Raw genomic sequence first — 57,524 nt, 5'->3', positions numbered from 1 at the left:
TCCGGAAGAATTCAGGGGTGACACGGATAGGCGCAGACTGGCCGAGAGAAAAGCGGCAGCGCGCCGGACAGGCATTCCCTTACGGGTCCGGCTCCCTCCACGCGTAACGCGGTCATGGCCGGGAGCCTTGTGTCGGGCGCGATCGCATCCCCTGATCTGATCGGTCCTGAGCGGCGCTTCGTGCGGGTTCGCCCCCGCGGCCCGCTGCCATCCTGGGATAACCCAGCCGACATCCGGTCTGCAGCGACGCGGGCTGCACGACATATCGGGTGATCTGAAACTTGCGTATCTCATCCTGCTTGGTCGAGCGCCCAGCAACGGCGGAAGGAGGTATCAGCCCCGCCCGTCAGAAAATTCCCAGGCCCGTCCTGCGAAAACCCGCAGAACGAAAAAGGGGAAGAAATAAGAGCAGCGAGTGAAATCGCACCAACTTCAAGGACTAAGTCATTGAAAAAATTGGTGATCGCCTACGGGAGGGGATGGAATTGACGATAATGCCTATTCAACAGTGATATCTCGGGTCAATGGACTATTCCAACGCCTCATGGACCAGCTAAATTGACCATAAGATTCCCGGCAGAGGCACGCTCCGGACCCGATCAGCGGTCCGTTTTTGGGCTGGCAATGGGACATTCTTGACCGACTGGTTACGGGAGTAATCGTAGACTGCGCTGCTCTTGCTGATGCCGGCTGCCTGGGTGACGCCTTCTAGCTGAGAACAAAAATCTGGCGGCTGATCGGCTGGAAAGGTCGGCAGCTTCCGATTATAAACCCCACAGATTTTGCCGAATGCCCATATCCATCTTTCAACTCATCAGGCCAAGCCGTCGCGTAGCTCGCGCTGAACCCGGCGCACGTCCCTTGCGGGCGGCTGACCGAAGAAGCGTGTATATTCCCGAGTGAACTGGGACTGGCTTTCATACCCCACCTCGTAAGCCACCGCAGCGGTGCTTTGGGCGCTGGCGATCAGCAGCATTCGCGCCTGAAGCAGGCGGATACGTTTCTGAAACTGCAGCGGGCTCATCGCCGTCGCAGCCTTGAAGTGGCGATGAAAGGCTGAGGCGCTCATTGCGGCGATCTCGGCAAGGGCCTCCACCCGCAGTGGTACCTTGAAGTTCGTGCGGATCCACTGGATGGCGAGCCGGACACGCGACAGGGCGGTGTCGGGCGTGGCGATGTCCCGCAGCATTGCGCCATGCGGCCCCTGCAAGACCCGATACAGGATCTCGCGTTCGTAGGCCGGGGCCAGCGCGGCAATGTCGGCCGGATTATCGATCAGTCGCAGCATGCGCAGCCACGCATCGAGCAACTCGGGCGTCACCGACGCAACCGAAAACCCGCTCGAACACGGCGGCGGGGCGACATGCCCGAGATCGGCAAGCATCATGCCCACGACCTGCGGGTCGATCGTGAGGCTGACGGCCAGATAGGGATTACCGGCCGCATCCGGGCACACCTCGCCGACAGCGGGCAGATCCAGCGACATCAAGAAATAGCTGGCCGGATCGTATCGCATTGTCCGTTCGCCGATCGTCATCGCCTTGCTGCCGGTCAGGATCAGGTTGATCATCGGATCATAGACCGCCGCCAGTTCGTGTTCTGGGATCGCGCCCTGGACCATCGCCACGCGCGGGATGCCGGTTTCGGTGCGCCTGTTCTGGGCGTTCGCAGCAAGACGGCGCAGTTCCGCAAGTTGGTTTTCCATGTGCTGCTTGTGCGCCTCTCACGCGGACGCCGCAAACGCAAAGCAGGAATAGGCAAAATCGAGGGAGGATCGGGCGCAGCCGCAAACTTGCCGGACAGCTATCTCCAAACCATCGAACGGCAGCGGAGAACGCCCCATGAAAATCACGATCATCACCGGCGGTAGCCGCGGCCTCGGTCGCGCAGCCGCCATCGCTTGCGCGGCGCAGGGCCAGGGCGTCATCCTTACCTATAATCGCAATCCGGAGCAGGCGGCCGAGGTGGTGCAAGCGATCGAGGCGGATGGCGGCAAGGCCGTCGCCCTCAAGCTCGACGTCGCCGATATCGCCTCCTTCCCCGGCTTTCGGGATGATGTCGTCGCCGCCCTATTGAAGCTCTGGGGCCGCAGCGACTTCGACAACCTCGTCAACAATGCCGGCTATGGCCTGTTCAACCCGATTGCCAGCGTGAGTGAATCCGAATTCGACGGCCTGTTCGCCGTCCATCTCAAAGGGCCGTTTTTCCTCACCCAGATGCTGCTGCCGCTGCTTGTCGATGGCGGCGCGATCGTGAACCTGACCAGCGCGACAACCCGCGTCGCGACGCCGGGCGTTGCGCCGTATGCGGCGTTCAAGGGCGGCCTCGACGTGCTCACGCGCTACATGGCCAAGGAGTTCGGCGATCGCGGCATCCGCGCCAACGCCGTCTCGCCGGGCGCCATCCGCACCGATCTGGGCGGCGGCCTCAACGATGAGTTTGAGGCGATGCTTGCGGCGCAGACCGCACTTGGGCGGGTCGGGGAGCCTGACGATGTGGGCGATGTCATTGCCAGCCTGCTGTCGGACACCAACCGCTGGATCAACGCGCAGACAATCGAAGTCGCCGGCGGTTACGTCATCTGAACAGGAGATCAGAAATGCTCGATCATGTCTTCCTATCGGTCGCCGACCTCGACCGCTCCATCGCCTTCTACACGCGGGCACTCGCGCCGCTCGGCATCACCGATCGCGTCGATTACGATGGCAAGGACGCTCCTCCCGGCCACCCCGATCTCAAGGGCTTTGGCTGCAAGGGACGCATCTTCTTCTGGCTAAGACCGGGCGTGGTCGAAGGACGGGCTGCCCATATCGGCTTCGTCGCGGATTCGCGGGAGCAGGTTGATGCCGCCTATGCCGCAGCGATCGCCGCCGGCGCCACCGAAGCTACAGGTGGAGGCATGGGCGCACCCGGTGCGCGGCTTCATTACGATCCGCGCTATTACGCCGCGAACGTGCTTGACCCCGATGGCTACAGCCTCGAATTCGTGTTCAAGAGCTGGCAGCACGCGCCGGACGCTGCATCATGAGCCGACTCATGATCTACGGCGCTACGGGCTACACCGCGCGCCTCGCCACCGGCTATGCGAAGGCCGCCGGGCTCGATCCGATCCTTGCCGGTCGCGATGCCGCAACGCTGGCTGGGCTGGACGGCGAAACGCGTGCCTTCACGCTCGACGATCCTGCGGCTATCGACGCCGCGCTTTCGGGCGTGACGGTCCTGCTCAACTGCGCCGGTCCGTTTCTTCGCACTGCCGAGCCACTGATGCGTGCGGCGATCCGCAACGGCGTTCATTATCTCGACATCGCAGCCGAACTGGACAGCTATCGGCTGGCCGAGAAGCTCGACGAAGAAGCCGCCGCGCGTGGCGTCATGCTATTGCCGGGGAGCGGCGGGAGCCTCGCGATGCTCGGCTGCCTGGCGGCGCGGGCGATCGAGGATGTACCGGAGCCGACCCGCATCCGCATCGCGCTCATGGTCTCCGGCACAATGTCGCGCGGATCGGCGATCAGCGCTGCCGAGAATGTGACCGTGGACTTCCTCTTGCGGGAAGACGGGGCACTCGTCCCGAGCAATAGCACGGCGCTGCACGAGTTCGACTTCGGCAGCGGCCCGGCCTCCTCCTTTCCGCTGACCTTGCCCGACCTGATCACGATCTGGCGAGAGACGCAGGTGCCCAACATCGCAACTTTCGTGCACGTTGCCGGCAATGCGTTTCCCGGCGGCGATCTGTCGGCGCTTCCTGACGGCCCCACCGAGGCCGATCGCGCGGCCAATCGCTACGCCGCGGTGGCGGAAGTGACCGCGGCCGACGGCACGGTGAGCCGGCATCGCCTTGAGACGGTCAACGGCTACACTTTCACCCCGATGGCGGCAGCCGAGGCCGCGCGGCGGGTGATCGCGGGCGAAACTCGACCTGGGTTCCAAACCCCCGCCGGCCTGTTCGGCAGCGGTTTCGCGGAGACGATCGCGGATACCAGCATCATACGCCTCCCGAACTGACGCACGCCACCCAATTTCAAGGATATGACAATGACCTCCGATTTTCCCGCCGCCGAGCCCCTCGCCGTGGTCGATGCGCTTTATCGCTATGCCGCGGGCATCGATCTGCGCGACCATGATCTGCTGGCTTCGTCCCTTGCGGAAGACGCGATCTCCGATTTCAGGCCGGCCGCGGCGAAGGCCGGCTTCGAATATCCCGTGCTGCAAGGGCGCGATACGCTGGTCTCGGCGCTGTCCGCTTCGCTCGCCGGGATCGACACGACCCATACGGTCAGCAATCCGCGCGTGTGGCTGGAGGGCGATACCGCAAGAATGGAGGCACTGGTCGAGGCGCAGCATGTGCCGCAGGACGATCACTCGCGGCATTACATGATGAAAAATCGCTACGACATCGACCTCTGCCGCCATGGCGACGCTTGGGTTATCCAGCGGGTGGTCGTCGACAATGTCTGGCGAATTGGCGATCCGAGCGTCCTCGCCGGGGTGTGATAAACCAAAATTGCGGCGCGGTGACGAAGCGCGAAGGGGCGTTCGGCATTGTGCGATTGATGTCATCGGAACTAGGGGGGCGCCTCCGACCTACCGTTGCGAGAGCGTCGGGCGGCCGCTTCGCCTAGTTCCAGCCGGTGATGTCTATAAGGATGAACGGCGTAAGTTGGTCGCGAACTGCCGGAATAGCGGACGGACCGCATCCGGGCTTCGGAATTTGGCGCCTGAACGGCACAACTGGGGCGTCTAATGCCGGCGAATATCGGCCATGAAATCTCCAACGACACTGCCGAGCACGTCACGCTGTTCCATCGGTATAAGGTAATCCGAGCGTTCAACTATCTGCATGGTCGAGCCAGCGATGCCATGGTGCAGCATCTCGCTTTCAGCGAGCGACCGCAATTCGTCCTGAGCCGCTGAGACGATTATGGCCGGGCAATGAATTTGGGTGAGCATCGCGCTATCGTCGACCCGAGCCATCTCTGATTGCCGCCGGAAGACTTCCGGCCCGATGCGCTCATTCATCTGTTCGAGCCGCCTCATCATCGCCTGAGCGATGATCCGGATGCAGGGGGCGTGTGATCGCTGCCTGACCAAGCCTGCGGAAGGTCATGCCAGTTCGGATTGCACTCGGCGCACGCGCGCGGGTCGATGTAGCGATGAGCGCCGTCCTTCACCTTGCCGGGTGCGCGATAGGCTATGGATCGCGCCACATAACCGCCCATCGAGAAACCGATTACGATAGCAGGGGCGGACAATGTTTGAATGGCGCGATCCGCCATGGCCTCGATCGTCATATCCTGCGTCGTATCTGCATCGACCACGCGCCCCGTGCGGCCCCAGCGCGGCACGGACATCCGACCAGAGATCGGGGTCGAGCATGAAACCGGGGATAAGAAGGATATCCAATGCACGCATCCGGAAACCTTGAGGGCGACACGGATAGGCGCTGACGTGCCGAGAGGAAAGCGGGTGCGTGCGGGGCCGGCATTTGCTTGCAGTTCTGTGAGGGCACGACTATTGCCCGGACCATGTCCAACACGGCTCCCTTCACGCGCAACGCGATCATGGCCGGGAGCCTTGTGTCTGGCGCGATCGCACCACCTGATCTGATCGGTGCCGATGCGGCGGTTCGCGCGGGTTCGCCCCCGCCGCCCGCTGCCATTCTGGGATAACCAAGCCGACATCCTGCCTGCGCGCTGTCTACAGCAACGCGGGTTACACGACATATCAGGTGATTTTCCATGTTTCATCGACATGCGTCGGCGCTCGTGCCGACCACAATTTTCGTGCTGCTGTGGAGCAGCGGCGCCATCGTCTCCGAAATCGGGCTGCAATATGGCTCGCCCTTGGCGTTGCTCATCACACGCTACGCCATAGCCTTCATCGCTCTGTCCGCTTTTGCCATCCGCAACCGTCAGTTATTGCCGACGCGCGGCAGCCGGATACGAGTTGCTATTACCGGCCTGTTGATCGCTGGCCTCTATTCGGCCTGTTATCTCCTGGCCCTAGACCATGGCGTCACGCCTGGAGCGCTGGCAACGCTGTTGGGAATCCAGCCCATCCTCACCATCGTGCTTACGGAGCGAGAGGTAAGTTTGCAGCGGTTGCTCGGCTTGGCTTTTGCCTTCGGTGGCCTGGGCCTGGTGGCCTGGGATGGCATTGCCGGCATGCGGTTTGGCGTTGCGGGACTGGGGTTTGCCGCCCTTTCGCTGGCGGGGATTACTTTCGGTTCGATCCTCCAGAAGCGGGAGACACAGGCGCCCTGGGTCGTGCTGCCGTTGCAATATGGCGTTGGCCTGGCCTTCGCCAGCATCCTGGTCGCTTTCCTGCCACTGCGCGCTGCACCCGTCACCGGCTTCATCCTGCCCGCGATATGGCTGGGACTGGTGATTTCCGTGGGTGCCACCTTCCTTCTCTACCGCCTGATAGCCGGCGGCAACCTGGTGAATGTGACGAGTCTATTCTACCTTGTGCCAGCGGTGACCTCGGTGATGGATTGGATCATCCTGGGCAATCCGATGGAGAGTATGAGCCTCATTGGCCTCGCGCTGACCATCCTGGGCCTGGTCTTCGTATTCCGACAGAAACGCACGTAGTCACATGATCCCTGCCGCTGTGGTCATTCCCGGCGGCAGGGAAATCGCCGTGCTTTTGGGCCAGCGGACGAAGGTTCTGTCGTTCCAGATGGCTTGGTCGAACGACAGCTTTTGACATAATCTGGCATTCGCGGATGGCCGTGAGATCGCGACAGCGATCGTCTTCGTCATGAATTTCTCCCAAATGACATTCGGTCTGCCGGCTCTGCGAAGCCGGATTCCCCTGAATGCGGGTCGGGAGAATATCGATCGCGGTTAGGCAGTTATTTGTCGGCCCCCATGCCCCATATCTTAGATCGGGGGAAAATGAGCGCATCCAAGGACCAGGCACCGCCGCCGCGGGCTACAAGGGGAAGCAGGATCGCAGCCCAGCTGAGATGTGTCGGCCATGCGTCGGGATAGACGAATGTCTGGATGACCAGGGTCATGCTGAGCAAGCCGAATGCCGAAAGCCGCGTGAACAGGCCCAGCAGCAGCAATATCGGGAAGAGATGCTCCGCCCAGGTCGCCATAATTGCGGCGAGGTCGGGCGGGGCGAGCGGCAGGGCATATTCGGTGCGGAACAGTTCATATGTGCTGTCGGTGATGGTGATGATGCCTTCCACCTTCGTCCGTCCCGACAGGAAAAATATCGCGGCAATGCCCAGACGGGCGACCAGCAGCAACAGCGCATCGGGCAGCAGCGCCTCGATCCGCCGGACGACGGTTTCGCGCATTTGCAAGGGCAGGTTCATCGTTCATCTCCGGGAAGGAGGGCCGGGACGGAATGGCGCCCCGGCCGCCATGGTCAGTCCTTGGGGTCAGTCCTTGGGGTCAGTCCTTGGGGTCAGTCCTGGGGGTCAGGCCTTGGGGTCAGGCCTTGGGGTCAGGCCTTGGGGGAAAGCGCGCCGTTGCCCTTGGGCGTCTTGATCGACGTGCAGGTGCCGGCCTTCACCAGTTTCCAGGCATTGCCCTGATAGTCGACCTTCGACGTGCCCGCGCAGCTCGTGCCGGGACCGGCCGCGCAGTCATTCTTGCCGGCGAGCGAGATGCCGTAGCATTTCTCCATCTTCGGCTTCGTCTCGGCATGGGCGGAAGTGGCGAGCGCGGTTGCCGACGCGATGGCGATGCTGGCGGCGAGCGCCGCATGAGTGGTACGCATGATGATGTCCTCTTCGATCCGTCGCCTCTGCGCGCGGCCCGGACAGGGGCCGGACCGCGCGATGACCGGGGAGGAGGCGGGAAGCCCGTGTCACATCTGCGGGTTCGGGGAAGGACAAGGTGCGGTTACAATCGGTCGGCGCAAAAATTTATCCGTCGATGGTGTAACCGATGGCCGGTCCGGCCCGAACATGTGGGCGAGGAGATTGAATGCAGACCACAGAGGAGCATCTGCGTGCGCTGATGATCGATGGGCTGGACGGCGACGCCGCCGCCCATGCGGCATTGCTGCGCCTGCTTGTTCCGCTGCTGCGGGGTTTTTATCGGCGTCGTGTTCGCGGTGCCGACGACGATGTCGAGGATATGGTGCAGGACACCCTTATTGCCGTTCACACCCGTCGCGCGACCTATGATCGCGAGCGCGCCTTCACCGCCTGGCTCTATGCGGTCGCCCGTTACAAGATGATCGACCATTTCCGCCGCGTCGGCCGGTTGCGGCCGATCGACGATCTGGAAGACTTGCTGGTCGCCGACGAATTTGAAGCAAGTATCATCGCGAAGCTCGACATAGACGATCTGCTGGAGCAGTTGCCGCCCAAACAGGCGCGGATGATCCGCGCAACCCGGCTGGAGGGGTTGAGCGTCGCCGAAGCGGCAAGCGCGGAAGCGATAGGCGAATCCGACGTGAAGATTTCGGTGCATCGCGGGCTGAAGGCGCTGATGGCGCGGGTGCAGGGGGCTATGCGATGAACACGGACGATCTGATCCGGCATCTTGCCAGCGATACCCGCCCGGTGGCCCGAAACAGCGTCGCGCGGCGGTTGGCCATCGGTATCGTCGTTGGTGGGATCGCATCGGCGCTGCTGATCCTGGCGTCGATCGGTGTCCGCCCGGATCTGGGTACAGCTATGCAGGGCGCATCCTTCTGGGTGAAATGGGGATATACCTTCTCCCTGTCGATCGCCGCGCTGATGACCACGGCCCAGCTCGCACGCCCCGACAGCGGTCGATTGCGCGGCTTGTGGGCGCTTGCGATACCCGTCCTGCTTCTTGCGACGGTCGGCCTGCTCGAACTGGCGCGCACGCCATCGTCGCAATGGCTGGCGATGTGGCTGGGTCATAGCTGGAAGAGTTGTCCCTGGCTGGTCCTGTCGCTGTCGGCCCCGATCTTTGCCGGCTTGCTATGGTCCTTCCGCAGGCTCGCCCCGACCCGGCTGCGCGCGGCCGGCGCTGCGGCAGGCCTGTCGGCAGGAGCCTTCGCGGCGACCGTCTACTGCATCCATTGTCCCGAAGTGTCGGCGATCTTCGTCCTGACCTGGTATTCGCTGGGAATATTGCTCGCGACCTTGCTCGGCATGCTGGTCGGGCCGCGACTGCTGCGCTGGTAAGCGGAAGCTGTACCGTCGCGTAGCATATCGCCGTCGGTTCCGTAAATTTCTGCCGCCCCTGTAACCGCGTGCCGTTCCGAACCGAAAGACAGGAGCCATCTTGGCTCAACATTCTTTCGGAGAGATCATCATGCTCACCTATAACAGCGGCATCGGCATGGCCGCTTCCGCCGCCGCCATCGCGATCGTGGCAGCAGCAGCCCCGGCCGTGGCGCAGGACAGTGCGGATACGAAAGTCGTGCACTGCTACGGCATCAACAGCTGCAAGGGCACGTCGGACTGCAAGACCGCCAGCAACGAGTGCAAGGGGCAGAATGTCTGCAAGGGGCATGGTTTCAAATCCATGACCGTCAAGGCGTGCAAGGCCGCCGGAGGCAGCCTGACCGAGCCGAAATGACATCCCCATGCCCGGCGCGACCATCCGCGCCGGGCAGCCTTTATCAGCAGGGAGTGTTCCCATGATCCCCTCCTTTCCCGGCTTCGGACTTGGCTTGCGCAAACAGCATTACGCCGATTTCCTGGACCATCGTATCGCGGTCGATTTTCTTGAGGTGATCTCGGAGAATTTCATGATCGATGGCGGCCGGCCGCGGCGAATCCTGCGCGATATTCGCGCCCGCTACCCCATCGCCCTGCATGGCGTGTCCATGTCCATCGGCTCGGCCGACGGCCTCGATCGGGCCTATCTCACCCGGCTTCGCGCGCTTGTCGATGACATCGAACCTTTGTTCGTGTCGGATCATCTGAGCTGGTCGCGGATCGAAGGGTTCAGTTCGCACGATCTTCTGCCATTACCCTACACGCAGGAGGCATTCGACATTGTCTGCACCAATATCGACCGCGCACAGAACGCGCTGGGCCGTGCGATGCTGATCGAAAACCCGTCGACCTATATCGATTTTGCGTCAGCGGACATGACCGAATGGCAGTTCATCGATGCCCTGTGTGCGCGAACAGGCTGTGGACTGCTGCTCGATGTCAACAATGTGTTCGTCAGCGCCAGCAACCACGGCTCCGACCCTATCGCCTGGCTCGACGCCGTGCCGCATGACCGCGTGCGCCAGATTCATCTCGCCGGGCACAGCCAGGGCGACCATCTGCTGGTCGATACGCACGACCAGGCTGTGCCTCCGTCCGTGTGGCAGCTCTATGCACATGTCCTGCCGAAGCTTGGGCCGGTCGCGACGATGATCGAGCGCGACGACGCCATCCCGCCTCTGGCCGACCTGCTGGCCGAACTCTCCACTGCGCGTCGGATCGCCGCCGGGAAGCTGGAAGAAGCGGCATGAGCCTGCTGGCGCTTCAGCGTGATATGCGCGACTGGTTGATGCGGGAAGACATGGCTGCTGCCGATCGCATCGGCACGGCGGCGGGGCCGGGTCTTGCCGTCTACCAGAATAATTATCGCACCCAGCTCGTCGCCTGTCTTGAAAGCAGCTTCCCGCGGACCCGCGCGTGGATTGGCGAAGACATGTTTCTTCATGCCGCCGTGCATCACATCGACAGCGTTCCGCCGAGCAGTTGGACGCTCGATGCCTATGGTCGCGATTTTCCGGCAACGCTCGCACGGCTTCACGTTGCAGATCCAGAGATCGCGGAAATCGCCGGCATCGAGCTTGCACTGGAAGACCTGTTCGTCGCAGCCGACAGCCCCGCCGTTGGGCTGGACGGTTTGAGTGATGTCGATTGGGATCGCGCGGTGTTGATGTTCGCGCCGTCGATCGACCTTCTGCATCTTAACACCAACGGCTTTGCCATATGGTCGGCGCTGGTTGATCAGAAGGAACCGCCCGCGCCGCAATATCTGGGCACGCCCGATGTCGCCCTCTTGTGGCGTCAGGGCGAACAATGCCGCATCAGGACTGTCGATGATGCCGAATTGCAGGCGCTGCTCAATCTGCGTTGCGGCATGACATTCGGCGCATTGTGCCGCGACGTTGCACAGTTGCTCGGAGAAGAGGCAGGCATGACGCTTGTCGGACGGTGGCTGGGCTCATGGCTTTCCGACCACATGGTCGTCGCCATAGACGATCGCGAGCAAGCCACGTCGCTGTGCTTGTAGTCGGCTATGAAGATCGTTTTGAGATATGCTGTCGTTGCGGCTTTTATTGAGGAACGGCAAAAATTGGTCGGCTGCGGCCGAAAGCATCTGGGACATAGGTGCCTCTTCCTTGCCGAGCGGTGGATTACTGGGAAACCAGTCATTTCCTCGGCGAAGTGGAACTGGCAGCGCCCTCAGCGGGAAAGAAGAAAGGTTTGAAGCAGCAGCGGGTGGCTGCAATGTCTGAAATGAAAATCTGATCCTCGCCCTTGCGGCTGCACCCGCCGCAGCTCGAGGTGAAAGACCCCACCTCATATGCTCTACATCCTTGAAGAAGACCGCCAGCGCAGCGCGATGGCGAAGGAAGCCGCTCATGCCCTCGCCAAGCTTGCAGGCCGGAAGCTTGAGGAATGGACATCGGCGATGGCCCCATCCTTACCCTGTTCAGCTATGCCGAACGCGCCAACCTCGATGTCGCCCATTGGTATGCGCGCATGCTCTCGCTCGACATCCGCGATCTCCCGATCGACGAGGCGTAAGGGCCGCCGCAAACGGCGTGAGGAAGATTGAAGTGAGCTGAAGTGACCGAGCAAAGTTAAATGAAAGAAAGGGCAAGGCGCGGCACGGCTCGGTCGCCGCGCGCCAGTCGACGCAGATGTCTGATGAAGTCGCGAGAGGCCTTCTTCGTCCGATTGCCATATTGATCGGCTTCAAGGTCGGGGAGCAGCCATTCATGGTGGGCCAGCCGCTGCTTTTCGACATAACGAAGAAAGCTGGCTTCGATGATGATCCAATGCAGGGCGACGTACGATAGCTGCTGCTGGTCCGCTCTCCGCTTCCGCCTGTTGTCCCGATGCGATCAAGGCATACCAGATGCCTTGATCGCATCGGATGTTCTGCGGGCACAGCATGCCCATTTCTTCGATACGCAGGCCGCTGAGCGGTGCCAGCACCAAAAGCCAGAAATAGCGGTCCGGCATGTCAGCATCGGGGTCGGTCATCATCTCGTCGGAATAGATGATGTTCAATTCTTCCGGCGTGAACGGCAGGCGTGCATCAACGTCGCTCTTGGCCCCCTTCACTTTGACGGTGGAGCCGGGATTGAACGCGATGAATCGAAGCGGATTGACGGCATGTTCCAGCGTGACCCGCAATCCGGTCACAAGCTTGCCGATCGTGGCGCCTGCCAACGGCGGCAAATTCTGATCACGGGCGACATCGATCTGATCCAGCAGCGGCAGGCATGCCACATTCTTCTTCGGTCGTGTCGGCAGCCGTGCGATCGCCTCGCGAAAATCGATGATCATGGGCGAAGGCTCGGCAAATGACGTTGCACAATCGCCTATTGGCACTGGAACGCGGGCGCACTGGGCAATCCCGGCCCGACTATGGGGTGCTGCCGGACGCCGACATCGCTTTGCTGGTCCGCGTATATGAGGGACAGTCTGTCACCCCCGCCCAACGTGCCGAAGCCCGACGCTTGGAAAGCATGATCGGAAACCGCGACGCCCGACCGTGGGCGCATTTGTCGGACGCCGAATTAGCGGAAAGGATCGCGCAATATGCGTAACATGGAAACCCGCGTGGAAACGCTGGAGGCGCGACAAGCGCTTGCCGTGAAATGGCATCGGGCCATAGACGAAGTGGGCGAGCCTGTTGAAGCGACCCGCGCTCGCATGGGCATCCCTGAAGGGGACAACATATTTATCTACAGGCTGGCAAGCCCCAATGCCCAGCCTGAGTGACCGCCTTGCCGCCGTGGAGGCGCACCAGCCCAGCCGGTCACGCTATGACCTGTCCGGCTTGCGCCGCGACATATTGGAAATGATCGCCAGCCTGCCGGATGACGGCGATATGTCCGGTTTGTCCGCTGCGGATCAGGCCTGCATTATGGAGGCGCTCAATGGCATCGCGTGACCTTGCCAGCCGTGAGGGTAGTATCGAACAGACCACGGGTCGCAAGCCAGACGATGAGGCCCGCATAAGGGTGGATGCGGCAGAGGTAGAAGCAAAGCTGGCTGACATGGCTTCGCGCTGCACGCCCCGCAAGCGGGCTGGGATGGATGAATGGTGGGCTTGTTGCCGAAAGATGGTCGCCATCGATCCTGTGATGGCGAAGATTTTTGCGGGGTTTCTGCCGAGCGATTGGGATTTGTGAAGGGAGATAGACTTCCTCCCTAAAGGTCACATCTGAAAGCCATTGTTCCATCTTGCTTCACGATGCCGAAATAATTGGGCCGGAAGCTGATGGAACAAATTCACTCCTATATATATCTTTGGGGTAGTCAAGTGTTGGATTACCTTCACTTTTATTCATAGAAATATAAGTTGATATCAGCGACCCTGCTAAAACTAGATAGGCGTCATTTTTCAGAGTGGCGCAGATTTGTGATCAATTTGCACAGAATAAGTGACACTATTATAGTTTACCTTTGCGCAAGGCAAATTCTTTTCGTCGAACGCTGCGCTCGAATCTACGATGTAGGAAAAGTCTACAAAAGATTCTACTGAAGCACGAACGCCCATGCGAGTTTTCGATTGATAGGAACCCGTTTTCTTGAAATCCAGATCGGCAAGTAGCCTGAATTTGAAAGAGCCTGTGAACGACTCCGATTCGGCGTTGTAATTGAATGGCGCATCGTCATTGTCGTCAACGCTCTGGCACACTATTAGTTGGCCGAATGGATTTAAGACCGGATCCATTTTGGTGCGACGTTCATCAAATTCGCTTTGCTTCTCGTATTCGCTCTTCACAAGCGTAACTTTGTCCTGCACGTCTTCAAGGCCAAAAGCTAAAGCCTTAATGTTTGAGTAGAGGCAGCGATCCCAAAGATTTTGGCCTTCCTCGTAGCTATTTGTCGCTATGGCTCGGCTTAGAGCGTAGACTCATTATGCATTGCACCAGAGGCGAACGCAGATGAGCTTGATGGCGGCCATGAAATTGGCGGGGTCTTTATCGTATCGGGTTGCGATGCCCCGGAACTGCTTGATGCGGTTGAAGAAGCGCTCGACCAGGTTTCGCTGTTTGTAGAGCCATGGGGAGAAGGCGAAGCGCTGCTTGCGGTTGGATCGGTTTGGAATGTTGGCCCAGACGTTCCTGGCAGCGGCGGCCTGGCGGACGGCGCTGCTGTCATATCCCTTGTCTCCCAGCAGGGTTGCGCCTTGCGGGATGGCCTCGATCAGCGCCTCGGCCTCACAGGCGTCGTGGACCTGCCCGCCTGTCAGTCTCAGGCTGACAGGGCGTCCGTCAGCATCGACAAGAGCGTGGAGTTTTACTGGTGAGACCGCCCCAGGGACGTCCCATGCCACGATCGCAGCCTCCCCCTTTTTGCCCGTCGCGTGCCATCAAACCCTTCAAATTTGGAAAGGGCATAAATCACGCAAACCCTCAATCACCAAGCCATTTTATGAGTTTACGCCCTAGTTCGCAATATAATAATCCTTCGGGAAATCCTGCCCGGCATAGGCCTTGCGCATGGTCCAGGGTTGCGCCGATGATGTCCAGTAGCTGTCCGATGCAGGCAGGCCCAGCGCCAGCAGGCTTTCCGAGGTGATATACATGCTGCCGGCGTTGGAATAGACGTCGCCCAGGGTCGGCTGGTGCCGGGCAAAGCCGATCGTCAGGAAGCCGTCGGCGTTGAAATTGCTGGGATCAGCGAAGATGCGGCGCTGAGTCGCCATGGTCGCCGCGCGCACTTGTCCCTCGGGCAGCTTGGCATGGAGAAGCTTGCGCCAGGCGAGATAGGCAAGCGGCTGGTGAACCGCTGTGCGGTAGGTCAGCGAACGGCCGATCGGCGGAAAGGCACCGTCAGGACCGACCATCCGTTCCAGCGCCTCGCCGAAACGCTGCATCCGCTGGATCTGGATAGCGAGCCGCTCTTTGGGATCGAGCGCGTTGAAACGTGCATCGCATCGCACCAGCACATCCCATATCTGGGTCAGCATCGGGTGGATGACATAACTGTTATACATGTCGAAATGGAAATGTTCGCCGTCGGCATACCAGCCGTCGCCGACATACCATTCGCTGAACTTGCGCAACGCCAGGTCTACCCGGATCGGATCCCATTGCGCCCCGACCGACAGCAGGAATACCTCGTTCATCGCTGCGAACAGCAGCCAGTTGGTATAGGGCGGCACGACCCGGCGCAGGCCCTGTATCTCCTTGATGATCCGATCCTTGGTCGTCCGGTCGAGCGGTTCCCACAGCGTCTGCGGCGCACGCAGCAGGGCGCTGGTGAAATAGGCGGAATCAACCAGCGGCTGCCCCTCCGCCTGCCAGAGCAGATAGTCGGGACTTTTGGGATCGACGCTATGGACATAGCTCGCCAGCGCCTGCTCGCGCAGTCGGGCGCGTAACCGCCCTTCCGCGCCGTCCGTGTCGGGCAGAGCAAGCCATGGCGCGATACCGTCGATCAAGCGGCCAAATGCCTCAAGAAAAGCCACCTTGGGGTTGCGACCATCCCATGTCGGGCTGAGTTCGGGCTTCCATTGCGCCTGTAACCGCCCCTTGGCCATGCGCGACAGCAGGGGGCTGGCCATGCGTTCGAGCAACGACAGGGCATAGCTACGGTCGTCCGCATCAGCCGTGGCTGGCGCGGCCTCTCCAACCTTGGCGAGCGACGGCATGGCGGCGAACGCGGCAGTGCCGGTCGCCATGCCGGTCAGGATCGCGCGACGGTCAATATGGCTGGTCATGATCAATCCTTGGGCGGGATGAAGTCGAGGGTCTGGCCGGCGGCATAGGCATCCCAGGCCGCACGGGTGGCGAAACCGCCCTGCCCCTCGTTCCAGGCGCTGCCGGAATAATAGACGAAGGGCTGGCCCGGCTTCACCGTCAGCAGGATGAGCTGATTGTCGGCATCTGCGCGGATATCGGCGATCTGCGCCGGGTCGACCCGCAACGCCAGCGCCATGCGGCCATGCGCGCCATCCTCCGGCCCCCACCAGCTGACAAGGCCGCGGGCACGGTCTACGGTCAGGTCGCCGGCCCCCTGCCCCGTCGTACGCTTGCCGATGCCGATGCCAACCGTCAGTGGCGTCGCCTTGTCCGATCCGATGGTCGAAACCAGCCGGGTGAAATGGGTGCCGAGAGGCAGGGTGAAACGGCGCGTTTCCCAGACCTTGCGGTCGACATCGACCGGCCAGGGCGCATAATCGACGGTGAAGTCCGCAACCGAACCGCCCGATTGCAGAATATGGGCGCGGACATAGTTGCGCGACGTCCACAGCTTGTTGTCATGCCAGATGCCCAGGCCTCCAGCGCCGCGCGTAGTGCCGACATTGTAGAAATCCAGCCCCTCGCCATGATAGCCATGCTGGTCGCCGCTGCGCAGTTGACGATCAGCAAAGGGCCAGGCGACATTCTTGCCCCAGCTGTCGATGCCCGATCCCGATGGCGGTTCGGCCGCCTCCAGCGCATGGCCGTAGATGCGATGGGCGGTCTTGTCATTTTCCCACAGCAGGTCGTCATAACGATAGGAAGCGACCAGTGCGCCAGCAGCGGCCGTCATGCTGGGCGGAGGCGGCAGGCGTTTCTCCACCGGAAGATGATCGCCCGTCCCGTCGCCCTGCGCCAAGGTCGCGCCGGCACAGAGGCCGATCGCCAGCAATCCGATCGATAGATGCGGCTTCCAGACGCGACGTGGCGATGCTGTTGGCTTGGGGCGGTTCACCACAGGCTCCTCTCCAATATTTGTATGATAAGCTGATAAATCATCGAATCAGACTTGCCAAGCCCTTGCTCACATTGGCGGAGGCTGGCAGGCTCGACAGCAGATATTCATTGGAACGAAGATATGGCCAGAGCCGCCTCACTTGCCGACATGCTCTATACCAAGCTGGAAGAGGATATCTTGTCCGGCCGCACCCCGCCCGGATCGCGCCTGCCTGCGCAAAAGGACATTGCAGAGCAGGAAAATGTCAGCCGCACCGTTGTCCGTGAAGCGGTCGCCCGACTGGAGGCGCAGGGCCTCGCCGTCGCCCGCCAGGGATCAGGCGTGTTTGTCTCGGACGCGGCACGCTACCGCGCCTTTCAGGTCACCAAGGATGAATTGTCCGAGCTATCGGATGTGATCAAATTGCTGGAGATGCGTCTGGCGATCGAGACAGAAATGGCGGGCCTTGCGGCCGCCCGCCGCACGAACGAGGATATTTCGGCGATGCGCGACGCGCTCCGCCGGATCCGCGAGGCGGAAAATCCGGCCGTCGCGGCCGCCGCCGACAGCCAGTTTCACATGGCGATCGCCCGCGCGACCCGAAATGATTATTATGCCCGCTTCGTCGAATTTCTGGGCGTCCGACTCGTGCCACCGAGCAGCCTGTACCTCAAATATCAACCGGAAAAATCGCACGACGCCTACACCCACAAGGTCAGCGACGAACATGACGCCGTGCTCGACGCGATTGTCCGCATGGACATCGAAAAGGCGCGCTACGCCGCCCGCCACCATATGCAGGAAAGCCTTTTGCGCCACTCCGAACTCAACGACCTGATCAGCCGGGACGAATGATCGCACGGCTAAAGTCTGACAATTGACATTCTCCTCAAAGTTGTATGATAACCTGATCAACACGATCAGAGTCGTGATAAGGGAGGATGGATATGAACAAGGCGTTTCCGTGCGTCGCCATGTCGGTGAGCATGCTAGCCATGATTACGGCGTCGGCCCCTGCACTGGCCCAGGCGGAGCCCCAGCCGGCACCCCAGGGAGATGCATCGCAGGGTGAAGCGACCACCGCCGACATCGTCGTCACCGGCTTTCGCGGCAGCCTGCAAAAGGGGATTGATCTGAAGCGCGAGGCCGTGGGCGTGCGCGACTCCATCGTTGCCGAAGACATCGGCAAATTTCCGGAGGCCAATGTCGCAGACTCGTTGCAGCGCATTCCAGGCGTGTTCCTGAGCCGCGACGGCGCATCGAACGAGGGCCAGCGCATCAGCATCCGTGGCCTGGGTTCGGAATTCACCGTCACCACCATCAATGGCGCGCCGGTGCGGACGACATCGTCGCAGAATGTCGGCAGTTCAACCCGCGACTTCAATTATGACGTCTTTCCGTCCGAGTTGTTCGGCCGCGTCGATGTCTACAAGACGCCGCTGGCCAATCTGGAGGAAGGCGGTATCGGCGGCAATGTCGACCTGCAAACACCCCGCCCCTTCGACAGCAAGGACCGGGTCATCCGCTATACTGCCCAGGCCAATTACAATACCCAGTCGAAGAAGTGGCAGCCGCGCGGATCGCTGCTGCTGAGCGACACATGGGGCGATTTCGGCGTGCTGCTGGGCGCGGCTTATGCCAAGAATGTCAACGAACGGTCCGGTTTCCAGTCGACAGGCGGCTATAACAGTTCGGTTATCGGTTCACGCGCCTATGCCGGCCCGACCACCACCGGCGGCCCGTTCCAGTTCCAGCTCGATCTCGACAATCCGCTGGCCAATTATGGATCGCTGACCCGCGACCAGGTGGCCAATGCCTATATGCCGCGCTTCTACCGCGTCTTCACCTCGAACAACGAGCGCGAACGGCTCGGCCTGGTCGGGTCGCTCCAATATAAGTCGGACCGGCTGGAACTGAGCGCCGACGGCATCTTCTCGCAACTCAAGGACCAGGCGGACGAGTTCACCTTCGGCGTGGCGGTGCGCAATTCCCGTACCGTGCCGGGGTCGACCAGCGCGCCGGGCACCGGCACCAATTCGGGCCTGATCCCGCTCGACGTGCATGTCGACGAGTATAACAACCTCTATGGTACATTCGGGAACAGCAGCTTCATCAACGAGAATTTCTTCCGCAACGCCCGCACCCGCTTCAAATATGGCATTATTCGCGGCGTCTATGACGTCACCGACACTCTGAAATTGTCGGCCCAGGCCAATCTGAGCGAAAGCAACGCGCGCTACACCGCCAACCGGATCGTCAGCAATATCAATGGCGTGACCAGCACCTTCGATCCGACCGTTAACGTCACCTATCCGACGATCAGTTCGCCGGTCGATTTCACCGATCCGTCAAACTACACCATGCCGACGCTGGGCTTCTCGCTCAACCGCGAGATCGACAGGCAGAAGACGGCGCGTGCGGTACTCGACTGGTCGCTGCTCGACGATGGCGAGCGCCGGTTCGCGCTCAAGATCGGCGGCAGCTATGTGAACACCGGCAAGCGCATCTCGACCCAGGACGGCAGCAGCATCGCGGCGGCCAAGCTGGTCGGCCTCGACGTCTTTTCATACATGGATTCCGATATCCAATATGGCGCGATCCGCGACGGCGGCAATTCGGGCTATCCATCCCAGTTTGCGAGCTTCCCGCGCTCCTTCGTGATGGACTATCTCGACGCCAACGGCGCGAACCAGGCGGCCAATGTCAATCTCAACGCGGCCTTCAACGCCAAGGAAATCGTCAAGACCGCCTTCTTCGAGAGCAATTTCGCCCTGCCGCTGTTCGGCAAGGAACTGCGTGGCTATGCTGGCCTGCGCTATTCGGACACCCGTACCATCATCAACAATTATCAGAGCGCGGGCGCGGGCGTCTTTCTGCCGCAGCGACGCGAGGGCGGCTATGAAAACTGGCTCCCCTCGGCCAGCCTGGCCTATGACCTGACACCCAACCTGCTGCTGCGCGCGTCGGCCGGCAAGACGATCACCCGCGCGGCGCTGACCGCGATTGCCGGCGGCACCATCGTGCCCAACGTCTTCAACCCCGACGTCACGGTCGGCAATCCCAATTTGCGGCCGCAGGTCGCGACCCAATATGATGCCGGCGTGGAGTGGTATTTTGCCCCCGGCGCGCTGCTCAGCGTCGGCGCCTTCAAGAAGGACATTACCGATCGCGCAACCGCGGTGCAGGACTTCGTCACCTTCGGCTCGCTCGGCCTGCCGTCGAGCGCGTTCAACACGACCTCATTGGGCTTTCCCGGCGGCACCATCCCGGATGATTTCCTGATCCGCCGGACCCAATATATCAACCAGGGCCAGTTGAAGCTGAAGGGGCTGGAATTTGCCTATCAGCAGAATTTCACCTTCCTGCCCAAGCCGTTCGACGGGCTGGGATTCACCGGTAGCCTGACGCTGATCGATCAGAAGGGCGACGATTTCATCACCACCGAAGGAACGCGCGTACCGATCTCCTTCGTGCCGGAATATAGCTACAGCGCGACGCTCTTCTATGAAAAGGGGCCGTTCGCGATCCGTGGTTCGTATAATTACCGGGCCAAGACCGGCATCACCTCGCAAAATACCGGCAACGACCAGATCCCCTATACTGCGCCGCAGGGTTTTCTCGACGGGACAATCAGCTACCGGTTCAGCGATGCGCTGGAGGTGCGCGTCGACGCGCTGAATATAACGAACGAGAATGTCTATATCTACTATGAGGATCCGGACGGCCCCAAGGGCAATGGCCAGTCGCGGCGCGACAACAGCTTCTTCAACGGCACGACCATTTCCCTGGGCATTCGCGGCAAATTCTGACCCTGCTCCCCCCTGGGCGCCGGGGACTGCACGCCCCGGCGCCCGCCTTTTCGCGAGACGATCATGACCATGCCGCATCCCGTCCCGGATATCGTCGATAATGCCGTTGCCAACGCCCGGCATCGGGCAAGCCGCTATCGCTGGATGATCTGCGGCCTGCTGTTCGCGGCGACCGCGATCAACTATGTCGATCGGCAGATGATCGGGGTGCTCAAGCCTGTATTGCAGGCAGAGCTGGGCTGGCGCGAGAGCGATTATGCCAATATCGTCTTCTGGTTCCAGTGCGCCTATGCGCTGGGCTTCCTGGCGATGGGCCGCTTCATGGACCGGGTCGGCGCGCGGATCGGCTATGCCGCCGCCTTCACCTTCTGGACATTCGCCCATGCCGCCCACGGACTGGTCAGCGGCATCACCCAGTTCATCGCTGTCCGCTTTGCCCTGGGCATTGGCGAGGCGGGCAATTTCCCTGCCGGCCTGAAAGTCGTTGCAGAATGGTTTCCGCAGAAGGAACGCGCGCTGGCGATCGGCCTGTTCAACGCCGGCGCCAATGTCGGGGCCATCGCAACCCCGCTGATCGTGCCTGCCATCACCATCGCCTATGGCTGGCGCGCCGCCTTCATCGCCACCGGCCTTGCCAGCCTGGTCTGGGTGGTGGCCTGGCTGCTCCTCTATCGCCGGCCGGAGGATCATGCGCGCGTATCGCCCGGCGAACTCGCCTATATCCGCAGCGATCCGGTGCGCGCCGGCGCACCCATCCCCTGGTCGCGCCTCTTCACCATCCGCCAGACCTGGGCCTATGCGCTGCCCAAATTCTGCATCGACCCGATCTGGTGGATGTTCCTTTTCTGGCTGCCCGACTTTCTGGGCAAGCGCTATGGCCTCGACCTCAAAAGCTTTGGCCCACCGCTGGTCGTCATCTATCTGATGTCCGACGCGGGGAGCGTTCTGGGCGGCTGGGCATCGTCGAGGCTGATCGCGCGGGGATGGAGCGTCAATGCCGCGCGCAAGGCGACGCTGCTGGGCTGCGCCCTTGCGGTGCTGCCGGTCGTCACCGTCCAGTCGATTGACAATCTCTGGACAGCGGTGCTGCTGATCGGTCTCGCGACCGCCGGACACCAGGCCTTTTCCGCCAATATCCTAACTTTGCCGTCCGACCTGTTCCCGCGCGCCGCCATTGGATCGGTGGTTGGCATCGGCGGCACGGCCGGCGCGATCGGCGGGATGCTGATCGCCCAGTTCGTCGGCTATGTGCTGGACCTGACCGGCAGCTATGCCCTGATCTTTGCCGTCGCCGGCAGCGCTTATCTGGTGGCGCTGGCATTGCTCCACATCATCAGTCCCCGTCTCTTGCCCACTGGAGAGCTTGCATCATGACCTTCCGCTCCTTCGCGCCGATCATGCTGGCCTGCGCCATCGCCGCGCCGGCCCATGCCGCCCAGCCCGCCCGAACCCCGATCGAAGCGGCGGTAAAGCTGGCCGACTGGCAATTGGCGCGGCTCGACGATCAGTCGCACATCCCCAGTGCCACCGACGAGACGCGCAAGACGCGCGGCTGGGAACAGGCCGTGTTCTGGGTCGGCATGACCGCACTCGCCGACGCCGGCGCACCGCCCCGGATCAAGGAGGCGATCATGGCCATGGGCCAGCGTAATGGCTGGAAGCCGGGCGACAATCTCTATTTCGCCGACGATCAGGCGATCGCCCAAGCCTATCTCTGGGCTGCGGCCCATGGCGCCGGCCAGGATGCGCTGGCGCCGACCCGCGCCGCCTTCGGCACGGTGGTCGACAAGCCGGCCGTCACCACCCTTGCCTTCGCGATTCCGACACAGGGCTATGGCGCGACCGAATGCCTCAAGCGTTGGTGCTGGTGCGATGCGCTGTTCATGGCGCCGCCCGCCTTTGCCGAACTGTCCCGCCAGACCGGCGATGACCGCTACCTGCGCTTTGCCATGAAGGAATTCTGGGCGACCACCGATTTCCTCTACGACCCGGCCGAGCATCTCTATTATCGGGACAGCCGCTTCTTCGAGCGGCGCGACGACAAGGGGCGCAAGCAGTTCTGGAGCCGGGGCAATGGCTGGGTGTTCGGCGGCATCGCCCGCGTCATCCCGCTGCTGGCGCAGGACAGCCCGGACCGTAGCCGGATGGAGGCGCTGTTCAGGGAAATGGCAGCGAAAATCAAGACGCTGCAAAAACCCGATGGCTATTGGGCGCCATCGCTGCTGGCGGCGGAAAATGCACCGCCCGAAACCAGCGGCACCGCCTTCTATACCTATGGCCTTGCCTGGGGAATCAAGGCCGGGCTGCTGCCCCGCGCCGACTATGAGCCGGTTGTGCGCAAGGGCTGGGCGGCGCTGCGAAAGGCAATCCAGCCCGACGGGCGGCTGGGCTGGGTGCAGCAGGTCGGCGACCGGCCTGACAAGGTGGCCGCCAGCGACACCCAATATTATGGCGTCGGCGCCTTCCTGATGGCTGCGACGGCGGTGGCCGCGCTCGACGCGCAACGCTGACGCGCGGGAGGAGGAACGGCATGTTCGAAAAAACCTATTACGCTACCCATCCCGCGATGATGGAGGGCGCCAGCAACGACGACCTGCGCGACCGGCATCTGGTATCGGGGCTGTTCCGCGCGGGCGAAATAACCCTCACCTATTCCCATGGCGAACGTTTCATCATCGGCGGGGCGGTGCCGGGTGCCACGCCGCTGGACCTGCCATGCCAGACCGAACCCGAAAGTGCGGCGGGCCATCCGCTGCTGGAACGGCGCGAGATGAGTGTCGTCAATATCGGCAAGGGCGACGGCACGGTCCGCGTCGATGGCGCCGACCATAGACTCGCCCGCTATGAGGCGCTCTATATCCCGATGGGATCGCAGACAGTCAGCTTCGGCGGTGAGGGCGCGCGTTTCTATCTGCTCAGCGTCCCGGCCCATGCTGCCTTTCCGCTGCGCAAATTGTCGCAGGCGGACAGCAACCCGATGCAACGCGGCAGCCTGGAGACATCCAACGAACGAACCATCTATCAGTTGATCCTGCCGCATCTGTGCCAGAGTGCGTCGCTGTGCCTGGGCTTTACGCGGCTGGCACCGGGCAGCGTCTGGAACACCATGCCGCCCCATGTCCATGAGCGGCGATCGGAAATCTATCTCTATTTCGATCTGGAAGAAGAGGATAGGATCTTCCACTATATGGGCGAACCGGACGCATTGCGGCACATCGTGATGGAGAATGAGGAGGTTGTGATCTCGCCGCCCTGGTCGGTGCATATGGGCGCGGGCACCCGCAACTATAGCTTCATCTGGGCCATGGCCGGTGAAAATCTCGATTATGAGGACATGGACGTCCTCGATATCTGCCAGTTGAAATAAGGGGATGGAAATGCGCGCACGGATCTGGACCCTGGCGGCGGTCAGCGGACTTGCCCTGGCGGGCGGCGCGCTGGCGCAGGGTGGCCCGCCGCGGGTGCAGCCCGTGCAGGTCGATCCGACCCGACCAGACTGGGAGAACCCGGCCGTCTTCGCGATCGGCAAGCTGCCCGCCCGTGCTACTGCCTTCCCCTTCGAGAGCCGGGAACATGCGCGGGCCGGCCATCGCACCCAATCGGGCCGCTTCCTGTCGCTGAACGGCGAATGGAAATTCGCCTTCTCGCCCGATGCCGATAATGTGCCGACCGGGTTTGAGCGTCCTGATTTCGATGTGTCGGGCTGGAAGTCGATCAAGGTTCCGGCCGACTGGCAGGCGGAGGGTTATGATCAGGCCCGCTACAACAATATCACCTACCCTTTCCCCGCCAACCGGCCGCTGATCCCCCATGCGACCAATCCGGTCGGTTCCTATCGCCGCGATATCGATCTGCCGGCGGGCTGGAACGGGCGGGATGTCGTACTGCACATCGGTGCGGCGGGATCGGCCTATACTGTGTGGGTCAATGGTCAGAAAGTCGGCTACTCGGAAGACAGCAAGCTGCCGTCGGAATTCGACGTCACCCGCTTCGTCCGTCCCGGCCGCAACAGCATCGCCATTCAGGTCTTCCGCTGGTCGGACGGCTCCTATCTGGAGGACCAGGATTTCTGGCGCGTGTCGGGCATCGAGCGCGAGGTGTTCCTGATGGCCGTGCCCAAGACGCGCATCCGCGACTTCTTCGCCCATGCCGATTTCGATGATGCGACGGGGGCCGGCAAGCTGGCAGTCGATGTCGCGGTGACGCCGGGCGCTGCGACCAGCGCGCGCTATGTCCTGATGGACAGCGATCGCACCGTTCTCGAAGGCCGTAAGCCGGTTGCGGCGGGGCCGGCCGAACACAGCGTGACGCTGACCGGCATGGTCGACAAGGTGAAGCCCTGGACCGCCGAGACGCCCGATCTCTACATGCTGCTGGTCGAACTCTACGACGCGCAGGGCCGGATCATCCAGTCCAGCTATGCGCGGATCGGTTTCCGCACCGTGGCAATGAAGAATGGCGTCGTCACGGTGAACGGCAAGCCGATCACCATCCGGGGCGTCAACCGCCACGAACACGATCCCGAAACCTTCCATGTCATTTCGCTGAATTCGATGGAACGCGACATCCAGCTTATGAAGCGAAACAATATCAATGCGATCCGTACATCGCACTATCCCAATGACCCGCGCCTCTATGAACTTGCCGACCGCTATGGCCTCTACGTCATGGACGAGGCGAATATCGAGAGCCACGCCTATATGGACTATGCCAACAAGCATGGTGATCGGCGCGCGGAGTTTCAGATCGGCTTCGACCCGGCGTGGAAGGACGCCCATGTCAGTCGCGTCGCCAACATGGTGGAGCGCGACAAGAACCATCCGTCGATCATCTTCTGGTCGCTCGGCAATGAAGCCGGGATCGGCCCGAATTTCGCCGCCGCCGCTGCGGCCGCAAAGGCGCGCGACCCCGACCGCCTGATCAGCTACCTGGGCTGGGGCACATGGGACGGGATCGGCGATCATCGCCCCAATGACTATGCCGACATCTATGCGCCCATGTATGATCCGGTCGCCAAACTGGTCGACTATGCGACCAACTGGAATTTCAGACAGCCGATGATCCAGTGCGAATATGCCCATATGCAGGGCAATTCGGGCGGCAATCTGAAGGATTATTGGGACATGATCTACGCCCATCCCGACAAGTTGCAGGGCGGTTTCATCTGGGACTGGGTCGACCAGTCCATGTATCGCTACACCAAGGACGGGCGGCGATATTGGGGCGATGGTGGCGAATATGGCCCCAATCCGGGCGGCGATATCGAATTTGGCGACGGCCTGCTCCAGTCCGACCGTACGCCCAATCCCGCCCTTTATGAATTGCGCAAGGTCTATGCCCCGGTCCAGTTCGACGGCTTCGATCCGGCGAGCGGCCGCCTGACCGTGCGCAACCGGCATGATTTCATCGACCTGTCGGGCTTCGGCTTCGACTGGGCGGTGCTGGAGGATGGCGTGGAGATCGCGCGCGGGTCGCTCTCCGCCCCTGACGTCCCGGCCCATGGTGTCGCCGCGATGACGGTGCCGATCGCCACCGTGAAACGTCGGGCCGGCGCGGAATATTTCGTGACGATCAGCGCGCGGGCCAAGGCCGGGACCATTCCCGCCGTCGAAGCCGACGCGCTGGTCGGATGGGAACAATTTGCCTTGCAGCGAGACACGCCTGCCATGCCCGCCGCCGCAAGCGGCGCCGTCGCGATCAGTGACAGGGGCGGTGCGATCAGACTCAACGCCGGCGATGCGGCGCTGGTGATCGACCGGACGAGCGGACTCGTCCGCTCCTACAGCAAGAACGGCAGGATATTGGCGCAGGGCGGCGCGCCGCATTTCTGGCGCGCGGTGACCGACAATGACATCGGTATCGGCACCGACAAGCAATTCGCGATCTGGAAGACGATGAGCGAGCAGCGCAAGGTCGCCGCCATCCGCCTGATGCCCCAGACAGATGGCAGCCGCTCGGTCGAGATCGACTATCGACTGGGCGACGGCACAGCCGGCTTCACCAGCATCTATCGCATGGCCGGCGATGGTTCGGTGTCGGTTTCAGGCAGTTTCACGCCCGGCAAGCCCGATCTTCCCCCGCCTTTCCGCATCGGCCTCGCTTTCAGCCTGCCGGGCGATCTCGACACGGTCGAATGGTATGGCCGCGGCCCGCATGAAAGCTATGTCGATCGCAAGACATCGGCGCCGATCGGCCTGTGGCGCGGCGCCCTGGCGGACCAGAATCATGATTATATCCGGCCGCAGGAGACCGGCAACAAGGTCGATGTGCGCTGGATGGAACTGTCGGGCGGTGGCGCGGGCCTGCGCGTGCAGGGCGACCAGCCGATGATGATGAACGCCCTCGCCTTCCCCTATGCCGATCTCGACCGGCACAAGCCCGGCACATGGAAATCGTCCGACATCCGGCCGCATGACCAGGGTACGCTGCTGATCGACGCAGCGCAATGGGGCGTGGGAGGCGACACCCAGTGGAGCGAGTTCGGCAAGCCCATGGCCGCCTATCGCACCACCAGCACGCCGATCCGCTTCAGCTTCCGCTTCAGCCCGTTCGACGGCGCCGGCACCATGCCAGAAAAGGCCAGGCCGGCGCGCGCAACAGCGGCGAATTAGCGAAAGTGCGTTATGCCCCCATTCTGAATCGACCAAGGTTCTGCGAAAGCCGTGGTCGCTCCGATCCTGTGCCATGGAACATGCAGGACATCTGGAAAGCGGAAGCTGCCTTCATCCTCTCAACGCGTGGAGCCTGCGCTGCTCCCTACCGAGGTGATGCATCGCCCTCGATCTGCGCGGCCCGTACAATCCGAAGTATGTTTCCTCCCCACATCTTGGCGAGATCGTCGTCGGAATAGCCAGCCTGCTTCAGCCGCGCCGTGACACGGGGCAGCTGCGAAATGTCGTTGAAACCGGCAAAGCCGCCGCCGCCATCCCAGTCGCCCGCAAAACAGACATGATCGACGCCGGCAATGTCGATCACATGCAAGATCATCGCCATATAATGCTCGAAATCGGTGCGCCATAGTGGCTGGGTCCGGTCCAGGGCGCGCCATTGCCGGGTCAGTTCGACCTGTTCGGCCGGGCTGAGATCGGAAATATGCTCATAGCGCGCGAATAGGGCGGCGCGCTCGCCGGCCAAGTTCAGATCCGACAGGAAGATCGTGCTGATGCACATCGCCCCGCCTTTCGCCGCCAGCCTGCGAATGCGGTCGTCGTCGAGGTTGCGCGGATGGTCGAAGGCCCAGCGCGCACTGGAATGAGACAGAAGGATCGGCGCTCTCGATTCCGCCAGCATCTGGTCGAAGGCGGCGTCGGAGGCATGGCTGGCGTCGATCACCATGCCGAGCCGATTCATTTCCTGCACCCAGCGATGGCCAAGCGGGCTCAACCCATCCCATTTCGGCTTGTCGGTCGCGGAATCGGCGAACTGGTTGTTGGCGCCATGCACCGGACCGGCGAGCCGAACGCCGCGCCGGTAGAATTCGTCGAGCAGGCCGATATCTTCGCCCAGCTCATAGCTGTTCTCCATGCTCTTGAAAGCGATCAATTTGCCCTCGCGATGGAGCCGCTCGGCATCGTCGGCCGAGAGAGCCGGTGCGATCCGCCCGGGAAAGGCGGCGACAGTGCGGTCGATCAGGTCCGACCGGCCGCGCGCATGGGCGAGTGCGGCGGCATACCCCTCCGCGGTCAAAGGCCCCTGCTCGGTATAGATCGCGAAGAAGCCGCCGCTGAGCGCGCCAGCCTCCATCCGCTGCATGTCGACCTGGACCAGATCGTTGGCGGGATCATGCGGATCGCCAAAGCTCCAGCCCGGCCGCGCGAAATGCATTGGCGTGTCGATGTGGGTGTCGAGCGAGAGCAACCGGGCATGGAGCGCAGCGGCATCCTCCGATCGGGGCGCTGACGCGATGGTCGCGCAGCCTGTGAGCAGCAACAGGGACAGGTAGGATGCGCGTTTCACTTGCCGGTCTCCACAGGCCGCAGGTCGAGATCGTGATAATCATAGCTGAAGTCGGCGATCGGGCTTTCCGCCTTCATCGAGACGCGCGAGACCTTGCCGTCCGCATCGAGCGCGAAGGTCACATAGGCCGGCTCGATCGCCTTGTCGTCGAAGCGGGTGACGAAGCTGTCATATTGCCAATGTTCCAGCCGCCCCGCCATGCGCGGGGTGGTGGTGAAATTGATACGCAGCCCCTCGCCATCGCGAGTCACGACGACATCGCCATACCAGGGATCGCGATAGGTACCGACATAGCGGCCGAGCGACAGCGACGGACCAATCCTGACCGGGGCGGCGCGTGTGTCGGCCAGCGCCGCCTTACCGCCGGCGATGCGCTGTTTCATGAACTGGCCGAACCGGGCCGGCCAATCCTGATCGGGTAGCCCCAGATAGTGGTCGACCAGCATATGGGCGACGCCGCGCAACAGCGCCACATCCTCCGAATTGACGACGACCGCGATGCCGACATCCTGATCGGGCAGCAGGATGATATGGGTGATCGATCCGAACACGCCGCCGCCATGGGACAGGATGCGGGCGCCATGATAGTCCGACACTTCCCAGCCGAGCGCATAGGTGGTGACATGGGAAGCCAGCGGCGCGAGGCTGGGCGGATAGGCTTTGGCCGGTTCGATCGTCGCCGGCTTCCACATTTCGGCCGCCTGCGTCTCGCTGAACAACCGCCCGCCGCCGGGCAGTGCCCCATGGCCGAGCTGAATCTTGAGCCACTGCGCAAGGTCGTTGGCGCTGAGCGCCAGACCGCCCGCCGGCATCGCCGCTCGGCCCAGTTCTTCACGCTCGTCGAGCAGGGAATTGGCGCTGTCGCCGCGCACTGCGCCACCGATCCGGGCATGGGGGAAGGCGCGATCGGGCGTCGCCCGGCGCGCTTCATAGGTTGCCGTCGCGCTGGCCATGCCGCCGCGCTTCAGCACCTCCTGCGTCATGAAATCCTCCCAGCTCCGGCCGCCGACCTCCTCGATCAGCTGGCCCGCGACCATGTAGAGGATATTGTCATAGGCATAGCCCGAACGGAAACTGGTGGCCGGTTTGATATAGGCCAGGCGTTTCACCGTCTCCTTGCGCGACAGGCTGCCGCGCGGAACGAACAGCAGATCGCCCGCCCCCAGCCCGAGGCCGCTGCGATGGACCAGCAGGTCGCGTACCGTGATCTCGCGCGTGACCCAGGGATCATACATGCGAAACCAGGGCATATGATCGATCACTCGATCGTCCCAGCCGAGCCTGCCCTGGTCGACGAGGATGGCGAGCGCGGCGGCGGTGAATGCTTTGCCGGTGGAGCCGGTCTGGAAGATCGTGTCGGCATCGACCGGCGCGGGATCGCCCAGCCTGCGCACACCCCAGCCCTGGGCGAGCGTCGTCCGCCCCTTTTCCACGATGGCGACCGCGATGCCAGGCGCCCCGATCTGCCGGCGCAACGCCTCGACCCGGTCGGCCAGGCCTTTGGGCGGTGCGGCCAGGGCGGGTGTGGCAAGGACGAGCAGCAGACCTGGCAGGCCACGAAGCAGACGCGGGGTCATGACCGCAATTCTCCGGCAAGCGGGGTGGACGGGCGCCGCAGCAGCCGGGCGAGCGCGATCGTCAGCAACGGCGCAACGAAGACGATGAGAAACAACCAGGCGAGGAAACGATAGCCGCTGGCGATCAGGTCGATGAGGCCGATGCGGTTGGCAACCGCCATGCACAGGGTCAACAGAAGGACGCCGATGAGCGCGCGGGCGCCCAGTCCGAGATCATGGCCGCGCCGCGCCTGGACCACGCCAGCAATACGCTCGTTGATGGCATGAACCGCGCCCGCACCGCTTTCCAGCAGGGCGCAGAAGATCATCAGCTGGAACAGCCAGTGGAAGGCGGGGATGTCGAGCTGCCGCAGCAGGAAGTCGGACGGCAGCGTCTCAGCACCGATCCCGGGATAGAAGGCGACCATGCAGATGAAGAACAGGATTGCGGGCAGCATGGTAAGCGGACCGGCGATGAGGCCCGCGACCACCGCATCGCGCTGGCTGGTCAGGTGACGCAGCACCGGCAGGATCACCACGGCGCCAACGATATTGTAGCTGGCATAGGTGGCACCGCCGAGCATCCAGCCGGTCGTCGGCACCGGCGCCGAAAAGCCTGCGGCAATGCGGTCGCCGAAAGTCCAGAGGCCAAGTAGCAGGAACAGCGCATAGACGGCGTAGAGCAGCAGCGAGACATATTTGAACACGCGCTCGACCGCGCCGGTGCCAAGCGCGGTGGTGACGATGATGCCGATGGCGAGCAGAAGTGTGCCGACAAGTTCGGGCGCGCCGATCAGTGCATGGGCGATCGCCCCGGCCGTTGCGCCGAACACCGCCAATATGAGGACAACGAAAATGACATAAGCGGCCTCGAACGCGATCCAGCCGGGGCCGAGCAGCGCGGTGAAAAAAGCGCGATAGTCATAGGCTTGCGCCAGCCGTGCATAGGCAAATGTCGTGGCTGCGATCAGGCTCCACAGCAGCGCGGCGAAGACCATGCCGAACAGGCCGCCCCACGGCCCGCTGGCCAGGAAATATTCGGCCAACTCGCGGCCGGTGGCATAGCCACCGCCGATGATCACAGCCTTGAGCGCGAACCCCGGCAACAGAAAGCGCTGAAACCAGCTCGATCCTGTTGCCGCACCGCTCATGCCGGTGCCAGGCAATAATCGACCAGCGCGTCGAAGGCCGGGCCGCCCCGCATCGGGTCGGCGACCGGCAAGCCCAGCCGTACGCTTTCGCTGGCGATCAGCGTATCAGCCTCCGCCGGGCTGAACGCCGCGGTGTTTAGACTGATCCCGCCGCAGCGGATCGCCGGGTTGGTGCGCTGGCCAAGCAGGGTCGTCAGTTCGATAATATGTTCGATGCTGGTGAGCGTGTAGCCCGCCGTGCCGAGCATGTCGGTGCGGCCGGGTTCATGACAGACGATGAAGAGATCGGGCTGGCTGCCATGGAGCAGGCCGAGCGACACGGCGGCATAGGCGGGATGGGTCAAGGCCCCCTGCCCTTCGATCACATCCCAATGATCGGGTGCGGCATCGGGCGACAGCAACTCCGCCGCGCCGGCCTCGAAATCGGAGACAACCGCGTCCATCGGGATGCCCCGCCCGGCGATCATGATGCCGGTCTGGCCGCTGGCGCGGAAATCGCTGTCGATGCCGCGCGCGACGAAGGCACGGGCGAGCGCCAGCGCGGTATATTTCTTGCCGAGCGCGCAATCGGTGCCGACCGTCAGCAGCCGCTTGCCGCTGCGCTTGCGCCCGGTCGCGACCGGGATCTGCGCCGGCGGCACCCGCACGTCTATCAACCGGCGGCCAAGCCGCTGCGCCACCTGCGCCAGTTCGGGAATGTCGGCGAGCTTCATGTGCATCCCGGCGATGATGTCGAGCCCGGCCTCCAGCGCCTCGACGAGAGACGTGCGCCACAGCGGCGGAATGACGCCGCCGGGATTGGCGACGCCGATCACCAGCCCGCGCGCGCCCTGCGCGACAGCCTGCGCCGGTGTCAGGCTGGGCAGGCCGGTGCTGACAGTGGCACCACAGGACAGTTCCCCTACGCATTTGTCTGCCGCCCAGTCGCGCAGACCAAAGGCAGTTTTCGCAAAACCCGCTTCGGTCGTGTCGCCCAGGAAGAGCAGATAGGGTTGGGGCAAGACCAGCGCATCGGGGCGCGAGCCGAAAGGCGCGTTCATGGAGGAAACTCCGGTCAGAATGCCACGTCGATCGCTACACCCAGCGTGCGGGGCTGGAGCGGCACGGTCGACAGATAGCCGGGATTGGTTGTGGCGACGCTGGTCGTGACCCGCCCCTCTTCGTCACCGAGGTTACGGGCATAGACACGCAGCGTCCATTTCCGGTCGAAGGTGATGCCAGCATTGAGGTCCAGCGTAGCATAGCCATCGACCGGCACCGACAGAGGCGAACTTTCCACGGCCGAAACGCGATCCCCAACGATGCGCAATGCGCCACCGATCCGCGCCTCGGCCGTGCCACCCACCGGGAAGTGATAATCCGCCGTCATCGCCGCAGACAGCTTGGGCACGTTGGGCAACTGATCGCCGTCGGTGCAATTGTCGGTCGTCTGTGTGCAGCGCGCGTCAGTATAGGCGAAATTGGCGCCAACGCTCAGGCCCCGCACTGGCTCGACCAACAAGGAGGCCTCGACACCCTTGCTGCGGGCTTTGCCGGCATTGACCAGGCCATTGATCCCTGCGGCAAAGGCCGCGGAAATCTGCAGATCCTTCCAGTCTAGCAGGAAGGCGGCCGCGTCGAAGGTCACAGCACCATCGAGGAACCGGGCCTTGATGCCGGCCTCATAGCTGGTCACCCGTTCGGAATCGACCGTCGAGGGAAAACCGGGCAGCGCGATATTCGGCCCGCCAGGACGATAACCCGACGCAACACGGGCATACAGCATCGTGTCGCGACCAAGATTAAACTGCGGACTGATGCTGTAGGTCAGGATTTCCTCGTGCGACTTGCCATCGCCACTACTATCCAGCCCGGCCAGCGGGATCTGCGTCAGCTGAGTGAAGGTCTGGTCGTTGCGCGCCCAGCGCAGGCCACCGGTCAGATGGAAGAGATCGCTGAGCTTCCAGGTCGCATTGCCGAAAAACGCATATTCCTTGTAGGTGTTGGGCAGCGCCACCACTGCGAAGGGATCGATCCCCGGAATAGGATTGCCATCGAGGTCCAGCGCATTGACCAACTGGTCATGGCTGTTGTCTTCATCGGTGTAGAAGAAGCCCAGCATCCATTCCAGCGTGTCGCTGGAGGCCGAGGTCAAGCGCAGTTCCTCGGTCCATTTCTTCTGGTGCAGCCGCGCCGGATAGATCGCATAGCCGCCCCAGAGCACGCCATAGATGCGCGAGGCGTCGCTAGTCTCCAATATCTTGAGTTCGCTGTAGGAGGTGGTCGAACTCAACTCGGCGAAACCGAAATCATAGGCGATGCTGCCGGAATAATATTGGAAGTCGCTGCTGAAGGGTTCGTCGAGCTGGCTGTTGGTGCTCAGGAACTTGGCACCCGGCGCCAGTGCGCTGTTGTTCATCCCTTCATAGACGATGCCGAAATTGTCGGAATCGACCGACTGCCATAGGCCGCTGAGCTTGATCGTCAGCGCCGGGTCAGGCTTCCACAGCAGGGCGACGCGGCCGCCTTCCTGCACCGCCTCGTTCACATCTGCCTTCCCGGTCAGGATATTATCGATATAACCTGGCGTCTCGCGCCGGGAGTAGCTGGCGCTGACGGCGAGCTGGTCGGAGACGATCGGCACGCTCGCCATCGCACCCGCCGCCCAACCCGGATCAGCCGCATGGGCGACATCGAACAATTCTGAGCCTCCCCGCACCACCATTTTCTGAAGGTCCGGTTGAACCGTCACATATTTGAGCAGACCGCCGATCGAACTGGCGCCATAGAGCGTGCCTTGCGGCCCGCGCAGCACTTCCAACCGCTCGACATCATAGGGCAGCAGGTCGAGCGAGAAGCTCTGGCCGCGATTATAGATCCCGCTGGAGCCGATCGGCGCATCGTCGAGATAGACGCCCACCGTGGCACTCGGCCCGATTGGCGCGACGCCGCGAAGCGACAGGGTTGAGCGGCCGGGAGAGCCGCCATTGTCGACCTGAAGGCCGGGCACATGGGCGGCATAATCGAGCAATTGAGAACCGCCGCTCTGTTGCATCTGCTCGCCGCCGACGACGCTGATCGAGATCGGCACGTCCTGCACCCGCTCGGCGCGCTTTTGAGCTGTGACGATAATCGCATCATCGCCCGCCAGCGCGGCCTGCGGCGCGGCATCCTGCGCCTGTGCAAGGCCAGGCAACAGCAGGCCGCCGGCTGCTGCGGTCATCATCAAATTCCGCATGATACTGTGCGTCATCGTGGGTCTCCCCCCTGGAGGTCGATGGTCACCGGCGGCCCGCGTACATCGCAATCCCGTCCGGACGTCGCATTAATTTTCTATCTGAGATGATTTATCCTAATCAGAAAGTTGTCAATCCTGATTTGAAAAATAATCTTCAAATTCTTGCCAACGGCCGGAATCAGGCAGCGAGATGGCCCCACACGGCATCCCCGCATTCGATGTCGCCGTCGCTATAGACGATGCCGGGCTGGCGATCGGCGGCCAGGAAGGTCGGGCCGTCAAGGTCGACCACGTCGCAATATTGGCCGACCAGATAGGCCGGCGCGGTCGCCAGACTGGTGCCCATCATATTGCCGACCATCACCCCAAGGCCGAGCGCACGGGCGCGCCGCGCCATGGCCAGCGCCTCCGTGAGGCCGCCGCATTTGTCGAGCTTGATATTGACCACGTCGAAACGGCCGGGCATCGCCTCGACATCGGCAAGACCGAGCACGCTTTCGTCGGCGGCGATCGGGATCTGCGAGGTGAAGCCGTCCAGATCCGCCTCCCGCCCGCGTGCCAGCGGCTGTTCGATCAGGCTGATGTCGAGCCGCATCATTGCCCGGACCAGAGCCGGCAGATCGGCGATGCCATAACCCTGATTGGCGTCCACGCCGATCCAGCAACCTGGCCGTGCGACACGCACCGCCTCCACCCGGGCGACGTCGAGATCGAGGTCGCCGGTCAGCTTGAGCTTGAGCGCGCGGGCTTCGGGGAAGGTCTCGACAGCGCCGCGCGCCATCACCGCCGGATCGTCCGCGCCCAGGGTGAAGGTGGTCCGCAGCGGCCGGGGCGGCGGCAGGCCTGCCAGTTTCCAGACCGGCACACCGCTCGCCTTGGCCTCCAGTTCCCACAGCGCGCAGTCGAGCGCGTTGCGGCCCCCGCCCGGCGGTAGCGCCTCCTGCAAAGCCGCGCGCGACAGGCCGCGTTCGAGCGCCTCGCGAACGCTCTCGATCGCTGCTGTCATCGTGGCGACATCGTCGTTCAGGTAGAATACCCCGCCCCCTTCACCCCGCCCGATATGGAGGCCGTCGGACAGACTGACCTCCACCACCGGGCTCTGGGTGAAGACGTGGCCGGCGATGCGGAACGGCTTGGCATAGGCGAAATTCGCCTCTCGCACGTCGAGGGCCAGACGATGCACCATCGTCAGAAAGCCGTTCCGAAGCTGATCAGCTTGAACACCACCGCCACCCATAGGATGAAGAAGGCGCCGAGCAGCAGCAGCACGCTCCACAGCTTGCCGAACCAGCCGCGCTTGCCTTTCCACACCAGCCACAGATTGCAGGCCGCGAGCGCGAACAGGCCGATGAAACCGATCGTGCCGAGGATCTGGAGCAACAGGATCGGCAGGTCGAGCGCGGCATGGGCATCGAAATTCTCGATGCTCATCACCACGCCGGTCCAGCCCGCCAGCACGGCGATGACCAGCCAGGCCAAGCCGCGTACCAGCCGGTAGGCGCGCCGATCCGTCCCGGTCAGTGCGAGCGCCGCACCATAGCGCCGCCGCGCGAGCCAGCCGATTGGCCAGGAAAGGGCGGTCAGCAGCACGACACCGATGCCGAACAGCAAGCCCGGGATCAGCCAGGTGCCGGTCGCGTACCAGGGCGTCCTGTCGAACACCATGAAGGGCGAAACCATGTTGAAGCTCCAGCGGACGACCTTGCCATCGACGACCTGCGCCGCAACCCTTTCATGGCCATAGGCGTCCTGCCAGACGAAGGGCGCGACCTCGATCCATTTGCGCGGCGCGCCGCCCAGGGACAGCACGCTGGGGATCGAGGGCCGACCATCGGCGTCGAGGCCGATTTTCGCCTCCCCCAGCAAATAGACGATCGAGGCAAAGCTCGATTCAACCCGGCGGCTGTTGCTCCAGTTGCCGACCAGCAGCTTGGCATGGTCCCTGGCGGTCGACAGTTCGACCGGCACCGCACGCGGGCCGGGGCTGAGATAGCGATCGACGAATTCATCCATGAGCGTGCCGCGGATCGCACCCGCCGCCCCTTCCTTGCCGGGGCTGTTCATCGAAATGAAGATGCCGACCTTTTCCATCGGGAAAATCAGCAGGTCGCTGTGGAAATAGACCGTGTCGCCGCCATGGGCCAGCGCGCGATGACCATCGATCCACTGTTCATAGAAGCCCAGTGCCATCTGGTTGAGACCCGGCACGCTCTTGTTTTGCGCGGTCTGCATCAGCTTTTCGGTCTCTGGCTTGAGCAGTGGCGCACCTCCATTGAGATGCGCGATCATGAATTTGGCCATGTCGGCGCCGCTCGCGGCCATTGCACCCGCAGGTGCCAGGCCTATTTCCTCATAACGCTCGGCCTTGCCCGAACCCAGGAGATAGCCTTGCGACATATGCGGCTTGAGCGCAGGTGGTAGCGGCTGGCGGAAGGTCGCATAGCGCATGCCGAGCCGGTGGAAGATGTTGCGCTCGACATAATCGTCGAATGGCATAGCTGACACCCGCTCGACGATATAGCCGGCCAGCGCGGTCGCATAGTTGGAGTAAGCCGGAGTCGAACCGGGCTCGAAGATTCGCTCGGGGATGCGCTCCTTGAGCGTGTCGCCCAGCGACTTGAGCGGCTTGTCGAAGGTCAGGAGATTCTTGATGATCTCTTCGAAGCCGGCGGTGTGCGTCATGATCTGGCGCATCGTGATCGGCTTACCCTTGTAGGGTGGCAGCTTGAAGTCGAGATAGCGGTTCACGTCGGCGTCGAGATCGATCTTGCCGGCCTCCACCTGTTGCATCACAGCGGTCCAGGTGAACAGTTTGGAGGTAGAGCCGGGACGGAACAGGGTAGTCGCCGGATCGACCGGCTTACGCCTGGCAACATCGGCATAGCCAAAACCCCGCTGGGTCAGCACCCGGCCGTCCTTGACGACGACCACGACGGCCCCGGCCACGTCACCGCGGCCGAGCGCATAGGGCATATAGCCATCGAGCCAGGCGTCGAGGTCCGCCTTGGTCAGCGCGCCATCGCCGGCCGGGAGCGGCGGCGCGACAAGCGCCTGTTCAGTCCTGGCCGCAGGCTGCGGCAGGAGCGAGGATGTCTGCTGGGTCAATGCCGGGGCGGCGCCGGCTAGGCCGAGCAACGCCGCTAATCCCCATTTGAACGAGTGCTTCCACATGAATTGCGAGCCCCTTTCCTTCTGGCCTCCCTGGCCATCGGCCGATTGCGTCCCTCAGCGGTTCAGTCTAATCTATCGCCTGATATGAAACGAAATCGTCCCGATTGAGACATAATGATCCTATTTAGAGAATTGTCAAACCGAGAGCCCGATCTGGCAGGAGATGCGGCATGACCCAGGCGCAACCGACCCTCGGCACCCTGCTCAAGGCGGTCCGGGCCCGGAACAACTGGACGCTCAAGGAGATGAGCGATCGCAGCGGCATTCCGGTGTCGACCCTGTCGAAGGTCGAGCATGACCGGCTGACGCTGACCTATGACAAGCTGCTGCAACTCAGCCAGCGCCTGAACATCCGCATGTCGGAACTGTTCGCGGAAAATGACGCCCCCTCCGAAGTATCGGTCACGGCGCGGCGCAGCCTGGGCGACATGGGCCGCGCGGTGCGGGTCAACACCGCCAACTATGATTATTATTATCTCTGCACCGAGTTGCGGCGGAAGCGGATGATCCCTGTCGTGACCCGCGTGCGCGCCAAATCGGCCGAGGAATTTGGTGATCTCGTCCATCATCCGGGCGAGGAGTTCATCTTCGTGATACAGGGACGGATCGTCGTCCACACCGAATTCTATGATCCGGTGACGCTGGAGGAAGGCGAGTCCATCTATATCGATTCGAACATGGGCCATGCCTATGTCGCGGGCGATGGCTGCGTCGAGGCAGTGATCCTGGGCGTCTGTTCCAGCGCTGACGACGATCTGATGAGTTCGCTGCTCACCCTGCATGGCGAGGAACGCGAGCGAGAAATCGCGCGCGGATGATCCGCGCTTTGGTTTGTTGATGCTCGACTGGCCGCCCGATTACGGGGTTTGGCGGCCTGCGCCCCTTTCGGGGCGTTCCGTTCCCGTTTTTTCGCACCCAGGGCCGGTCGGTCCGCTTTTACAAATCATATGGTCAAGGTCGGGTCATCAGTCGCCTGTCTGGGCTGATTATCGGTTCCATGGCACGCGGCGCGCAGTGAATCGAAGCGAAAGGGCTGTAGACCGCGCTCCAAAACAGGCCAGCCAGTCCTCTCATCGTTGCTGACGTAACAGCTGCTTCTTTGTCGGCTGTGCAATTTCAACCAGTGTTACAGCGATGTGTTGCATAATCTCGCGAAAAAACGGCCATTAGGAAAATGGCACAGCATTTGCCACGGCTTCCCCCGTCCGATCCTGAGCGTGTGGAAGTGCTGCGCGGACCGCAGGGAACGCTGTGGGGCGAGAACATAACGGCGGCGCTATCAACGTCATTTCCAAGCGCCCATCGCTCAATGGCCAGGACGACAGCTATGTGAAGCTGGAATAAGGCAGCTACGATAACAAGATCGCCGAGGGCGGCATTGGCACGACTCACGTCGCCTGAACCTGACGATCGAGCCGAGCGAACTGCTGGCGATTGTTGGACCGACTGGACACGGCAAGAGCACACTCGTGCAACTGCTCACCCGCTTTTATGATGTGGATGGGGGACAAATGTGCCATTTGGCGGCACTGTGCTCGACAATCTGCGTCTTGCCGAGCCTGATGATCTTCAAACTGCTTGTGCGATATCCGAAAAGCGGGCCACCTTACAAATGCGTAGCGCCGGTTCGTCGAGCCTCGTCTCCGACCCATGCAGGCCACCCAAATGCCAATTGGTCGAGAAGCTCTGTCCCTCATCTCATTCCAAAAGTTGCTCCTCAGCGCCTGCAAGAAGCAGGAAAAATCGACTGCAAAAGAAAATCCTGCTCAATGACCGTCTGATGCAGGCGGCCCTTCGGGCGCAGGCGCAGGCGTCGGCGTAGGGCCGGTCTGGGACGGATCGAGATTCTTCGAAAGGTAGGTTACGACGGTCTGATACTGGTCATCTGTCAGGATCGCGCCATAGCCGATCATCTGACTGACGGTTTGGGACCATTCTTCCGAAGATCTTGGCCGCGCGAGAATGACGTCGGCGCCATGGCATTGCATGCAGGACTCCATAACCTGCGTCCGGCCGGGCGCGTCGGGCAGCGCCATGTCCTCGGCGACAACATTCGTGGCGCTCAGTACGCCGGTCAGGGCGACAAAGACAGCCAGCGCAACATGCGAATATTTCATGCGACTCTCATTCAAGCTTTTAAAGCGTGGGTAAGGAAGCTGACGATCACTGTAAGGCGAGGACATCCGGAGGCGAGGCGATTTACTGCCAAAGGAAATATCTAATAAAGTTGTTTTATATCAGTTGGGTAATACCAATTTCTGGACTTGGCCGGCTATCGTGGACCGATCAGCATGAGGGGATTTCGCTCATGGGAAAGGGCCAGCGTGCGACAAATCGCATGGCCGCCCGCCTTGACCGTCATTGACGCTCGCTCATCCGGCCGCCGCTGCTGTCCTTGCGATATATGCGTGGCTCGATGCCATGGCGAGTAAACTTGTCATAGAGCGTCTTTCGCGGCAGGCCGAGAACCTGCATTGTCGATGCTATTTCGCCGCGCGACGCTTCCAACGCCTCGCGAATGGCCATCGCCTCGAACCGTTCGACGCGCTGCACCAGAGATCCGGCGCAGGCATCTTGGCTGGCCTGCCCGCCCGTGTCGGAGAGGCCCAGCACGGATTCAAACGCGAAGTTGCGCAGTTCGCGTACATTCCCAGGCCAGTCATGCTCCAGCAAGCGTCGACGGACGAAGTCGTTCATCACGAAATTCGGAAGGCCCATCTGCTGTTTCGCCGCTTCGACGAAATAGGAAAAAAGCTGCGGAATATCCTCGCGACGCTCGCGCAAGGGAGGCAGGCGAATGCGCACGACATTCAGACGGTAGAAGAGATCCTGACGGAAACGCCCGCTACCAATCGCCTCTGCAAGATTGGACTTGGTCGCTGCGACGACGCGCAAGTCGATCGGTCGGGGTTCCGCCGCACCGATCGGCAGAACCTCCCGCTCTTCCAACACACGCAGCAATTTGGTCTGAACGCCCGGCTTGGTGCTGTCGATCTCGTCAAGGAACAGCGTCCCCCCATGCGAAGCCTCGATCCGGCCGATCCGATCCATGCGTGTGGTCGGCAATGCCCCATTGGCATGGCCGAACAGTTCGACCTCCGCCAGGCTCGCCGGTAGTGCGCCACAGTTCACCGCAACGAACGGACGACCACGACGCGGTCCCTTGCGGTGCAGCAGCAAGGCCACCAGTTCCTTGCCAGTACCCGTCTCCCCTTCCACCAGCACATCTATGTCGGCTCGGGCAAGTCGCAGGGTCGTCTCGCGAATTCGTGACATGACGGCGCTGTCGCCGATCAGCGGGCTATCGCCCTCGTTGATCACCGCCTTCAGCCGACGATTGTCCAGAACCAGCCGCCGCATATCCAGCGCTTTGCGGATCGAGGTAACGAGATGGTCCACAGCGAAAGGCTTGGTCAGGAAATCGAACGCCCCGTCCCGCAATGCGTTGACCGCAGTCGGCACGTCGGCATGGCCGGTGATGAGGATGACCGGAATTTCCGGATCGATCGCCCGGACCCGGGCGAACAACTGCAGACCATCAATCCGCGGCATGCGAATGTCCGATACCACGACGCCCGGAAAGTTGCGGTCGAGAACGCTCAGCGCTCCCTCGGCGTCGGCAAAGGCATGAACGTTGATATCGGCGAGTTCAAGCAACTGAATATTGGCGACGCGCAACTGCGGGTCATCGTCGATGAAAAGAACTTTCTGTTCGCCATCGAAAAATGTCATGCTCGCCTCAAAATCAGCCGGAAGCCGGCGCCCCCAAGGATAGAACGAACAAATTCCAGTTCGCCGCCAAATTCGCGCGCAATATCGCGCGCGATCCCCAGCCCCAGACCTAGCCCGTCCGGACGGCCTGTGACGAATGGCGTAAATATCTCGTCGGCCAGTTCGGCCGGCACTCCCGGTCCATTGTCGCTCACGTCGACGATGACACGATCCTCGCCCTCGACATCAACCCTGATGCGGAACCGCGGGTCGCCATGGCCGTCGAGCGCCTCCAGTCCATTCTGGATGAGGTTGATCAGCACTTGCTCCAGCCGCACGCGATCGGCTGCCACGCAAACATCCTGCCCACCGCCGATGCGTTCCAACATTACGCCCTGAGAGCGTATGCGGTCACCGGTCAGCAGCAGCGCACCTTCGATGGCCGCCGCTACCTCGACAGGGCCGATGGTCGGCGGACTGCGCCGTGCAAATCCCCGCAATTCGGACGTTATTGTTCCGATCCGAGCGGTCAGATCGACAATCAGGCCAAGATTAACCCGTACGCGGTCCGGTTGCCCCCGCTCCAGGAACTGGTTCGCATTCTCCGCGAAAGTCTGGATGGCGGCAACCGGCTGGTTGATCTCATGCGCCACGCCGGCCGTTATCTGACCGATAGACGCCAGGCGGTTCGCCTGAGCCAGTTCCTCGCGCGCCCATCGCAAATTGCGGTCGGCACGCTCGCGTTCGCTCGATTCCTCGATCAGCCGATGATTGACCTCTGTCAATTCTGCCGTGCGCAGGGTGACCTCACTCTCCAACATCCGGCGCGTGGTCACTTGCAGCAGCGCCTTTTCGCGCGCCCGCAGCATGACGCCCAGCACCACTGCGACGACGATGATGCCCACCAGGATCGCCAGCCGCGCGTTCGCCGTCGCACTCTCGACAGCAGGCGCCAGCGGCTGGAGGAACTTCAACTCTCCTCCGGCCAATGACATGCTGACCGATGCCGCACGATAGCGCACCCTTCCTCCGGCGACCGGCTGGTCTACCGTAGCGCCGTCGAACGACAGGTCGATGGGGTTGATCGGAACGCCGCCAAATTGCAGGCTCCGCGTCGCCGCCGCGACCTTCTCGACGGGGAGCTTGCGCAGCGCGTTGAAGCGCCATTCCGGCCGGGTAGTGATCATTACCACGCCGTCGCCATCAGTTACCAGCGTCGGGCCCGCCTGTCGCGCCCAACCCGACTCCAGTTCGGAGAAGGAGACCTTCACGACGATAACGCCAAGCGGTCGGGCGACGCCACCGATCCGGCGCGCGATATACAGGCCGGGCCGCCGGCTCACAGTGCCCAGCGCGAAGAGTTCGGCAGATCCCGCCCGCAGCGCTTCGGCGAAATAGGGCCGGAATCCCCAGTCATGCCCGACGAAACTGTCCGCCCGGCGCCAGTTACTGGCGGCGATGGTCCTGCCATCCATCCGCATGACATAGATGGCGGCCGCGTCCGTTCGTGCCGCGAGCAGTTCCAGCTTGCCGTTCAGACGATTGACGACGCCCGGATCATCACGTTCCAGCACCGCGCTGACATCGGGATATTCGATCAGGACATGGGGTAGCAGGCGCAATGTCTGCAGGCGGCTGGCGAGAAGGCCGGCGTGGTTGCGTGCAACTTGCGCCGCGGTGACATCGGTTTCCGCCTTCGCATGGGCATTGGCCCAGCGCATCGCACCAGAGGCCAGGGCAGCGATGAGAATCAGTCCGGTCATCGCGGCGACGGCGATGCGACGATGCGGTCCAGAGAGCCGCCACGCGGTCAAGACGACCTGATGCAGGAAGTGCAGGAAGCCATGCCTGATAAACGGGCGGCGCGCGGAAACCCGCACTTCGCGCTCTCCTCGCACCGATCCTGCTCGCATAATATGTTTCTTGAATCAGAAGATGGATGGATCAGGGCCACTGTATCCGGTCATGCGGACCGAGCCCTGAATGGTTCAGTCCGGAGATGCCAGCATGTCCGCTCCGGCTTTGCCCGGTTCGGCAGGCGCACCGTTCGCTGCCGGCAGTTCCAGCCGCAGCAACATGCCGTCCGTGTCCTTGGGCCCCCGCAGACGCCCTTCGGTCAGCACATAGATATAGCCGTCCGGCCCTTGCCTGATGTCGCGAAATCGAACATCCAGTTCGTTCAGCATGGTATCCCCCTGCCGCACGAAATCGCCGGCTATAATCATCTGCGCGATCCTCTTGGAAGCGCCCGCGATCAGCAGGCTTCCCTTGAGACGTGGGAACTTGTCGCCAGTGTAGAAGATCATCGCTTCCGGATTGAAGCTGGGGTTCCAGAAGAAAAGTGGATTATCCATGCCCTCCCGGTACCAGGGCTGGTCGGACACGGGCTTGCCAAAATAATGCCGGCCGAAGGACACCAGCGGCCAGCCGTAATTATGCCCGGCAATTATCAGGTTGAGTTCGTCTCCGCCCGCCGGACCAAATTCGGACGCCCACATGCGGCCGGTCTTGGGATCCCATGCCATTCCATAGGCATTGCGGTGCCCAAGGCTGAATATCTCTCCTTTGGCCTTGGGATCCTTGACGAACGGGTTGTCGGACGGAACCGAGCCATCGTCCCGCACGCGCAGAAGCTTGCCAATATGACTGCCCAGATTCTGAGCCTGCGGTCGAGCGCTCGACAATTCATTGCGCGTAGTGCCGTCGCGGTCGCCCACGCTGATGTAGAGCATATGATCGGGACCGAACAACATTCGTCCGCCGTAGGTTCCCAATGGGCTTTCCCAGGCATCGGCGATCAAAATATCCTTCATTCCCGTCAGCCGGCCCTTGTCGAAACGGGCTCGGGCGACCGCCAGCGTTGTACCCTGCCCTGGCCGCCCTTCTTTCGTGTAAGAAATGTACAAAAATCTGTTCTTTACGAACTCGGGATGCAGAACGATGTCGTGCAGCCCCCCCAGCCCGATATCGTTCACCGCAGGCAGTCCCCCAACCGGAGTGGGATCAAGCACGCCATCCTTTACCACGCGTAGCCGGCCTGGCCGCTCGGTGATGAGCATGGTGTGCCCGTCCGGCAAGAAGACCAGTCCGTCAGGATGCGAAAGACCTTCCGCCAGTTTGACGACCTGAATGGACATGCCGCCCTCGCTCTTGAGCAGGACGGGCTTGTCTACCGCCGCGCCGGTCAGGGCATTGGGAGGATAGTTGCGGGCGATCTCGGCCGGTGTCAGCGGAGAGGTGACTCCTGGCGTCACCACAGTTTGGGTCGGGGCCTGGGTCGCCGCATGAAGCGCCGAGCAGGTCAATATCGTACATGCCATGGCCAGACAGGAAAGGCGTTTCATAAAGGCTCCGTGGTTGCTGGATCGATCGAGGGCATGGCGCCGCGAACTAATCGAGGCTGAGCGCGACTAGTTCGGCGGGATGATCGACCCCACCGATGCCCACGACGATATATTGCTTGCCCTTGTGCATGTAGCTGATCGGCGGGGCCGTCGTCCCGGCGCCCAGGTCCGTCTCCCACGCCACTTTGCCCGTCTTCTTGTCATAGGCGCGGAACATGTTGCCGCCGCTGAGCTTGGGGATGCTGAGGCCCACCATGTCGCCCTCTCCCATGAACAGGAAGGACTTGGTCAACAGCGGCGCGGCGCGACCCGCCTGCCCCAGCGGCGGTACATTGAGCCCCTTGAGTGCGGGATGATCGCGCGGACCATCGCCATTGGGCACCATCCATAGATGGTCGCCACTGTTCATATCGATCGCCGTGATCCGGCCGTAAGGCGGCTTGATCAGCGGCAGCCCCTGCGGCCCCTCCATGTAGAGGCTCGATTCCGGCGGGCGGCGATAATTGTAGCGGCTGATCCACGGCACCGAGACCGACGGGATATAGATCACCCCCGTCTGCGGATCGAGCGCGGCGCCGGTCCAGTTCACCCCGCCGACCCATCCGGGCATATAGAGCGTGCCGAGCTTGCCGTCGGCTCCGCCTGCCACCGATGGCGGCGTGTACATCTCCCCAACGACATAGTGGCTCATGATTTCCTTTGCCTCCGCCCGCAGTGCCGGCGTGAAATCGATGAGTTGGTCCTCGCCCATGCCCTGCCGATCGAACGGCGCAGGCTTCATCGGCACCGGCTGCGTCGGCGAAGTCTTTTCGCCCGCCATGGTCGATTGCGGCACCCGCCGTTCCTCGATCGGGAACAGCGGCTCTCCCGTGGCCCGGTCGAAGGCGAAGACAAAGGCGGTCTTCGTGACCTGGATCGCTGCCTTGCGCAGGCGGCCATTGACCTTGATGTCCGCCAGCATCGGCGGCGTCGGCAGGTCATAGTCCCAAAGGTCGTGATGCACCGTCTGGAAATGCCAGACCTTTTTGCCGGTTTTCGCGTCCAGCGCGACCAGCGAGTCCGAATAGAGATTATCACCGGGGCGGCCCCTGCCGTCATAGTCGCTCGGCGGCGCGCTCAATGGCACATAGACATAACCCAGTTGCTCGTCGGCGCTGAAACCCGACCAGACCTTGGTCTTGCCGCCCTGCCGCCAGCTGTCGTGCTCCCAGGTCTCTGTTCCCGGCTCGCCCTCCTGCGGGACGGTATTGAACGTCCACAGCGGCTTGCCGGTACGCACGTCGAAGCCACGGATATTTCCCGCCAGCGACGCCTTGTTGATGTCGGCGACGCCTGTGGCGATCGGCTGGCCGCCGATCACGATCACGTCCCCGACGACGATCGGCGCCGGCGCGCCCCAGGAGAAGAAGGTCTTGGGATCTCTGCGCAGGTCGACCCGCCCCTTGTCGCCGAACTCCGGCAGAAAGGCGCCAGTACGCGCATCCAGCAGATAGAGGTAATTACCGCGCACTGTCACGATGCGACTTTGTTCGCCCTTGCCCCAGATCGCGACCGCGCGCGCGGCATTGCCGGATATGGCTGGCGGATCGCCGGCGAAATTGGCCTGCCGCCAGATCACCTTGCCGCTCGCCGGATCGCGCGCCTCGACCTGACCGATCTGGTTGCTCATATACATGACACCATCGACGACGATCGGCGCATTGCGGAAATTGTTCGATAGCTTTGCCTGCGGGTTCGCCACCCGGAAGGCCGGATCGATGGCAGGCGCGCGCCACGCCACCTTCAGCCGCTTGATGGTGTTGGCGTTGATCTGGTCCAGCGGCGCATATTTCGTGTCGCCGCTGTCGCTGCCATAATGCGCCCAATCACCCTTCGCGCCGGCCTGCGTTCCTGCCGTCATGACCAGCGCCAGCGCCAGACCCGCTGTCTTCAGGACCTTCATCGGACTTCCCCCTCGCATCTCCGGAACCACTCAGTAACCGACCGCGTAACCCATGCGGCGTGGGTCGGACCCGGCGATGCGAGTGCCCTGCGCCGACATCAGCACGGCCTGGATGCTGCCGATCGCATAGGGCCCTACAGAAGCCACCTTGTGGCCCAAGGCCTGCAACCCCGCGACGGTCTCGACAGGAAAGCGCGATTCAAGTTGCAGCGTCACTGCTGCGCCGGGCGTGTAGAAGCCGGGATCGGCGTCGAGCGCGAGGCGCGGCGCCTCGATCGCGGCCTGCACCGGCATTTTGCGATCGATGATGTTGATCAGGTGCTGGAACTGCGTCTGACCGATCGTCTCGCCACCCGGCGTGCCAAACACCATGCGGAACTGCCCCTTGTCGAGCACGATGGTCGGACAGTTTCCCAGCAAGGGAATGCGCCCCCCCTTCACGAAATTGGGATGATTGCGATAGGGCGCGGTCGATCCGCTGCGCAGGCCATTGTTGCACAGCATACCGGTCTCGCCCATCACCACGCAGGCGCCGAATCCTCCCCCAAGTGTCGTCGTGACGCCAACCGCATTGCCTTCGCCGTCGGTGATCGAGATGTTGGTCGTGTCCCCTGGCACGCGCTTGGCAGCGCCCTGCGGATGCGGGGTCAGGCGCGCACCGCCGATATCAGCGCCGGCGGGGAAAATGATGGCCTGGGCCGGATCGATCAGCCGGCGCCGCTGCTCGGCGAATTCCTTGGAGATCAGCGTCGAGACCGGCGTCGGGCTGGACGCAGGATCGGCCGCATAGCGATAAACATCCGCCTTGGTTATCTTGATGCACTCGGCGATCAGGTGCAGCGCCTGCGGGCTGTCGGCCGGCATCGATCCGATGTCGAACCCTTCCAGCAGGTTCAGTTGCTCGCAGGTCTCCAGCCCCGTGCGCGAGGTCAGCGGCGAGCAGATCACATCCAGCCCACGGTAATTGGTGGCGACCGGATCCAGCCATTGGGCTTTGTAGTCGGCCATATCCTGCGCGCGCAGCCAGCCGCCATTGGCGGCCGAAAAGCGCTCCATTTCCTGCGCGATCGGTCCCTTGTAGAAATAGTCATAGGCCGCCATCAGCGCCTTGTCGCGGCTGGCCCCACCCTTCAGGGCGGCCGTTTCCGCGTCCGCGAGCGCCTGGAAGCTCCGGGCCAGCGGGGGATTCTTGAACATCGAATAGGCCGATGGCGGATTGCCGCCCGGCAGGAAGATGGCGGCGGTGGTCGGATATTTGGCCAACACCTCCTTCTGCCGCGCGATGGTACGCGCGATCGACGGATCGAGTGGATGGCCGTCGCGCGCATAACCGATCGCCGGCTCCAGCAAGGTCGCGAGCGGCAGTTTCCCATAGCGGCGTGCCAGTTCGATCCAGCCGCCGAACGCGCCCGGTGTCACTACCGCCTTGGGCCCGGCGGTCAGATCGGCGTTTGTCGCATTATCGTCCAACAGGCGCGGCGCCGCGCCGGCAAAGGCGAGCGCCGTGACCTTGCCGGTCTTCGCCTCGAAACAGGTGGCAAAGCCATTGCCCGCGATGCTCGATGCCCAGGGCTCGACCACGTTGAGCACGGACATTACCGCCACGGCGGCGTCGGCGGCAGTGCCGCCCTGCATCAACATGCGCAACCCTGCCATCGACGCCAGCGGATGGCCAGCGGTCACCACGCCATTGGGCCCAGGCACTTCGACACGGTGCTGCGCCACGGTCGCGGCTGCTGTTCGGGGTGCGTCGGGTGCCTGCCGCCCGACGCCGGCATGTCCCTCGTCCGGCTTCTGCACAGCCTGCTGGGCCAGTGCCGGCCGTGTCGCCGCCAGCGAAAGCGCGGCGGTGGACAGGCTGCCGAGCAGAATTTTCCGGCGGTCGATCCCGCCGGCCAGAGGAGTATCGTCGTTCATATTGTCTGTCGTCATGTCCGCGCTCCCGCCAGCATGTGGCGTTGGTTCGGGAAAGAAGGTGCGCCGCGATGAAGGCCGCCGCGACGCACAGGGGGCATCAGTCGGGCGCTACGGCGATCCGGTCGGCGCGACGGGAAGGCGTGCGGCCATCGTGCATCATTGCGGCATCGCGACCAGCGGCTTGCCGTCCAGCTTGTAGAGAACGCCGTTCTTGATCACGACCTTGACGTCGAACAGGTTGTTGAGATTGCTGTAGACCGGGTCACCCGGCACCACGATGATGTCCGCCAGCTTGCCCGCCTCGATCGTGCCCAGGTCCGGCTTGCTCATGATGCGCGCATTGATGCGAGTGGCATCGGCGATCACCTCCAGCGGCGGCACGCCCTCGTCGACCAGCACCTTCATCTCGCGGATCAGGCCGTCGCTATTGAAGTTCATCGGCGTGCCGCTGTCAGTACCCACGCCCATGAAGGCGCCGGACTGGATCAGTTGCCGCACCTGTGGGCTGCGGAACTTCATCTGGCGGTCGATGCCGGCGAAATAGCCCTCGGCCGGCCAGTTACTGAACGATTTCTGCACCGCCTCCCAGATGTCGGACGGAAACAGCGCCTTGGTCGCCGGGTCTTGCAGACGTTCGGGGAAAGCCACCGTGTCGGGATAGATCCAGCTCCGGTGGGCTGCCGTCAGCACGATAGGGCGATAGGTCTCGGCGATTTCCTTGACCAGTTCGGGCGAATAGGTCGGCATGCCGGCCGATCCCATGTGCTGGAGCACGTCCACGCCGGCCTCGAACGCATTGCGCACCGACGTCTCGTCATAGACATGCGCATGCACCTTGATCTTGTGGGCATGTGCCGCCTTGACGATGGCGAAATAGTCATCGCGGGTCAGGCCCGAATGCGCCTTGATGATATCGACGCCCATGCCGAACAGCTTGTCGACTGTCGCGGCGCCCTCCTTGGGGTTGGTGATGACCGCAGATGCCTCCGCCGGGAAGCCATGGAACGCGCTGCGCGTCACCAGCGGCCCCGCCACCTGTAGGCGCGGCCCGGCGATCTCGCCCTGGTTGATGCGGTTGCGCAGCCTGATGCTCTCGACCGGGTTGCCGCCCAGGTCGATCGCGCCAGTGATGCCCGACATCAGCATCTGATAGCCGGACAACTCCATGATCTTCTCGATGGAATATTTCTTCCCATCGGTCTTCAACCATTCGAACCAGTCGGCCTCATTGCCATAGCCCAGCATGAACAGATGCGCGTGCGCGTCGATCAGGCCCGGCATCATGGTCTGGCCGCTGGTGTCGATCACCCTCGCACCGGCGGGAATTGCGACTTCCTTCGCCGGCCCGACCTGGACGATCCGATCGCCCCGGATGACGACCGTGGCATTGTGCAGTGGCGGCATGCTCAGGCCATTGATCAGCATGCCGCCGGTCAGCACCGTCGTTCCAGCCTGTTGGGCGAGCGCTGGCATGGAAAACACGCTCAGTGCCAGCAGGCCAAGGCCACGCAGGGCAGAGCCGAGCGTCGCTCCCTTACCCGGCTTGCCGCGCCCGATCAGACGCTTGAACTTCCCTGTCATGTCCTGTGCCCCTTCTTCATAATTGCGACCCGAGGCCCCCGAAAGCGGGCCTTCGCTGCGCGACCGTAGCTTTGGACGGTTTGCGCCCCCTCATTTCCCTATCGCGCGGCACCGCACGGACGCGGCGTCGCGGACAGTTTACATCTTGAAGCGGAAGCCCGCGCGGAAGACGCGGCCGAGCGTGTCATACTGCCCCGCGGAAATCGGGAAGTTCGTCCACGAGCCGTAGCCGGTCGGACCGGCGGCCACGATCGCCGGATCCTTGTTTGTAAGATTACGGACGTTGAAGAACAGCTCATACTGCCGCTCCTGACCGAAGCGGAATGTGGCGGCGAGATCGAAATAGGTCGCGCCCGGCACTGTGATATTGTCATAGGTCGGGTTGTTCCCGGTCGATGTCGGGCAGCCGGTTGTGCATTCGATATATTCGTTGTTGATCACGCCGCCGGAAATGCCGCGCGCCGTACCCGTCAGCGAGAACGGGCCATTGTCGTAGTTGACCGAGAAGGCGTAGCGCCAGTCCGGCAGGTTGACAGTACCGGCGCGCTCGGTCGGGATCGATCCGGGAATGCCGGAGTCGATCGTGTACTTGATATAGTGCGTGGCGAGCGCGCGGAACGTGACGCCGCCGCCCATGCCCGGCAGCACGTCGTCCATGTCGAAGCGATAGCTGGCCTCGAAATCCAGGCCCTTGGTGCTCTCCGACGCCAAATTAAGCGGCTGGACATAGACGTCATACTGGTTCGTCGCGCCCGGCGTCGCGATGATCAGGCCGCAAGCATCCTGATTGCCGGCATAGCATAGGTTGACGATCTGCTGGATGGTGAGGCTGCCGATCGCACCGGAAACGTCCACCTTGTAGAAATCGACCGAGGCGTTGAAGCCGCGCAGGAAGCCGGGCTGCACCACCACGCCCACGCTGTAGGTCTTGCCGATTTCCGGGTCGAGGTTCGGGTTGCCCGACGCCAGCGAACGAGCTGTCGTGGCGGCGCCGTTATTGTTGGGATCCTGAAACGAGCTTTGCGCCTGGAAGAAGCCGGCATAGCGGTCGGCCAGGTTCGCCTCGCGCACGTCGCGCGACACGATGCCGCGAACACGCAGCCCGTCGAACGGCGCATATTCCGCGCCGATCTTCCATGTGGCGAAGGTGCCGGTGTCATATTTCACGGCGCGCACCGCCGCGTTCAGGTTCAGCGACCGCGCCCAGGCCACGTCCATGGCGAGCGGTATCACGGTTTCGAAATAGACGTCCGAAACCTTGTAGTCGCCAATCGTAGGCAGACCGCCGGTGGTGTCCCAGTTGCCCGTGCTTATGGTCGTGATGGCGTCGGCAAAGCCGTTCGCCGATTCCGTGCGATGTTCCGCACCGAAGGCGACAGAGACCGGGCCGGCCCAGATGTCGAACGGCTCGCCCGCGAAGTTGATACTGACGACATTCTGCTTGTAGACGTCCTTGCGGTACGGATCGCCCGTGACATAGTCGATCGCTGCCTGGCTGTTCACGCCGATGCCGAACAGATTGTAGGGAATGCAGCCATCGCCGGGATTGGTCAGGGTCGAGCGACAGACGACCGATCCGTTCGAGCCCTCCACCGCATCGATCGCCCGCATGAAATTGGGCAGATAGGTCGCGTTGGTCGCCTTGTTGTGCAGAGTGGCGCGGGCATATTCATAATAGGCGTTGATCGTCCATTCGCTGCCCAGCGCCTCGAACTTGCCGTCAATGCCAGCTACGGCGCGGAAATAGCCGTGCCGGGCGTGGGCGCCCGATGCGCCATTGTCGCCCTTCATCGTACCGAACGGCACCGAGGTGAGGCCAAGCGCGGTAATCTGCGGAGAAAGCGCCGACGGCATATAGGCGTTGTCGGCCTGGACTGTCAGATTGTTGGCGAAACCGCCATAATAATAGCGAGTGTCGGTATCCAGGTGCGACACCATGCCCTCGGCATAGACGTTCCAGTCGTCGGCGACGTCAAAGCTCACGCGGCCGAACAGGTTGCGCCGATTCTGTTCCGGCAGGATGCTGTTGTCCACACCGTTGCGCAGGCTGTTGTCCCCCACGGTACCGCCCGACATGATCGGATCGGACACGATAGGTCCCAGGTTGAGGTTGTACATCGTGCCGCCTGGGCCGAAAGCGATGCCGCGCAGCGACGAGCAGGCCGACGTCGCCGAGCAGGAAATGGCGCCGCCCAGCGTTGCCGTGCTCAGCGCCACGTTCGGCCGCAACAATACGCGGGGCTGGCCGTTGGTCCCCGTGTAGGCCGGATTGTTAATATAGGCCCACCCTTCCGTGGCCCATCCGCGGTTCGTGGGATCGTAGATACCCTCTTCATGCGAGGCTTCGCCGCTCAACAGGATGTGACCGCGGCCATTGGCGAAATCGGTGCCGTAGCTGAGCGCCACCTTCCAGTTCTCATTGTCGCCATAGCTGGTGATGCCGCCGGACACTTCGCCCTTGAAGCCGGTGAACTTGGTGTCGAGCACAAAGTTGACGACGCCCGAAAGCGCGTCCGAACCGTATGAAGCCGACGCGCCACCTGTCACCACGTCGACGCGCGAGATCAACTGCTGCGGTAACTCGCTGACGTCGACCACGCCATTGTTGACCATGCCGCCAACGCGGCGGCCGTCCAGCAGGGTCAGCGTGCGGACTTCGCCGATGCCGCGCAGGTTCATCGAGTTGATGCCCTGCCGGCCCGCGCCGACTTGGTTCGACGTCGTGCGCGGGGTCGAGCTGCCCGACACGGCCGGCATGGTGTTCACATAGTCGGCGATGTTCGGCGTCGCGGAACGGGCGATCTCGTCCGCGCCCACGACTGACACTGGCGTCGGCGAGTTGTAGCCATCGCGCACGACACGCGTTCCTGTGACGGTGATCTCCTCGATCGCCGGCTCATCGGCCGGCTCTTGGTCCGCCGGCGCGAGCGACTGCGCAACCGCCGCATTACTCATCATGAAGGCCGCGACGCACACGGACGCCTTCAGCCAGATACCCAAATCGGTTCGCGCGTTACGCATGATGTCCCCCTGACGTTGCTACCCCTGCCGGTCTCGCCGACTTTCAACGAGATGAAGCTTCGGGACCGTGCAGGCAGGACGCAAGCAGCAGGCATTTTTCCTAAATCTAATTCCTTATCGTATATTTATCAGTATCTTACAGATGCTCCCCTTCACCTGTTTCAACTCATTGCAGGCGAAAATGCGCACCAGCGATAACCGTCAGGTGCGCTTACCCGCACATCAGTCGAACGAAAAAGAGTCTATTCGAATGACCGATCCCGGCGAATAACAGACGCCATAGGCCATGGCTTTGAACGCCCGTTCTGTTTCACATGACCTGCGCGACAAGGCCGCCCCATAGCGGGCGTTAATCCGGGAATCGGGGGCTTCACGTTCTTACAGTCCGATTTGCCTCTCCGCTTGCCGCCTTGCGACGGTGATTTCGCGCGACATTGAGGAGCAGGCCGAACGATAGAGCCTGTCGTTTTGGTCCTCAAGGATCGGGACTTGCCGCTCAACGATAAAGCATTTGCTTCTCTCACTTTTCAAATCGCGCTTTTGCCAATCAAGCCAAGCCAAGCATCGATCATGCGCGCCTTTGGTTTGGACGCTTCGACAGCCACTGCCTATCCCATAGCCAATGAAAGCGCGGCGGAATTCTCCGCCAGGGAGAGGAGAATCCACGCTATGAGCCATTTCAGCCCCGACGATCTCGCACGCCAACTGGGACGCGGCCTGCTGTCATTCCCGGTCACTCATTTCGATGCACAGGGGTCATTTCTGGAAGGAGCCTATCGCGACCATTGCGGCTGGATGCTGGAACATGAACTGACCGGCCTGTTTGCGGCTGGCGGCACCGGCGAGTTTTTTTCGCTTACACCCGACGAAGTCGCAAAGGTGGTCGGCGCGGCGGTGCAGGAAACCAACGGGCGCATTCCGGTCATCGCCGGCTGCGGCTATGGCACAGCCATTGCCACCGGCATCGCGCGCGACGCGGAAAAGCAGGGCGCGGACGGTCTTCTGCTGTTGCCCCCCTATCTTATGAACAGCACGCAGGAGGGGCTGGCTGCCCATATCGAGGCTGTCTGCCGCGCGACCGGACTGGGTGTGATTGTCTATAATCGCGACAATGCGGTCGTCGATGACGAGACGCTGGCACGCCTGTGCGACCGCAACCCCAATCTGATCGGCTTCAAGGACGGGGTCGGCGACATCGAACTGATGACCCGCATCTTCGCCCGCATGGGCGACCGGCTGACCTATATCGGTGGCCTGCCCACCGCCGAAACCTTTGCCACCCCCTATCTGACCATGGGAGTCACGACCTACAGCTCCGCGATCTTCAACTTCATGCCGCAATGGGCGCTGGCCTTCTACAAGGCGGTGCGCGCGGGCGATCAGGCGCATGTGATGGCGGGGCTGCGCGACTTCGTTCTGCCCTACATCGCCCTGCGCAACCGCGGCAAAGGCTATGCCGTGTCGATCGTCAAGGCAGGCATGCGCATCGTCGGCCGCGATGCCGGGCCGGTGCGCTCGCCGCTCACCGACCTGTCGCCGCAGGAAGAAGCGGAACTGCGCATCCTGATCGATCGCGCCAAGGGGTGACGAACCGGCAACGCACGGATAGTCTGGCATGATGTTCGAACTGAGCCAGCTCCGTTGCTTTGTCGCCGCCGCCGAGGAATTGCATTTTGGCCGGGCCGCCCGTCGGCTTAACATGACCCAGTCTCCGCTCAGTCGGCAGATCCAACTGCTTGAGCGGATATTGGACGTCCAGTTGCTGGAACGGACCAGCCGTCAGGTCAGTCTTACACCGGCCGGCGGCATCTTCCTGATCGAGGCGCGCCGCATCGTCCGCCTCGCCGACAGCGCGGCCCTGTCCGCCAGGCGCGTGGCCAAGGGCGATGCCGGCCGTGTGGCGATCGGCTTCACCGCCGTGTCAGGCTACAATATTGTGCCGCGCATCGTCGCCCAGGCCGGCGCAATGCTGCCAAATATCGAACTGGAACTGCGCGAGATGGTATCGGGTGATCAGGTCGACGCTCTGCTCACCGGCCTGGTCGACATCGGCTTCGTCCGCCCACCGGTCAACCGCCATGAATTCGACAGCGCCTGCGTCCTGCACGAACCCCTGTTCGTAGCCTTGCCGCCTGGCGATCCGCGCAAGGCCAAGGCCTCCTTTGTCCCGGCCGATTTCGACGGTCAGCCGCTGGTCATGTATTCCCGCCAGGGGGCAGCCTATTTCCACAACATGCTGGAGAGCCTGTTCGCCGATGTCGGCGCAGCCCCGGTCTATGCCCAATATTTGACCCAGATCCATTCGATGCTGGGCCTGGTCCATGCCGGTGTGGCCGCCGCGATCGTGCCGGAAAGCGCCACCGGCCTGCACATGAGCGACGTCCATTTTCGCCGGCTGATGACGCCGCAGGAACGGCCCGTGGAACTGCACATGGCGTGGCGGCGGGACAATAGCAATCCCGCCCTGCCGGCCATGCGCCAGCTTTGCGCCGACGTCACTGGATGATCACGCCACCCGCCATGGCCGGCGGGATCACGCCAGTTCCAGCCGCCGGATCGGCCCCGCGATGACGGTGAAGGCCACGATTGTCAGCAGGCAATGGGCGCCCACGAAGACGAGGGCGAGGTCGAAGGAGTTTGTCGTCGCCACGATGTAGCCGACGACGATCGGGGTCACGATCCCGGCGACATTGCCGAACATGTTGAACACGCCACCCGACAGGCCGGCCAGGCTCTTGGGCGCGACATCGGCCATGATCGCCCAGCCGAGCGATGCAATGCCCTTGCCGAAGAAGGCCAGCGCCATCAGCGTCACCACCAGCCATTCGGCCTGCACCCAGACACAGGCGATGATGAGCGTGGCGAGCAGCATGCCGGCCACCAGCGGTCCCTTGCGGGCGAGGTCGATCGATCCGGTGTGCTTGAGGATGCGGTCGGACAGGAAGCCGCCAGCCAACCCGCCGCCAAAGCCACACAGCGCCGGAATGGCGGCAGCAAAGCCGGCTTCCATGATATTGAGGCCACGTTCCTTGACCAGATAGATCGGAAACCAGGTGACGAAGAAATAGGTCAGCACATTGACGCCATATTGACCGATATAGATGCCCAGCATCATTCGGTTGGCCAGCAACTGGCGCAGATTATGCCAGGTGAAGCTGGGCGGCGCGGTGCGGTCGCGCACCATGTCCTCCATATGGATCAGCCCCCCGCCCGCCTCGATATGAGCCAGTTCCGCCGCGTTGATCGCGGGATGGCGGGCGGGGCTGTGAATGAAACGGGTGAACAGCGCGGCGGCCACCAGCCCCAGGCCACCCATCACCCAGAAGACCGAACGCCAGCCGAAGCTGTGGACCAGCCACCCCATCAGCGGCGCGAATACGACCAGCGAGAAATATTGTGCGCTGTTGAAGATTGCGGACGCCGCGCCGCGCTCAGCGGTCGGGAACCAAGCGGTGACGAGGCGCGCATTGCCCGGAAAGGAGGGCGCTTCGGCCGATCCGACCAGGAAGCGCAGGACGAAAAGGGTCGCCACCACCGGCAGGCCCGCGATCAGGCCGACCGCGCCCTGCAAGGCGGTAAAGATCGACCAGATGGCGATCGCGCCGGCATAGATGCGCTTGGTCCCGAACCGGTCGAGCAGCACGCCCCCCGGAATTTGCGCCAGCACATAGGACCAGGCGAAGGCGGAAAGGATGAAGCCGGTCTGTACCGGCGACAGGCCCAATTCCCCGCCGGCCGCATTTCCCGCGATCGCGAAGGTCGCACGATCGGCATAGTTGATCGAGGTGATCAGGAAGATCAGGGCGATCACCTGATGCCGGACGCGAGTGGGACGCGTGCCGGTCGCGACGGGGGCGGTCATTGTCAAAGGCCTCTCCTGATATGCCGCTCGTCTGACGGAGCGTTTACGCAAAGAAAATGGGACGCTAGAGCACATTTCGGGATTGGTCCAAGTCCAACAACGGCTAGACCGAGTTAATTCTTGGTTCGATGTCGCCCTATATGCCGGGTTCAGCCTTGGCATCAGTGCATGGCGTGCATCGATTCATGTCCGATTGGCGTTGGCCTCGCCCGGCGCAGCAGGGCTATCGACGGCAGGGATCGGGCCAGCCCCGAAGAAGAGATAAAGGAGAAGGATCAGGTGAGCGGCACCCCGAGATTGGACGACCAGAAGGCCACGGCCCCTGCAAATCGCGGCACGGCCAGCCGCCGCCACTTTCTCCGCGGATCGGCGGCATTGGCCCTGATGGCAGCGGCTGGTCCCACGCTGGCTGCCGCGCTCTCATCTGCGCCACTGTTCGAAGTCGATACGCCGATGGCGCCCCCCGAATG

The 57,524-nt window shown here is 62.6% G+C and carries 51 protein-coding genes and 1 pseudogene; 25 read left to right on the top strand and 27 right to left on the bottom strand.

Translation table 11 applies throughout. The features are described 5' to 3' along the window. Positions 1–814: 814 nt before the first annotated feature. The gene (locus VMR39_RS07905) at positions 815–1,627 is read right to left on the bottom strand and encodes an AraC family transcriptional regulator (protein WP_325415426.1); all 813 of its coding nucleotides are present in this window, start codon (positions 1,625–1,627) and stop codon (positions 815–817) included. Between the two features lie 214 nt (positions 1,628–1,841). Here VMR39_RS07905 and VMR39_RS07900 point away from each other — a divergent pair, with 214 nt between their 5' ends. Genes VMR39_RS07900 through VMR39_RS07885 form a run of 4 tightly spaced genes read left to right on the top strand, consistent with a single transcriptional unit; the run spans position 1,842 to position 4,491 of the window. Next, positions 1,842–2,585: an SDR family NAD(P)-dependent oxidoreductase gene (locus VMR39_RS07900; protein ID WP_325415425.1), complete on the top strand. Its 744-nt coding sequence runs from the start codon at positions 1,842–1,844 to the stop codon at positions 2,583–2,585. Positions 2,586–2,599: 14 nt separating this feature from the next. Further along, entirely contained in the window at positions 2,600–3,028 is a 429-nt protein-coding gene (locus tag VMR39_RS07895) for a VOC family protein (protein WP_325415424.1), read from the top strand. After that, on the top strand, positions 3,025–4,002 hold the full coding sequence (locus VMR39_RS07890; protein ID WP_325415423.1) for a saccharopine dehydrogenase family protein: 978 nt from the start codon (positions 3,025–3,027) through the stop codon (positions 4,000–4,002). Before VMR39_RS07895 ends, VMR39_RS07890 begins: the two co-directional genes overlap by 4 nt. A gap of 30 nt (positions 4,003–4,032) precedes the next feature. Continuing rightward, positions 4,033–4,491 carry a nuclear transport factor 2 family protein gene (locus tag VMR39_RS07885; protein ID WP_325415422.1) on the top strand — a complete coding sequence of 153 codons (459 nt, stop codon included), beginning with the start codon at positions 4,033–4,035 and terminating at the stop codon, positions 4,489–4,491. 246 nt (positions 4,492–4,737) lie between these two features. On the opposite strand, the gene VMR39_RS07880 is transcribed toward VMR39_RS07885, so the two are convergent. Continuing rightward, entirely contained in the window at positions 4,738–5,016 is a 279-nt protein-coding gene (locus VMR39_RS07880) for a hypothetical protein (RefSeq protein WP_325415421.1), read from the bottom strand. Positions 5,017–5,033: 17 nt separating this feature from the next. Further along, positions 5,034–5,342: a hypothetical protein gene (locus VMR39_RS07875; RefSeq protein WP_325415420.1), complete on the bottom strand. Its 309-nt coding sequence runs from the start codon at positions 5,340–5,342 to the stop codon at positions 5,034–5,036. A 393-nt stretch (positions 5,343–5,735) separates the two neighbouring features. On the opposite strand from VMR39_RS07875, the gene VMR39_RS07870 reads away from it, so the two are divergent. Beyond that, positions 5,736–6,590, top strand: coding sequence for a DMT family transporter (locus VMR39_RS07870; RefSeq protein ID WP_325415419.1), 855 nt, complete (start codon positions 5,736–5,738; stop codon positions 6,588–6,590). Here the strand turns inward: VMR39_RS07870 and VMR39_RS07865 are convergent, their stop codons facing one another. The 3 genes from VMR39_RS07865 to VMR39_RS07855 form a co-directional block, all read right to left on the bottom strand. Beyond that, positions 6,591–6,761, bottom strand: coding sequence for a hypothetical protein (locus VMR39_RS07865; protein WP_325415418.1), 171 nt, complete (start codon positions 6,759–6,761; stop codon positions 6,591–6,593). It abuts the gene before it with no gap. 92 nt (positions 6,762–6,853) lie between these two features. Beyond that, the gene (locus VMR39_RS07860; RefSeq protein ID WP_325415417.1) at positions 6,854–7,324 is read right to left on the bottom strand and encodes a DoxX family protein; all 471 of its coding nucleotides are present in this window, start codon (positions 7,322–7,324) and stop codon (positions 6,854–6,856) included. Between the two features lie 131 nt (positions 7,325–7,455). Beyond that, the gene (locus tag VMR39_RS07855; RefSeq protein WP_325415416.1) at positions 7,456–7,731 is read right to left on the bottom strand and encodes a DUF2282 domain-containing protein; all 276 of its coding nucleotides are present in this window, start codon (positions 7,729–7,731) and stop codon (positions 7,456–7,458) included. Between the two features lie 209 nt (positions 7,732–7,940). Between VMR39_RS07855 and VMR39_RS07850 the strand changes: the two genes are divergently transcribed. The 6 genes from VMR39_RS07850 (at position 7,941) to VMR39_RS07825 (ending at position 11,698) form a co-directional block, all read left to right on the top strand. After that, positions 7,941–8,480, top strand: coding sequence for a sigma-70 family RNA polymerase sigma factor (locus VMR39_RS07850; RefSeq protein ID WP_325415415.1), 540 nt, complete (start codon positions 7,941–7,943; stop codon positions 8,478–8,480). After that, positions 8,477–9,118 carry a DUF1109 domain-containing protein gene (locus tag VMR39_RS07845; RefSeq protein WP_325415414.1) on the top strand — a complete coding sequence of 214 codons (642 nt, stop codon included), beginning with the start codon at positions 8,477–8,479 and terminating at the stop codon, positions 9,116–9,118. Before VMR39_RS07850 ends, VMR39_RS07845 begins: the two co-directional genes overlap by 4 nt. Before the next feature lie 130 nt (positions 9,119–9,248). Then, on the top strand, positions 9,249–9,515 hold the full coding sequence (locus tag VMR39_RS07840; RefSeq protein WP_325415429.1) for a hypothetical protein: 267 nt from the start codon (positions 9,249–9,251) through the stop codon (positions 9,513–9,515). A gap of 61 nt (positions 9,516–9,576) precedes the next feature. Then, positions 9,577–10,407 (top strand): DUF692 domain-containing protein, encoded by an 831-nt coding sequence (locus VMR39_RS07835; RefSeq protein WP_325415413.1) that lies wholly within the window; start codon positions 9,577–9,579, stop codon positions 10,405–10,407. Beyond that, a complete protein-coding gene (locus VMR39_RS07830; RefSeq protein WP_325415412.1) occupies positions 10,404–11,180 on the top strand; it encodes a DNA-binding domain-containing protein in 777 nt (258 codons plus the stop codon). The genes VMR39_RS07835 and VMR39_RS07830 overlap by 4 nt, the downstream gene beginning before the upstream one ends. Before the next feature lie 389 nt (positions 11,181–11,569). Next, positions 11,570–11,698, top strand: a complete 129-nt coding sequence (locus VMR39_RS07825; RefSeq protein WP_325415411.1) for a hypothetical protein — start codon at positions 11,570–11,572, stop codon at positions 11,696–11,698. A gap of 192 nt (positions 11,699–11,890) precedes the next feature. Here the strand turns inward: VMR39_RS07825 and VMR39_RS07820 are convergent, their stop codons facing one another. Further along, positions 11,891–12,466: a hypothetical protein gene (locus tag VMR39_RS07820; RefSeq protein WP_325415410.1), complete on the bottom strand. Its 576-nt coding sequence runs from the start codon at positions 12,464–12,466 to the stop codon at positions 11,891–11,893. A gap of 255 nt (positions 12,467–12,721) precedes the next feature. Between VMR39_RS07820 and VMR39_RS07815 the strand changes: the two genes are divergently transcribed. Genes VMR39_RS07815 through VMR39_RS07805 form a run of 3 tightly spaced genes read left to right on the top strand, consistent with a single transcriptional unit; the run spans position 12,722 to position 13,317 of the window. Then, on the top strand, positions 12,722–12,904 hold the full coding sequence (locus VMR39_RS07815; RefSeq protein WP_325415409.1) for a hypothetical protein: 183 nt from the start codon (positions 12,722–12,724) through the stop codon (positions 12,902–12,904). Then, complete coding sequence (locus tag VMR39_RS07810) at positions 12,888–13,076, top strand: hypothetical protein (protein ID WP_325415408.1); 189 nt, start codon at positions 12,888–12,890, stop codon at positions 13,074–13,076. Before VMR39_RS07815 ends, VMR39_RS07810 begins: the two co-directional genes overlap by 17 nt. Continuing rightward, entirely contained in the window at positions 13,063–13,317 is a 255-nt protein-coding gene (locus tag VMR39_RS07805; RefSeq protein ID WP_325415407.1) for a hypothetical protein, read from the top strand. Before VMR39_RS07810 ends, VMR39_RS07805 begins: the two co-directional genes overlap by 14 nt. 212 nt (positions 13,318–13,529) lie before the next feature. Here the strand turns inward: VMR39_RS07805 and VMR39_RS07800 are convergent, their stop codons facing one another. The 4 genes and pseudogenes from VMR39_RS07800 to VMR39_RS07785 all read right to left on the bottom strand — a co-directional run bounded on the left by VMR39_RS07800 (position 13,530) and on the right by VMR39_RS07785 (position 16,834). Continuing rightward, the gene (locus VMR39_RS07800; protein ID WP_325415406.1) at positions 13,530–13,913 is read right to left on the bottom strand and encodes a hypothetical protein; all 384 of its coding nucleotides are present in this window, start codon (positions 13,911–13,913) and stop codon (positions 13,530–13,532) included. 135 nt (positions 13,914–14,048) lie between these two features. Next, positions 14,049–14,493, bottom strand: a pseudogene (locus VMR39_RS07795) (IS5 family transposase); the annotation flags it as partial. 86 nt (positions 14,494–14,579) lie between these two features. After that, the gene (locus VMR39_RS07790; RefSeq protein WP_325415405.1) at positions 14,580–15,857 is read right to left on the bottom strand and encodes a DUF2264 domain-containing protein; all 1,278 of its coding nucleotides are present in this window, start codon (positions 15,855–15,857) and stop codon (positions 14,580–14,582) included. 2 nt (positions 15,858–15,859) lie between these two features. Continuing rightward, positions 15,860–16,834: a DUF4861 family protein gene (locus VMR39_RS07785; RefSeq protein ID WP_325415404.1), complete on the bottom strand. Its 975-nt coding sequence runs from the start codon at positions 16,832–16,834 to the stop codon at positions 15,860–15,862. A gap of 123 nt (positions 16,835–16,957) precedes the next feature. Between VMR39_RS07785 and VMR39_RS07780 the strand changes: the two genes are divergently transcribed. The 6 genes from VMR39_RS07780 (at position 16,958) to VMR39_RS07755 (ending at position 27,236) form a co-directional block, all read left to right on the top strand. Next, entirely contained in the window at positions 16,958–17,671 is a 714-nt protein-coding gene (locus VMR39_RS07780; RefSeq protein ID WP_325415403.1) for a FadR/GntR family transcriptional regulator, read from the top strand. Between the two features lie 92 nt (positions 17,672–17,763). Next, positions 17,764–20,625 carry a TonB-dependent receptor gene (locus VMR39_RS07775; RefSeq protein ID WP_325415402.1) on the top strand — a complete coding sequence of 954 codons (2,862 nt, stop codon included), beginning with the start codon at positions 17,764–17,766 and terminating at the stop codon, positions 20,623–20,625. 63 nt (positions 20,626–20,688) lie between these two features. Next, positions 20,689–21,999 (top strand): MFS transporter, encoded by a 1,311-nt coding sequence (locus VMR39_RS07770; RefSeq protein ID WP_325415401.1) that lies wholly within the window; start codon positions 20,689–20,691, stop codon positions 21,997–21,999. Next, positions 21,996–23,135: a glycoside hydrolase family 88/105 protein gene (locus tag VMR39_RS07765; RefSeq protein WP_325415400.1), complete on the top strand. Its 1,140-nt coding sequence runs from the start codon at positions 21,996–21,998 to the stop codon at positions 23,133–23,135. Before VMR39_RS07770 ends, VMR39_RS07765 begins: the two co-directional genes overlap by 4 nt. A gap of 20 nt (positions 23,136–23,155) precedes the next feature. Further along, on the top strand, positions 23,156–23,992 hold the full coding sequence (kduI, locus tag VMR39_RS07760; RefSeq protein WP_325415399.1) for a 5-dehydro-4-deoxy-D-glucuronate isomerase: 837 nt from the start codon (positions 23,156–23,158) through the stop codon (positions 23,990–23,992). A gap of 10 nt (positions 23,993–24,002) precedes the next feature. Beyond that, the gene (locus tag VMR39_RS07755; RefSeq protein WP_325415398.1) at positions 24,003–27,236 is read left to right on the top strand and encodes a glycoside hydrolase family 2 TIM barrel-domain containing protein; all 3,234 of its coding nucleotides are present in this window, start codon (positions 24,003–24,005) and stop codon (positions 27,234–27,236) included. A 145-nt stretch (positions 27,237–27,381) separates the two neighbouring features. On the opposite strand, the gene VMR39_RS07750 is transcribed toward VMR39_RS07755, so the two are convergent. The 7 genes from VMR39_RS07750 to VMR39_RS07720 form a co-directional block, all read right to left on the bottom strand. Continuing rightward, a complete protein-coding gene (locus VMR39_RS07750; protein ID WP_325415397.1) occupies positions 27,382–28,581 on the bottom strand; it encodes a dipeptidase in 1,200 nt (399 codons plus the stop codon). Further along, the gene (locus tag VMR39_RS07745; protein ID WP_325415396.1) at positions 28,578–30,158 is read right to left on the bottom strand and encodes a serine hydrolase; all 1,581 of its coding nucleotides are present in this window, start codon (positions 30,156–30,158) and stop codon (positions 28,578–28,580) included. Before VMR39_RS07745 ends, VMR39_RS07750 begins: the two co-directional genes overlap by 4 nt. Then, a complete protein-coding gene (locus tag VMR39_RS07740) occupies positions 30,155–31,288 on the bottom strand; it encodes a hypothetical protein (protein WP_325415395.1) in 1,134 nt (377 codons plus the stop codon). Before VMR39_RS07740 ends, VMR39_RS07745 begins: the two co-directional genes overlap by 4 nt. Further along, positions 31,285–32,328 carry a DUF1611 domain-containing protein gene (locus VMR39_RS07735; protein ID WP_325415394.1) on the bottom strand — a complete coding sequence of 348 codons (1,044 nt, stop codon included), beginning with the start codon at positions 32,326–32,328 and terminating at the stop codon, positions 31,285–31,287. The genes VMR39_RS07740 and VMR39_RS07735 overlap by 4 nt, the downstream gene beginning before the upstream one ends. Positions 32,329–32,342: 14 nt before the next feature. Continuing rightward, entirely contained in the window at positions 32,343–34,490 is a 2,148-nt protein-coding gene (locus tag VMR39_RS07730; RefSeq protein ID WP_325415393.1) for a TonB-dependent receptor, read from the bottom strand. A 193-nt stretch (positions 34,491–34,683) separates the two neighbouring features. Further along, positions 34,684–35,691 (bottom strand): dipeptide epimerase, encoded by a 1,008-nt coding sequence (locus VMR39_RS07725; RefSeq protein WP_325415392.1) that lies wholly within the window; start codon positions 35,689–35,691, stop codon positions 34,684–34,686. Between the two features lie 2 nt (positions 35,692–35,693). Continuing rightward, positions 35,694–37,676 carry a serine hydrolase domain-containing protein gene (locus VMR39_RS07720; protein ID WP_325415391.1) on the bottom strand — a complete coding sequence of 661 codons (1,983 nt, stop codon included), beginning with the start codon at positions 37,674–37,676 and terminating at the stop codon, positions 35,694–35,696. A 170-nt stretch (positions 37,677–37,846) separates the two neighbouring features. On the opposite strand from VMR39_RS07720, the gene VMR39_RS07715 reads away from it, so the two are divergent. Together VMR39_RS07715 and VMR39_RS07710 are read left to right on the top strand one after the other, a co-directional pair. After that, positions 37,847–38,494 (top strand): XRE family transcriptional regulator, encoded by a 648-nt coding sequence (locus tag VMR39_RS07715; RefSeq protein WP_325415390.1) that lies wholly within the window; start codon positions 37,847–37,849, stop codon positions 38,492–38,494. Between the two features lie 579 nt (positions 38,495–39,073). Beyond that, positions 39,074–39,457, top strand: a complete 384-nt coding sequence (locus tag VMR39_RS07710) for an ATP-binding cassette domain-containing protein (protein ID WP_325415428.1) — start codon at positions 39,074–39,076, stop codon at positions 39,455–39,457. Here the strand turns inward: VMR39_RS07710 and VMR39_RS07705 are convergent. The 8 genes from VMR39_RS07705 to VMR39_RS07670 form a co-directional block, all read right to left on the bottom strand. Then, entirely contained in the window at positions 39,443–39,793 is a 351-nt protein-coding gene (locus VMR39_RS07705) for a hypothetical protein (protein WP_325415389.1), read from the bottom strand. The two genes, VMR39_RS07710 and VMR39_RS07705, sit on opposite strands and share 15 nt — an antisense overlap. A gap of 241 nt (positions 39,794–40,034) precedes the next feature. After that, positions 40,035–41,408 carry a sigma-54 dependent transcriptional regulator gene (locus tag VMR39_RS07700; protein WP_325415388.1) on the bottom strand — a complete coding sequence of 458 codons (1,374 nt, stop codon included), beginning with the start codon at positions 41,406–41,408 and terminating at the stop codon, positions 40,035–40,037. Beyond that, positions 41,405–43,267, bottom strand: coding sequence for a sensor histidine kinase (locus VMR39_RS07695; RefSeq protein ID WP_325415387.1), 1,863 nt, complete (start codon positions 43,265–43,267; stop codon positions 41,405–41,407). The genes VMR39_RS07700 and VMR39_RS07695 overlap by 4 nt, the downstream gene beginning before the upstream one ends. Positions 43,268–43,375: 108 nt before the next feature. Further along, a complete protein-coding gene (locus VMR39_RS07690) occupies positions 43,376–44,731 on the bottom strand; it encodes a PQQ-dependent sugar dehydrogenase (protein WP_325415386.1) in 1,356 nt (451 codons plus the stop codon). A 46-nt stretch (positions 44,732–44,777) separates the two neighbouring features. Then, on the bottom strand, positions 44,778–46,673 hold the full coding sequence (locus tag VMR39_RS07685) for a PQQ-binding-like beta-propeller repeat protein (protein WP_325415385.1): 1,896 nt from the start codon (positions 46,671–46,673) through the stop codon (positions 44,778–44,780). A 30-nt stretch (positions 46,674–46,703) separates the two neighbouring features. Next, the gene (locus VMR39_RS07680; protein ID WP_325415384.1) at positions 46,704–48,605 is read right to left on the bottom strand and encodes a gamma-glutamyltransferase family protein; all 1,902 of its coding nucleotides are present in this window, start codon (positions 48,603–48,605) and stop codon (positions 46,704–46,706) included. Between the two features lie 141 nt (positions 48,606–48,746). Then, positions 48,747–50,171, bottom strand: a complete 1,425-nt coding sequence (locus VMR39_RS07675; RefSeq protein WP_325415383.1) for an amidohydrolase family protein — start codon at positions 50,169–50,171, stop codon at positions 48,747–48,749. Positions 50,172–50,309: 138 nt separating this feature from the next. Beyond that, the gene (locus VMR39_RS07670; RefSeq protein ID WP_325415382.1) at positions 50,310–53,192 is read right to left on the bottom strand and encodes a TonB-dependent receptor plug domain-containing protein; all 2,883 of its coding nucleotides are present in this window, start codon (positions 53,190–53,192) and stop codon (positions 50,310–50,312) included. 669 nt (positions 53,193–53,861) lie between these two features. On the opposite strand from VMR39_RS07670, the gene kdgD reads away from it, so the two are divergent. Then, positions 53,862–54,779 (top strand): 5-dehydro-4-deoxyglucarate dehydratase, encoded by a 918-nt coding sequence (gene kdgD, locus VMR39_RS07665; protein ID WP_325415381.1) that lies wholly within the window; start codon positions 53,862–53,864, stop codon positions 54,777–54,779. Between the two features lie 28 nt (positions 54,780–54,807). Beyond that, positions 54,808–55,698: a LysR family transcriptional regulator gene (locus tag VMR39_RS07660; RefSeq protein WP_325415380.1), complete on the top strand. Its 891-nt coding sequence runs from the start codon at positions 54,808–54,810 to the stop codon at positions 55,696–55,698. Positions 55,699–55,725: 27 nt separating this feature from the next. Here the strand turns inward: VMR39_RS07660 and VMR39_RS07655 are convergent, their stop codons facing one another. After that, complete coding sequence (locus VMR39_RS07655) at positions 55,726–57,054, bottom strand: MFS transporter (RefSeq protein WP_325415379.1); 1,329 nt, start codon at positions 57,052–57,054, stop codon at positions 55,726–55,728. A 279-nt stretch (positions 57,055–57,333) separates the two neighbouring features. Between VMR39_RS07655 and VMR39_RS07650 the strand changes: the two genes are divergently transcribed. Then, positions 57,334–57,524, top strand: a 191-nt coding sequence (locus VMR39_RS07650; protein ID WP_325415378.1) for a twin-arginine translocation signal domain-containing protein, incomplete at its 3' end; no start/stop codon positions are given.

The sequence above is a fragment of the Sphingobium sp. genome, assembly GCF_035511395.1.
Taxonomy (GTDB): domain Bacteria; phylum Pseudomonadota; class Alphaproteobacteria; order Sphingomonadales; family Sphingomonadaceae; genus Sphingobium.
This window is presented reverse-complemented; position numbering and strand designations above follow the sequence as displayed.

What these genes read in the sequence shown, in the direction of transcription:
- VMR39_RS07900 (WP_325415425.1), top strand. Translation starts at nt 1,842, where the DNA reads ATGAAAATCACGATCATCACCGGCGGTAGCCGCGGCCTCGGTCGCGCA.
- VMR39_RS07895 (WP_325415424.1), top strand. Translation starts at nt 2,600, where the DNA reads ATGCTCGATCATGTCTTCCTATCGGTCGCCGACCTCGACCGCTCCATC.
- VMR39_RS07890 (WP_325415423.1), top strand. Translation starts at nt 3,025, where the DNA reads ATGAGCCGACTCATGATCTACGGCGCTACGGGCTACACCGCGCGCCTC.
- VMR39_RS07885 (WP_325415422.1), top strand. Translation starts at nt 4,033, where the DNA reads ATGACCTCCGATTTTCCCGCCGCCGAGCCCCTCGCCGTGGTCGATGCG.
- VMR39_RS07880 (WP_325415421.1), bottom strand. Translation starts at nt 5,016, where the DNA reads ATGAATGAGCGCATCGGGCCGGAAGTCTTCCGGCGGCAATCAGAGATG.
- VMR39_RS07870 (WP_325415419.1), top strand. Translation starts at nt 5,736, where the DNA reads ATGTTTCATCGACATGCGTCGGCGCTCGTGCCGACCACAATTTTCGTG.
- VMR39_RS07865 (WP_325415418.1), bottom strand. Translation starts at nt 6,761, where the DNA reads ATGACGAAGACGATCGCTGTCGCGATCTCACGGCCATCCGCGAATGCC.
- VMR39_RS07860 (WP_325415417.1), bottom strand. Translation starts at nt 7,324, where the DNA reads ATGAACCTGCCCTTGCAAATGCGCGAAACCGTCGTCCGGCGGATCGAG.
- VMR39_RS07855 (WP_325415416.1), bottom strand. Translation starts at nt 7,731, where the DNA reads ATGCGTACCACTCATGCGGCGCTCGCCGCCAGCATCGCCATCGCGTCG.
- VMR39_RS07850 (WP_325415415.1), top strand. Translation starts at nt 7,941, where the DNA reads ATGCAGACCACAGAGGAGCATCTGCGTGCGCTGATGATCGATGGGCTG.
- VMR39_RS07845 (WP_325415414.1), top strand. Translation starts at nt 8,477, where the DNA reads ATGAACACGGACGATCTGATCCGGCATCTTGCCAGCGATACCCGCCCG.
- VMR39_RS07840 (WP_325415429.1), top strand. Translation starts at nt 9,249, where the DNA reads ATGCTCACCTATAACAGCGGCATCGGCATGGCCGCTTCCGCCGCCGCC.
- VMR39_RS07835 (WP_325415413.1), top strand. Translation starts at nt 9,577, where the DNA reads ATGATCCCCTCCTTTCCCGGCTTCGGACTTGGCTTGCGCAAACAGCAT.
- VMR39_RS07830 (WP_325415412.1), top strand. Translation starts at nt 10,404, where the DNA reads ATGAGCCTGCTGGCGCTTCAGCGTGATATGCGCGACTGGTTGATGCGG.
- VMR39_RS07825 (WP_325415411.1), top strand. Translation starts at nt 11,570, where the DNA reads ATGGACATCGGCGATGGCCCCATCCTTACCCTGTTCAGCTATGCCGAA.
- VMR39_RS07820 (WP_325415410.1), bottom strand. Translation starts at nt 12,466, where the DNA reads ATGATCATCGATTTTCGCGAGGCGATCGCACGGCTGCCGACACGACCG.
- VMR39_RS07815 (WP_325415409.1), top strand. Translation starts at nt 12,722, where the DNA reads ATGCGTAACATGGAAACCCGCGTGGAAACGCTGGAGGCGCGACAAGCG.
- VMR39_RS07810 (WP_325415408.1), top strand. Translation starts at nt 12,888, where the DNA reads ATGCCCAGCCTGAGTGACCGCCTTGCCGCCGTGGAGGCGCACCAGCCC.
- VMR39_RS07805 (WP_325415407.1), top strand. Translation starts at nt 13,063, where the DNA reads ATGGCATCGCGTGACCTTGCCAGCCGTGAGGGTAGTATCGAACAGACC.
- VMR39_RS07790 (WP_325415405.1), bottom strand. Translation starts at nt 15,857, where the DNA reads ATGACCAGCCATATTGACCGTCGCGCGATCCTGACCGGCATGGCGACC.
- VMR39_RS07780 (WP_325415403.1), top strand. Translation starts at nt 16,958, where the DNA reads ATGGCCAGAGCCGCCTCACTTGCCGACATGCTCTATACCAAGCTGGAA.
- VMR39_RS07775 (WP_325415402.1), top strand. Translation starts at nt 17,764, where the DNA reads ATGAACAAGGCGTTTCCGTGCGTCGCCATGTCGGTGAGCATGCTAGCC.
- VMR39_RS07770 (WP_325415401.1), top strand. Translation starts at nt 20,689, where the DNA reads ATGACCATGCCGCATCCCGTCCCGGATATCGTCGATAATGCCGTTGCC.
- VMR39_RS07765 (WP_325415400.1), top strand. Translation starts at nt 21,996, where the DNA reads ATGACCTTCCGCTCCTTCGCGCCGATCATGCTGGCCTGCGCCATCGCC.
- kduI (WP_325415399.1), top strand. Translation starts at nt 23,156, where the DNA reads ATGTTCGAAAAAACCTATTACGCTACCCATCCCGCGATGATGGAGGGC.
- VMR39_RS07755 (WP_325415398.1), top strand. Translation starts at nt 24,003, where the DNA reads ATGCGCGCACGGATCTGGACCCTGGCGGCGGTCAGCGGACTTGCCCTG.
- VMR39_RS07745 (WP_325415396.1), bottom strand. Translation starts at nt 30,158, where the DNA reads ATGACCCCGCGTCTGCTTCGTGGCCTGCCAGGTCTGCTGCTCGTCCTT.
- VMR39_RS07740 (WP_325415395.1), bottom strand. Translation starts at nt 31,288, where the DNA reads ATGAGCGGTGCGGCAACAGGATCGAGCTGGTTTCAGCGCTTTCTGTTG.
- VMR39_RS07735 (WP_325415394.1), bottom strand. Translation starts at nt 32,328, where the DNA reads ATGAACGCGCCTTTCGGCTCGCGCCCCGATGCGCTGGTCTTGCCCCAA.
- VMR39_RS07730 (WP_325415393.1), bottom strand. Translation starts at nt 34,490, where the DNA reads ATGACCGCAGCAGCCGGCGGCCTGCTGTTGCCTGGCCTTGCACAGGCG.
- VMR39_RS07725 (WP_325415392.1), bottom strand. Translation starts at nt 35,691, where the DNA reads ATGGTGCATCGTCTGGCCCTCGACGTGCGAGAGGCGAATTTCGCCTAT.
- VMR39_RS07720 (WP_325415391.1), bottom strand. Translation starts at nt 37,676, where the DNA reads ATGTGGAAGCACTCGTTCAAATGGGGATTAGCGGCGTTGCTCGGCCTA.
- VMR39_RS07715 (WP_325415390.1), top strand. Translation starts at nt 37,847, where the DNA reads ATGACCCAGGCGCAACCGACCCTCGGCACCCTGCTCAAGGCGGTCCGG.
- VMR39_RS07705 (WP_325415389.1), bottom strand. Translation starts at nt 39,793, where the DNA reads ATGAAATATTCGCATGTTGCGCTGGCTGTCTTTGTCGCCCTGACCGGC.
- VMR39_RS07700 (WP_325415388.1), bottom strand. Translation starts at nt 41,408, where the DNA reads ATGACATTTTTCGATGGCGAACAGAAAGTTCTTTTCATCGACGATGAC.
- VMR39_RS07690 (WP_325415386.1), bottom strand. Translation starts at nt 44,731, where the DNA reads ATGAAACGCCTTTCCTGTCTGGCCATGGCATGTACGATATTGACCTGC.
- VMR39_RS07685 (WP_325415385.1), bottom strand. Translation starts at nt 46,673, where the DNA reads ATGAAGGTCCTGAAGACAGCGGGTCTGGCGCTGGCGCTGGTCATGACG.
- VMR39_RS07680 (WP_325415384.1), bottom strand. Translation starts at nt 48,605, where the DNA reads ATGACGACAGACAATATGAACGACGATACTCCTCTGGCCGGCGGGATC.
- VMR39_RS07675 (WP_325415383.1), bottom strand. Translation starts at nt 50,171, where the DNA reads ATGACAGGGAAGTTCAAGCGTCTGATCGGGCGCGGCAAGCCGGGTAAG.
- VMR39_RS07670 (WP_325415382.1), bottom strand. Translation starts at nt 53,192, where the DNA reads ATGCGTAACGCGCGAACCGATTTGGGTATCTGGCTGAAGGCGTCCGTG.
- kdgD (WP_325415381.1), top strand. Translation starts at nt 53,862, where the DNA reads ATGAGCCATTTCAGCCCCGACGATCTCGCACGCCAACTGGGACGCGGC.
- VMR39_RS07660 (WP_325415380.1), top strand. Translation starts at nt 54,808, where the DNA reads ATGATGTTCGAACTGAGCCAGCTCCGTTGCTTTGTCGCCGCCGCCGAG.
- VMR39_RS07655 (WP_325415379.1), bottom strand. Translation starts at nt 57,054, where the DNA reads ATGACCGCCCCCGTCGCGACCGGCACGCGTCCCACTCGCGTCCGGCAT.